The 57,671-nt window shown below is 57.4% G+C and carries 52 protein-coding genes, 1 other RNA gene and 1 other annotated feature (2 of these 54 running past the window's edge); of the genes, 35 read left to right on the top strand and 18 right to left on the bottom strand.

Going from position 1 to position 57,671, the window contains the following annotated elements; genetic code table 11:
• The 8 genes from tig to DBY73_RS11450 form a co-directional block, all read left to right on the top strand.
• Nucleotides 1–286 carry the 3' end of a trigger factor gene (gene tig / locus DBY73_RS11415; protein ID WP_112011257.1) on the top strand. It extends 1,013 nt beyond the left edge of the window, so only the last 286 of its 1,299 coding nucleotides appear in the window; the start codon falls outside the window, past its left edge; its stop codon occupies nt 284–286.
• A gap of 258 nt (nt 287–544) precedes the next feature.
• The gene (clpP, locus tag DBY73_RS11420; protein ID WP_112011258.1) at nt 545–1,168 is read left to right on the top strand and encodes an ATP-dependent Clp endopeptidase proteolytic subunit ClpP; all 624 of its coding nucleotides are present in this window, start codon (nt 545–547) and stop codon (nt 1,166–1,168) included.
• Between the two features lie 127 nt (nt 1,169–1,295).
• A complete protein-coding gene (clpX, locus tag DBY73_RS11425; protein ID WP_112011259.1) occupies nt 1,296–2,570 on the top strand; it encodes an ATP-dependent protease ATP-binding subunit ClpX in 1,275 nt (424 codons plus the stop codon).
• A 184-nt stretch (nt 2,571–2,754) separates the two neighbouring features.
• Entirely contained in the window at nt 2,755–5,109 is a 2,355-nt protein-coding gene (gene lon, locus DBY73_RS11430; protein WP_112011260.1) for an endopeptidase La, read from the top strand.
• A gap of 211 nt (nt 5,110–5,320) precedes the next feature.
• Nucleotides 5,321–5,593, top strand: coding sequence for a nucleoid-associated protein HU-beta (gene hupB / locus DBY73_RS11435; RefSeq protein WP_002444653.1), 273 nt, complete (start codon nt 5,321–5,323; stop codon nt 5,591–5,593).
• 212 nt (nt 5,594–5,805) lie between these two features.
• A complete protein-coding gene (gene ppiD / locus DBY73_RS11440; protein ID WP_112011261.1) occupies nt 5,806–7,677 on the top strand; it encodes a peptidylprolyl isomerase in 1,872 nt (623 codons plus the stop codon).
• 151 nt (nt 7,678–7,828) lie between these two features.
• Nucleotides 7,829–8,209 (top strand): helix-hairpin-helix domain-containing protein, encoded by a 381-nt coding sequence (locus tag DBY73_RS11445; protein ID WP_112011262.1) that lies wholly within the window; start codon nt 7,829–7,831, stop codon nt 8,207–8,209.
• A gap of 99 nt (nt 8,210–8,308) precedes the next feature.
• Entirely contained in the window at nt 8,309–8,707 is a 399-nt protein-coding gene (locus DBY73_RS11450) for a YbgC/FadM family acyl-CoA thioesterase (protein WP_006176913.1), read from the top strand.
• 61 nt (nt 8,708–8,768) lie between these two features.
• Here the strand turns inward: DBY73_RS11450 and queC are convergent, their stop codons facing one another.
• On the bottom strand, nt 8,769–9,464 hold the full coding sequence (queC, locus tag DBY73_RS11455) for a 7-cyano-7-deazaguanine synthase QueC (protein WP_112011263.1): 696 nt from the start codon (nt 9,462–9,464) through the stop codon (nt 8,769–8,771).
• A 65-nt stretch (nt 9,465–9,529) separates the two neighbouring features.
• On the bottom strand, nt 9,530–11,230 hold the full coding sequence (locus DBY73_RS11460; protein WP_112011264.1) for an SgrR family transcriptional regulator: 1,701 nt from the start codon (nt 11,228–11,230) through the stop codon (nt 9,530–9,532).
• A 101-nt stretch (nt 11,231–11,331) separates the two neighbouring features.
• On the opposite strand from DBY73_RS11460, the gene cof reads away from it, so the two are divergent.
• A complete protein-coding gene (gene cof, locus DBY73_RS11465; RefSeq protein WP_112011265.1) occupies nt 11,332–12,150 on the top strand; it encodes an HMP-PP phosphatase in 819 nt (272 codons plus the stop codon).
• Nucleotides 12,151–12,191: 41 nt separating this feature from the next.
• Here cof and DBY73_RS11470 read toward each other — a convergent pair whose 3' ends face one another.
• A complete protein-coding gene (locus DBY73_RS11470) occupies nt 12,192–13,238 on the bottom strand; it encodes a PLP-dependent cysteine synthase family protein (RefSeq protein WP_112011266.1) in 1,047 nt (348 codons plus the stop codon).
• 115 nt (nt 13,239–13,353) lie between these two features.
• Here DBY73_RS11470 and DBY73_RS11475 point away from each other — a divergent pair, with 115 nt between their 5' ends.
• The 5 genes from DBY73_RS11475 (at nt 13,354) to amtB (ending at nt 19,272) form a co-directional block, all read left to right on the top strand.
• Nucleotides 13,354–13,812 carry an Lrp/AsnC family transcriptional regulator gene (locus DBY73_RS11475; protein WP_023310581.1) on the top strand — a complete coding sequence of 153 codons (459 nt, stop codon included), beginning with the start codon at nt 13,354–13,356 and terminating at the stop codon, nt 13,810–13,812.
• Nucleotides 13,813–13,842: 30 nt separating this feature from the next.
• Nucleotides 13,843–15,615, top strand: coding sequence for a SmdA family multidrug ABC transporter permease/ATP-binding protein (locus tag DBY73_RS11480; RefSeq protein WP_112011268.1), 1,773 nt, complete (start codon nt 13,843–13,845; stop codon nt 15,613–15,615).
• Entirely contained in the window at nt 15,608–17,389 is a 1,782-nt protein-coding gene (locus tag DBY73_RS11485) for a SmdB family multidrug efflux ABC transporter permease/ATP-binding protein (RefSeq protein ID WP_112011269.1), read from the top strand. The genes DBY73_RS11480 and DBY73_RS11485 overlap by 8 nt, the downstream gene beginning before the upstream one ends.
• Before the next feature lie 222 nt (nt 17,390–17,611).
• On the top strand, nt 17,612–17,950 hold the full coding sequence (glnK, locus tag DBY73_RS11490; protein ID WP_112011270.1) for a P-II family nitrogen regulator: 339 nt from the start codon (nt 17,612–17,614) through the stop codon (nt 17,948–17,950).
• A 35-nt stretch (nt 17,951–17,985) separates the two neighbouring features.
• A complete protein-coding gene (amtB, locus tag DBY73_RS11495; protein WP_112011271.1) occupies nt 17,986–19,272 on the top strand; it encodes an ammonium transporter AmtB in 1,287 nt (428 codons plus the stop codon).
• Between the two features lie 85 nt (nt 19,273–19,357).
• On the opposite strand, the gene tesB is transcribed toward amtB, so the two are convergent.
• Nucleotides 19,358–20,218, bottom strand: a complete 861-nt coding sequence (gene tesB / locus DBY73_RS11500) for an acyl-CoA thioesterase II (protein WP_112011272.1) — start codon at nt 20,216–20,218, stop codon at nt 19,358–19,360.
• Nucleotides 20,219–20,422: 204 nt separating this feature from the next.
• On the opposite strand from tesB, the gene DBY73_RS11505 reads away from it, so the two are divergent.
• Nucleotides 20,423–20,950, top strand: a complete 528-nt coding sequence (locus DBY73_RS11505) for a YbaY family lipoprotein (RefSeq protein ID WP_112011273.1) — start codon at nt 20,423–20,425, stop codon at nt 20,948–20,950.
• Nucleotides 20,951–20,980: 30 nt separating this feature from the next.
• Here DBY73_RS11505 and DBY73_RS11510 read toward each other — a convergent pair whose 3' ends face one another.
• Nucleotides 20,981–21,292 (bottom strand): MGMT family protein, encoded by a 312-nt coding sequence (locus DBY73_RS11510; RefSeq protein WP_112011274.1) that lies wholly within the window; start codon nt 21,290–21,292, stop codon nt 20,981–20,983.
• Nucleotides 21,293–21,467: 175 nt separating this feature from the next.
• Between DBY73_RS11510 and ffs the strand changes: the two genes are divergently transcribed.
• The 3 genes from ffs (at nt 21,468) to DBY73_RS11525 (ending at nt 22,306) form a co-directional block, all read left to right on the top strand.
• Nucleotides 21,468–21,564, top strand: an RNA gene (gene ffs / locus DBY73_RS11515) — signal recognition particle sRNA small type.
• A gap of 278 nt (nt 21,565–21,842) precedes the next feature.
• Complete coding sequence (locus tag DBY73_RS11520) at nt 21,843–22,094, top strand: hypothetical protein (RefSeq protein WP_112011275.1); 252 nt, start codon at nt 21,843–21,845, stop codon at nt 22,092–22,094.
• Entirely contained in the window at nt 22,091–22,306 is a 216-nt protein-coding gene (locus DBY73_RS11525; protein WP_112011276.1) for a hypothetical protein, read from the top strand. Before DBY73_RS11520 ends, DBY73_RS11525 begins: the two co-directional genes overlap by 4 nt.
• Nucleotides 22,307–22,367: 61 nt before the next feature.
• Here DBY73_RS11525 and DBY73_RS11530 read toward each other — a convergent pair whose 3' ends face one another.
• Nucleotides 22,368–23,789, bottom strand: coding sequence for a PLP-dependent aminotransferase family protein (locus tag DBY73_RS11530; protein ID WP_112011277.1), 1,422 nt, complete (start codon nt 23,787–23,789; stop codon nt 22,368–22,370).
• 85 nt (nt 23,790–23,874) lie between these two features.
• Between DBY73_RS11530 and DBY73_RS11535 the strand changes: the two genes are divergently transcribed.
• From DBY73_RS11535 to DBY73_RS11545, 3 genes are all read left to right on the top strand, one after another.
• Entirely contained in the window at nt 23,875–24,486 is a 612-nt protein-coding gene (locus tag DBY73_RS11535) for a hypothetical protein (protein ID WP_112011377.1), read from the top strand.
• Nucleotides 24,487–24,563: 77 nt separating this feature from the next.
• Nucleotides 24,564–25,634 (top strand): LacI family DNA-binding transcriptional regulator, encoded by a 1,071-nt coding sequence (locus DBY73_RS11540; protein WP_112011378.1) that lies wholly within the window; start codon nt 24,564–24,566, stop codon nt 25,632–25,634.
• A gap of 102 nt (nt 25,635–25,736) precedes the next feature.
• Entirely contained in the window at nt 25,737–28,829 is a 3,093-nt protein-coding gene (locus tag DBY73_RS11545) for a beta-galactosidase (protein WP_112011278.1), read from the top strand.
• A 20-nt stretch (nt 28,830–28,849) separates the two neighbouring features.
• On the opposite strand, the gene DBY73_RS11550 is transcribed toward DBY73_RS11545, so the two are convergent.
• Nucleotides 28,850–30,418 (bottom strand): EAL domain-containing protein, encoded by a 1,569-nt coding sequence (locus tag DBY73_RS11550; RefSeq protein ID WP_112011279.1) that lies wholly within the window; start codon nt 30,416–30,418, stop codon nt 28,850–28,852.
• Nucleotides 30,419–30,636: 218 nt separating this feature from the next.
• Here DBY73_RS11550 and DBY73_RS11555 point away from each other — a divergent pair, with 218 nt between their 5' ends.
• Entirely contained in the window at nt 30,637–30,897 is a 261-nt protein-coding gene (locus DBY73_RS11555) for a type B 50S ribosomal protein L31 (RefSeq protein ID WP_112011280.1), read from the top strand.
• Between the two features lie 2 nt (nt 30,898–30,899).
• On the top strand, nt 30,900–31,040 hold the full coding sequence (gene ykgO / locus DBY73_RS11560) for a type B 50S ribosomal protein L36 (protein ID WP_003859006.1): 141 nt from the start codon (nt 30,900–30,902) through the stop codon (nt 31,038–31,040).
• Here ykgO and DBY73_RS11565 read toward each other — a convergent pair.
• Complete coding sequence (locus DBY73_RS11565; protein WP_112011281.1) at nt 31,037–31,747, bottom strand: GNAT family protein; 711 nt, start codon at nt 31,745–31,747, stop codon at nt 31,037–31,039. The two genes, ykgO and DBY73_RS11565, sit on opposite strands and share 4 nt — an antisense overlap.
• Before the next feature lie 101 nt (nt 31,748–31,848).
• Between DBY73_RS11565 and DBY73_RS11570 the strand changes: the two genes are divergently transcribed.
• A complete protein-coding gene (locus DBY73_RS11570; protein ID WP_112011282.1) occupies nt 31,849–33,309 on the top strand; it encodes a PLP-dependent aminotransferase family protein in 1,461 nt (486 codons plus the stop codon).
• Here the strand turns inward: DBY73_RS11570 and DBY73_RS11575 are convergent.
• The 6 genes from DBY73_RS11575 to acrA all read right to left on the bottom strand — a co-directional run bounded on the left by DBY73_RS11575 (nt 33,257) and on the right by acrA (nt 40,110).
• Nucleotides 33,257–33,748, bottom strand: coding sequence for a YlaC family protein (locus tag DBY73_RS11575; protein ID WP_112011283.1), 492 nt, complete (start codon nt 33,746–33,748; stop codon nt 33,257–33,259). The two genes, DBY73_RS11570 and DBY73_RS11575, sit on opposite strands and share 53 nt — an antisense overlap.
• Nucleotides 33,749–33,856: 108 nt before the next feature.
• Entirely contained in the window at nt 33,857–34,414 is a 558-nt protein-coding gene (maa, locus tag DBY73_RS11580) for a maltose O-acetyltransferase (RefSeq protein ID WP_112011284.1), read from the bottom strand.
• 214 nt (nt 34,415–34,628) lie between these two features.
• Nucleotides 34,629–34,847 carry an HHA domain-containing protein gene (locus DBY73_RS11585; protein WP_015571250.1) on the bottom strand — a complete coding sequence of 73 codons (219 nt, stop codon included), beginning with the start codon at nt 34,845–34,847 and terminating at the stop codon, nt 34,629–34,631.
• A gap of 27 nt (nt 34,848–34,874) precedes the next feature.
• Nucleotides 34,875–35,249, bottom strand: a complete 375-nt coding sequence (gene tomB / locus DBY73_RS11590) for an Hha toxicity modulator TomB (RefSeq protein WP_112011285.1) — start codon at nt 35,247–35,249, stop codon at nt 34,875–34,877.
• A 498-nt stretch (nt 35,250–35,747) separates the two neighbouring features.
• Nucleotides 35,748–38,894, bottom strand: a complete 3,147-nt coding sequence (acrB, locus tag DBY73_RS11595; protein WP_112011286.1) for a multidrug efflux RND transporter permease subunit AcrB — start codon at nt 38,892–38,894, stop codon at nt 35,748–35,750.
• Between the two features lie 22 nt (nt 38,895–38,916).
• Nucleotides 38,917–40,110: a multidrug efflux RND transporter periplasmic adaptor subunit AcrA gene (acrA, locus tag DBY73_RS11600; RefSeq protein WP_112011287.1), complete on the bottom strand. Its 1,194-nt coding sequence runs from the start codon at nt 40,108–40,110 to the stop codon at nt 38,917–38,919.
• 141 nt (nt 40,111–40,251) lie between these two features.
• Here acrA and acrR point away from each other — a divergent pair, with 141 nt between their 5' ends.
• Together acrR and mscK are read left to right on the top strand one after the other, a co-directional pair.
• Complete coding sequence (gene acrR / locus DBY73_RS11605) at nt 40,252–40,905, top strand: multidrug efflux transporter transcriptional repressor AcrR (protein WP_112011288.1); 654 nt, start codon at nt 40,252–40,254, stop codon at nt 40,903–40,905.
• Nucleotides 40,906–41,017: 112 nt separating this feature from the next.
• Nucleotides 41,018–44,383 carry a mechanosensitive channel MscK gene (gene mscK / locus DBY73_RS11610; protein WP_112011289.1) on the top strand — a complete coding sequence of 1,122 codons (3,366 nt, stop codon included), beginning with the start codon at nt 41,018–41,020 and terminating at the stop codon, nt 44,381–44,383.
• 37 nt (nt 44,384–44,420) lie between these two features.
• On the opposite strand, the gene rsmS is transcribed toward mscK, so the two are convergent.
• Nucleotides 44,421–44,615 (bottom strand): pleiotropic regulatory protein RsmS, encoded by a 195-nt coding sequence (gene rsmS / locus DBY73_RS11615; RefSeq protein ID WP_112011290.1) that lies wholly within the window; start codon nt 44,613–44,615, stop codon nt 44,421–44,423.
• A gap of 12 nt (nt 44,616–44,627) precedes the next feature.
• Nucleotides 44,628–45,155 carry a primosomal replication protein N'' gene (priC, locus tag DBY73_RS11620; protein ID WP_112011291.1) on the bottom strand — a complete coding sequence of 176 codons (528 nt, stop codon included), beginning with the start codon at nt 45,153–45,155 and terminating at the stop codon, nt 44,628–44,630.
• 50 nt (nt 45,156–45,205) lie between these two features.
• Here priC and DBY73_RS11625 point away from each other — a divergent pair, with 50 nt between their 5' ends.
• From DBY73_RS11625 to DBY73_RS11670, 9 genes are all read left to right on the top strand, one after another.
• Nucleotides 45,206–45,574 (top strand): DUF454 family protein, encoded by a 369-nt coding sequence (locus DBY73_RS11625; RefSeq protein WP_112011292.1) that lies wholly within the window; start codon nt 45,206–45,208, stop codon nt 45,572–45,574.
• Between the two features lie 160 nt (nt 45,575–45,734).
• Nucleotides 45,735–46,286: an adenine phosphoribosyltransferase gene (gene apt, locus DBY73_RS11635; RefSeq protein WP_000127359.1), complete on the top strand. Its 552-nt coding sequence runs from the start codon at nt 45,735–45,737 to the stop codon at nt 46,284–46,286.
• A gap of 88 nt (nt 46,287–46,374) precedes the next feature.
• Nucleotides 46,375–48,303, top strand: a complete 1,929-nt coding sequence (gene dnaX / locus DBY73_RS11640; RefSeq protein ID WP_112011293.1) for a DNA polymerase III subunit gamma/tau — start codon at nt 46,375–46,377, stop codon at nt 48,301–48,303.
• Nucleotides 47,633–47,697 (top strand) — a sequence feature (DnaX frameshifting element). (Overlaps the previous gene by 65 nt.)
• 53 nt (nt 48,304–48,356) lie before the next feature.
• Nucleotides 48,357–48,689 (top strand): YbaB/EbfC family nucleoid-associated protein, encoded by a 333-nt coding sequence (locus DBY73_RS11645; RefSeq protein ID WP_112011294.1) that lies wholly within the window; start codon nt 48,357–48,359, stop codon nt 48,687–48,689.
• On the top strand, nt 48,689–49,294 hold the full coding sequence (gene recR / locus DBY73_RS11650) for a recombination mediator RecR (protein WP_112011295.1): 606 nt from the start codon (nt 48,689–48,691) through the stop codon (nt 49,292–49,294). Before DBY73_RS11645 ends, recR begins: the two co-directional genes overlap by 1 nt.
• Before the next feature lie 110 nt (nt 49,295–49,404).
• On the top strand, nt 49,405–51,279 hold the full coding sequence (gene htpG / locus DBY73_RS11655; protein WP_112011296.1) for a molecular chaperone HtpG: 1,875 nt from the start codon (nt 49,405–49,407) through the stop codon (nt 51,277–51,279).
• A gap of 229 nt (nt 51,280–51,508) precedes the next feature.
• The gene (gene adk / locus DBY73_RS11660; protein ID WP_112011297.1) at nt 51,509–52,153 is read left to right on the top strand and encodes an adenylate kinase; all 645 of its coding nucleotides are present in this window, start codon (nt 51,509–51,511) and stop codon (nt 52,151–52,153) included.
• Nucleotides 52,154–52,277: 124 nt separating this feature from the next.
• Nucleotides 52,278–53,240, top strand: coding sequence for a ferrochelatase (hemH, locus tag DBY73_RS11665; RefSeq protein WP_112011298.1), 963 nt, complete (start codon nt 52,278–52,280; stop codon nt 53,238–53,240).
• Between the two features lie 62 nt (nt 53,241–53,302).
• Nucleotides 53,303–54,607, top strand: coding sequence for an inosine/guanosine kinase (locus tag DBY73_RS11670; protein ID WP_112011299.1), 1,305 nt, complete (start codon nt 53,303–53,305; stop codon nt 54,605–54,607).
• Nucleotides 54,608–54,917: 310 nt separating this feature from the next.
• Here DBY73_RS11670 and ybaL read toward each other — a convergent pair whose 3' ends face one another.
• Nucleotides 54,918–56,594, bottom strand: coding sequence for a YbaL family putative K(+) efflux transporter (gene ybaL / locus DBY73_RS11675; protein ID WP_112011300.1), 1,677 nt, complete (start codon nt 56,592–56,594; stop codon nt 54,918–54,920).
• 232 nt (nt 56,595–56,826) lie between these two features.
• On the bottom strand, nt 56,827–57,671 hold the 3' portion of the coding sequence (locus DBY73_RS11680; RefSeq protein WP_112011301.1) for an MFS transporter. Its footprint extends 358 nt past the window's final position; only the last 845 of its 1,203 coding nucleotides appear in the window; the start codon falls outside the window, past its right edge — the gene reads right to left on this strand; it ends in the stop codon at nt 56,827–56,829.

Genomic DNA, 57,671 nt, shown 5'->3' on the forward strand with positions numbered 1-57,671 from the left:
AGAGCAGGCTAAACGCCGCGTTGTTGTTGGCCTGCTGCTGGGCGAAGTGATTCGCACCCACGAGCTGAAAGCTGACGAAGAGCGTGTGAAAGGCCTGATCGAAGAGATGGCTTCTGCTTACGAAGATCCATCAGAAGTGATTGAGTTCTACGGTAAGAACAAAGAGCTGATGGACAACATGCGCAATGTTGCCCTGGAAGAGCAGGCTGTTGAAGCGGTACTGGCGAAAGCGAAAGTGACCGAAAAAGAGACCTCTTTCAACGAACTGATGAACCAGCAGGCGTAATTTCGCCACAACGGTTTAAAGTTTGAACAAAAAACCCGTTGCCCCGGCGACGGGTTTTTTTTATCGCAGCAATAGCTCAGGAAGAGTGCTAAAACGCCCTTTCAGTGTTAGCGTAACACCAAAAGGTTGTTATGCTTGAAATAGGGCAATGTGAACCCCATAAGTATGAAATCACGATGAATGAGACTGGCTGATAATCCGTCCATAAGGTTACAATCAGTACAGCAGGTGTTTTCAATTTTGATCCAGGAGACGGAAATGTCATACAGTGGCGAACGAGATAACTTTGCACCCCATATGGCTCTGGTGCCAATGGTTATTGAACAGACCTCACGCGGTGAGCGTTCTTTTGATATCTATTCCCGTCTGCTCAAGGAACGCGTTATCTTTTTGACTGGCCAGGTGGAAGACCACATGGCTAACCTGATCGTGGCGCAGATGCTGTTTCTGGAAGCGGAAAACCCGGAAAAAGACATTTACCTGTACATTAACTCGCCGGGCGGTGTGATTACGGCGGGCATGTCTATTTATGACACCATGCAATTCATCAAGCCGGATGTGAGTACCATTTGTATGGGACAGGCGGCATCCATGGGCGCGTTCCTGCTGACCGCAGGCGCGAAGGGCAAGCGTTTCTGCCTGCCAAATTCCCGCGTGATGATTCACCAGCCGCTGGGTGGCTATCAGGGCCAGGCGACGGATATTGAAATCCACGCCCGTGAAATATTGAAAGTAAAATCGCGCATGAATGAACTTATGGCGCAGCATACGGGTCAATCTCTCGAGCAGATCGAGCGCGATACCGAGCGCGATCGCTTCCTCTCTGCTTCCGAGGCAGTTGAGTACGGCTTAGTCGACTCCATTTTGACCCATCGTAATTGATGCCCGCGACGCGAGTGGGCCGCTATACTAAGGTAGGGCGGCATTGTGCTTAATGGCAGCTTGCGTCTGAAAATGGCATTTGCGTCGTCATGTGCGGCACAAAGAACTTAAAAAGAGGTTTGGACTCATGACAGATAAACGCAAAGATGGTTCGGGCAAACTGCTGTACTGCTCTTTTTGCGGCAAAAGCCAGCATGAAGTGCGTAAACTGATTGCCGGGCCGTCCGTGTATATCTGCGACGAATGTGTTGATTTATGTAACGACATCATTCGCGAAGAGATTAAAGAAGTCGCACCGCACCGTGAACGCAGCGCGCTGCCCACCCCGCATGAAATTCGTCATCACCTCGATGACTACGTCATCGGTCAGGAGCAGGCGAAAAAGGTGCTGGCTGTGGCGGTGTACAACCACTACAAACGCCTGCGCAATGGCGATACCAGCAATGGCGTAGAACTGGGTAAAAGTAACATTCTGCTGATCGGGCCTACGGGTTCCGGTAAAACGCTGCTGGCTGAAACGCTGGCGCGCCTGCTGGACGTTCCCTTCACTATGGCAGATGCCACCACGCTGACCGAAGCAGGCTATGTGGGTGAAGACGTTGAGAACATTATCCAGAAGCTGCTGCAGAAATGTGATTACGACGTGCAGAAAGCCCAGCGCGGGATCGTCTACATCGATGAGATTGATAAAATCTCCCGTAAGTCCGACAACCCGTCCATCACCCGTGACGTGTCGGGCGAAGGCGTGCAGCAGGCGCTGCTGAAGCTGATCGAAGGTACGGTTGCGGCCGTTCCACCGCAGGGCGGACGTAAGCATCCTCAGCAGGAGTTCCTGCAGGTAGATACCTCCAAGATCCTGTTTATCTGCGGCGGTGCTTTCGCTGGCCTGGACAAAGTGATCTCTCACCGTGTTGAAACCGGCTCCGGCATAGGTTTTGGCGCGACGGTGAAATCAACGTCTGAAAAGCCGAACGAAGGCGAACTGCTGTCGCAGGTGGAACCAGAGGACCTGATTAAGTTTGGTCTGATCCCTGAGTTCATCGGCCGTCTGCCGGTTGTTGCGACGCTGAACGAACTGAGCGAAGACGCCCTGATTCAGATCCTGAAAGAGCCGAAAAACGCGCTGACCAAGCAGTATCAGGCGCTGTTCAATCTTGAAGGCGTGGATCTTGAGTTCCGCGACGAAGCGCTGGATGCGATCGCCAAAAAAGCGATGGCGCGTAAAACCGGTGCCCGTGGCCTGCGTTCTATCGTTGAAGCGGCGCTGCTCGATACCATGTACGACCTTCCTTCCATGGAAGACGTCGAGAAAGTGGTTATTGACGAATCCGTCATCGGCGGTCAAACAAAACCGCTGCTGATTTACGGCAAGCCGGAAGCACAGCAGGCATCTGGCGAATAATTCGCCAAATCATACAAGCAGTTAATCAAAAAGGGGGGATTTTATCTCCCCTTTACTTTTTCCTGATTCATAGCGTTGAATGTGTGGAATACATCCCCATATACTGGACTACATGTTAATGGTTGTGCGAGGCACAGTCGCATGACCAGTTTACCTGGCGGACACTAAACTAAGAGAGAGCTCTATGAATCCTGAGCGTTCTGAACGCATTGAAATCCCCGTATTGCCGTTGCGCGATGTGGTGGTTTATCCGCACATGGTCATACCCTTATTTGTAGGGCGGGAAAAATCTATCCGTTGCCTTGAAGCCGCCATGGATCATGATAAAAAAATCATGTTGGTTGCGCAGAAAGAAGCATCAACGGATGAGCCGGGTGTAAACGATCTTTTCACCGTCGGGACCGTGGCCTCTATTTTGCAGATGTTGAAGCTGCCGGACGGCACCGTGAAGGTGCTGGTCGAAGGCTTGCAGCGTGCGCGTATTACCACTCTGTCTGACAATGGCGAGCACTTCTCTGCAAAGGCAGAGTATCTTGATTCGCCTGAGCTTGACGAGCGCGAGCAGGAAGTGCTGGTTCGCACCGCGATTAGCCAGTTTGAAGGCTATATCAAGCTGAACAAAAAAATCCCACCAGAAGTGCTAACGTCGCTGAACAGCATCGACGATCCTGCACGCCTGGCTGACACCATCGCGGCGCATATGCCGCTCAAGCTCGCGGACAAACAGTCCGTGCTGGAAATGTCCGACGTGAACGAGCGTCTGGAATATCTGATGGCGATGATGGAGTCTGAAATCGATCTGCTGCAGGTTGAGAAGCGCATTCGCAACCGCGTGAAAAAGCAGATGGAAAAATCACAGCGTGAGTACTATCTGAACGAGCAGATGAAGGCCATTCAGAAAGAGCTCGGCGAGATGGACGACGCGCCGGATGAAAACGAAGCGCTGAAGCGCAAGATCGACGCGGCGAAAATGCCGAAAGAGGCAAAAGAGAAAGCGGAAGCCGAGCTGCAGAAGCTGAAAATGATGTCTCCTATGTCGGCTGAAGCGACCGTCGTGCGCGGCTACATTGAGTGGATGGTTCAGGTTCCGTGGAACGCCCGCAGCAAGGTCAAAAAAGACCTGCGTCAGGCCCAGGAAATTCTCGACACCGACCACTACGGCCTTGAGCGCGTGAAAGACCGCATTCTTGAGTACCTTGCGGTACAAAGCCGTGTGAACAAAATTAAAGGGCCAATCCTGTGTCTGGTTGGGCCTCCAGGGGTGGGTAAAACCTCTCTGGGCCAGTCCATCGCGAAAGCGACCGGACGTAAGTACATCCGTATGGCGCTGGGCGGCGTTCGCGATGAGGCGGAAATCCGCGGTCACCGTCGGACCTACATCGGCTCTATGCCGGGTAAACTGATCCAGAAAATGGCAAAAGTGGGCGTTAAAAACCCGCTGTTCCTGCTGGATGAGATCGACAAAATGTCTTCCGACATGCGTGGCGATCCGGCGTCGGCTCTGCTGGAAGTGCTTGATCCAGAACAGAACGTGGCGTTCAGCGATCACTATCTGGAAGTTGACTACGATCTGAGCGACGTCATGTTCGTGGCAACCTCCAACTCCATGAACATTCCGGCCCCGCTGCTGGATCGTATGGAAGTGATTCGCCTCTCCGGCTATACCGAAGACGAGAAGCTGAACATCGCCAAGCAGCACCTGCTGCCGAAGCAGATTGAGCGTAACGCGTTGAAGGCCAGCGAGCTGACCGTTGAAGACAGCGCGATTGTGGGCATCATTCGCTACTACACCCGTGAAGCGGGCGTGCGTAGCCTTGAGCGTGAGATCTCTAAACTGTGCCGCAAGGCGGTTAAACAGCTGCTGCTGGATAAGAGCCTGAAGCACATTGTGATCAACGGTGAAAACCTGCATGCCTACCTGGGCGTTCAGCGCTTTGACTATGGCCGTGCGGACAACGAAAACCGCGTTGGCCAGGTGACCGGCCTGGCGTGGACGGAAGTGGGCGGCGATCTGCTGACCATTGAAACCGCCTGCGTTCCGGGTAAAGGCAAGCTTACCTACACCGGCTCGTTGGGTGAGGTGATGCAGGAGTCCATCCAGGCGGCATTGACCGTGGTGCGCGCGCGCGCGGAAAAACTGGGTATCAACCCTGATTTCTACGAAAAACGCGACATCCACGTTCACGTACCGGAAGGTGCAACGCCGAAGGACGGCCCAAGCGCAGGTATTGCGATGTGTACCGCACTGGTCTCATGCCTGACGGGGAACCCGGTTCGCGCCGACGTGGCGATGACTGGGGAAATTACCCTGCGTGGTCAGGTTCTGCCTATCGGTGGTTTGAAAGAGAAGCTGCTGGCGGCGCATCGCGGCGGAATTAAAACCGTGCTGATCCCAGACGAAAACAAACGCGATCTGGAAGAGATTCCTGACAACGTGATTGCCGATCTGCAGATCCATCCTGTGAAGCGGATTGAGGAAGTTCTCAGTCTCGCGCTGCAGAATGAGCCGTCTGGAATGCAGGTTGTAACCGCAAAATAGTGACCTCGCGCAAAGAGCGTCAATAAAAACAGGGCTGGTAAGTGATTTCGTACTTGCCAGCCTTTTTTTGTATAGCTAATTTAGATTGCTGATTGGGCCAGCCATCAACAACGGGTGTTGTAAGCTCATGGCAGGCCTGATATAACTGCTGCGCGGTCGCGTTGTGAAGGATTCAGGCGCGATATAAATTATAAAAGAGAGGAAGAGAACAGTGAATAAATCTCAACTGATTGACAAAATTGCTGCGGGTGCTGATATTTCTAAAGCTGCAGCTGGACGTGCGTTAGATGCTTTAATTGCTTCTGTTACTGAATCTCTGCAAGCTGGGGATGACGTTGCGCTGGTAGGTTTCGGTACTTTTGCTGTTAAAGAGCGTGCTGCCCGTACTGGCCGTAACCCTCAGACCGGTAAAGAGATCACCATTGCTGCTGCTAAAGTTCCTGGCTTCCGTGCCGGTAAAGCGCTGAAAGACGCAGTAAACTGATTGCTTTCTCGCTTCAGGGAAGCCGAAAAGTACAAGGGCGCATCATTTGATGTGCCTTTTTTGTATGTCCAGACCTGATTTATACGAGTTTATGCGAGTTGTGGGCTGACAATCACCCTGGTTTCTTGTCACAATACGCCTTTACGCGCGACGGTCAGGATTCTCCGTGAGCGTCAGGTAACCAGTCACATACAGCGGAGTGTAGTTACACCATGATGGACAGCTTACGCACGGCTGCTAACAGTCTCGTGCTCAAGATTATTTTCGGTATCATTATCGTGTCGTTCATATTGACCGGCGTGAGTAGTTACCTCATCGGCGGTAGCGCCAACTATGCCGCTAAAGTGAATGGCCAGGAGATCAGCCGCGGGCAGTTCGAAAATGCGTTTGCGGGTGAACGTAACCGCATGCAGCAGCAGCTGGGCGAACAGTTCTCCGAGCTTGCGGCTAACGAAGGCTATATGAAAACGCTGCGTCAGCAGACGTTGAACCGCCTGATCGACGAGGCGCTGCTGGATCAATATGCCAAAAGCCTGGGGCTTGGCATTAGTGACGATCAGGTAAAAAAAGCCATCTTCGCCACGCAGGCCTTCCAGTCAAACGGCAAGTTCGACAACGCGCGCTATAACAGCATTGTGAATCAGATGGGCATGACGGCCGATCAGTACGCCCAGGCGCTGCGTAACCAGCTGACGACCCAACAGCTGATCAATGCCGTTGTTGGTACGGATTTCATGCTGAAAGGCGAAACTGACGAACTGGCGGCGCTGGTCGCGCAGCAGCGCGTTGTGCGTGAAGCGACCATTGATGTCAATGCCCTGGCGGCGAAACAGCAGGTCAGCGACGCAGAAGTTAATGCCTATTATGAGCAGAACAAAAACAGCTTTGTTGCGCCAGAGCAGTTCCGCGTCAGCTACATCAAACTTGACGCCGCTGCGCTGCAGGAAACGGCTTCTGACGCGGAAATTCAGTCTTTCTACGACCAGCATCAGGATCAGTTCACGCAGCCTCAGCGTAACCGCTATAGCGTGATTCAGACTAAAACCGAAGCGGACGCTAAAGCGGTACTGGACGAACTGAACAAAGGCGCTGATTTCGCTACCGTGGCGAAAGCAAAATCTACCGATATTATCTCTGCGAAAAACGGCGGCGATATGGGCTGGCTGGAAGACGCGACCACGCCTGACGAGCTGAAAAATGCGGGCCTGAAAGAGAAAGGCCAGCTGTCTGGCGTGATCAAATCCTCCGTGGGCTTCCTGGTGGCGCGTCTGGACGACGTTCAGGCCGCAAAAACCAAGCCGTTAGCTGACGTTCGTGATGACATCGCGGCGAAAGTGAAGCAGGAAAAAGCGCTGGATGCATTTTACGCGCTGCAGCAGAAAGTGAGCGATGCGGCGAGCAACGACAATGAATCTCTGGCGGGTGCTGAACAGGCCGCAGGCGTGAAAGCGGTTGAGACCGGCTGGTTTGGCCGTGACAATCTGCCTGAAGAGCTGAACTTCAAACCGGTTTCTGACGCTATCTTCAACGGCGGTCTGGTTGGCGAAAACGGCACGCCGGGCAGCAACTCGGACATCATCACCGTTGACGGCGACCGCGCCTTTGTTCTGCGCGTGAGCGAGCACAAAGCGGAAGCGGTGAAACCGCTGGCAGACGTGAAAGAGCAGGTTGTTGCTCAGGTAAAACACACCAAAGCTGAACAGCAGGCGAAGCTGGATGCTGAAAAAGTATTGGCTGAACTGAAGGCGGGCAAGGGCGATGCGGCGATGAAAGCGGCCGGTCTGAGCTTTGGTGAAGCGAAAACCCTGAGCCGTACCGGTCAGGACCCTATCAGCCAGGCGGCGTTTACCCTGAGCCTCCCAGCGAAGGACAAGCCGAGCTTCGGTTCCGCGACCGATATGCAGGGCAATGTGGTTCTGCTGGCGCTCGACGAAGTGAAAGCGGGTACCTTGCCAGAAGCGCAGAAGAAAGCGATGGTACAGGGTATTACCCAGAATAATGCTCAGATCGCTTTCGAAGCGATGATGAGCAACCTGCGTAAAGACGCCAAAATTAAGCTGGGTGATATCATTACACAGCAGTAATTATTACGCGTTTGCTCGCAGAATTTCGTAACGCTCTGCAAAAACTAAAGGCCGCTTTCGCGGCCTTTTCCACATTTGTAATCTGCTGTTTGTGCCTGTTTTCTCGTAGGGTTATCGTGCCGTGGCTGTCAACAAACAAGGAGATAACAGCATGAAACGTGGAATCAAAGCACTGTTAATTACGCTGGCAATGGCTACCGCCGGGATGAGCAATGGCGCACTGGCGGCGACGCCAGCGGCGAAAACACAGGCCGCGCAGGCCCAGTCTGATGCAACCGCGCAAACGCCCGTGCAGACAAAAGCCGTAGGGGCAGCCAGGGTCTCTGATGACGATGGTTCGCGAGTGAGCATCAATTCTGGCTCCGCGGAGGATCTGGCTCGCGTAATGAACGGAGTAGGGCTTAAAAAGGCACAGGCGATTGTGAGCTACCGCGAAGAGTATGGTCCTTTTAAAACGCTTGACGATCTCAAGCAGGTGCCGGGAATGGGCAGCGCGCTGGTTGAGCGCAACCTCTCACACCTGACGTTGTAATCGCGCAATTTCTTGCACTGCGGCAAAATTTTGCCAGGATAAAGAGGTCATACCAGTTATGACCTCTAACCCTATAACAACAGTAAAGGCTATTGCGCTATGCAGACAAAAATCAAAGTACGCGGTTTCCATCTTGATGTTTACCAGCACGTCAATAACGCCCGCTATCTCGAATTTCTGGAGGAGGCGCGGTGGGACGGGCTTGAAAACAGCGACAGCTTTCAGTGGCTGACCGCGCACAACATCGCCTTTGTGGTCGTCAACATTAACATTAACTACCGCCGCCCGGCCGTGTTGGGCGATGTGCTCACTGTAACCAGCCAGGTACAGCAGTTAAACGGTAAGAGCGGGGTGTTAAGCCAGGTGGTGACGCTGGACCCTGAAGGCCAGGTGGTCGCCGACGCGCTGATTACGTTTGTCTGTATCGATCTCAAAACGCAGAAAGCGCTGCCGCTTGAGGGAGAGCTGCGCGAAAAGCTGGAGCTAATGATCGTTTAGGTAATAGTGAGGAGTAACCGTGCTGTCGATATGTACCCTTCGACAGCACGTTAGCGTCACCTTATTTCAGACCGGTTTTTTTCTTCATCGCGGTCATCACGCCGACCTTATCGGCCAGATAATGATTCAGGCCGTTAGCGCGCAGGTTACAGGCGGCGCACTGGCCGCATCCATCGCCTTTAATGCCGTTGTAGCAGGTCAGGGTCTCTTCGCGAACCAGGTCCAGCTTGCCCCAGTAGTCTGCCAGCGCCCAGGTTTCCGCCTTATCCAGCCACATCAGCGGCGTTTCAAAACGCGTTTCTTTTGCCATGCCCAGATTAACGGCGTGGTTCAGGGCCTTCACAAACTCGTCGCGACAGTCCGGGTAGCCGGAAAAGTCCGTTTCGCATACGCCGGTAATCACCGCTTCGGCCTTCACCTGATAGGCATAGATCGCCGTGAGGGTCAGGAAAAGAATATTGCGACCGGGAACAAAGGTATTTGGAATGCCGCTGGCGTCCGGCTCGTAGTCCGGTACGGGAATGCTGTCGCGGGTGAGGCTGCTCACGGCCAGTTCGTTCAGCAGCGTTACGTCCAGCACCTTGTGCGCGCGTGCGCCCAGTTTTAACGCCAGCTCCCGCGCTACGTCGATTTCAGCGCGATGACGCTGGCCGTAATCGAAAGTAACGCAGTGAACTTCATCATATTGCTGAAGCGCCTGAACCAGGCAGGTAGTGGAATCTTGTCCTCCGCTGAACACGACGACGGCACGTTTCATAAATCATCTCAACAGTTACGGTAAAACATTATGGTAACGCCTGGCCACTGCGGGGACCAGCTTCTTCACGCTTTTGGCGCGGGAAGCCACGCCTCGGTGAAATCAAACCAGCCGCGGGTGTTGAGACGGATCCCGTTGACCCCCGGCGGCGCGCTGACCTGGTACTGATAGTTAAACAGCGGCGTCAGCACGGCGCTCTCCATCAGTTGAGAGAAAATGGCCTGCAAACCGGTGTGCCTGGCCCGCTCGTCGGCCTGGATCTGAACGGCGTCAAGCGTTGCCTGCAGATGCGCGTATTGCGGCGCGCTCAGAAGCTGCGGCCAAAGCGCGTCGCAGCGCAGCCACTGCTCAAGGGTATATTCCGGCGCTTCACCGATGAGGCGGTCGCCCATCATAATATCTGCCTCCGCAAGCGCCGGGCAGCCGTCCCAGGTTTTGGCATCATGGAATATCACCTTGAGCGTGCAGCCCTGCCTGGCCAGATAGCGTTTTAGCTGATTAGCCATGGTGTGTAACTCCACGGGGAGGTGATACACCAGCGTCAACGCATCGGGCAGGGAAACGTTCGTTAAATCCGACCACTGGGGGATCAGCCAGCCCGGCAGCAGCTCCTCCGTGGGCATAATTAGCCCTTCATCCAGCGGAAGCGTGTGCAGCAGCGTGGAGAGATGAATGATGTTGATCAGCCGCCGCGCCTGCATTTCGCTCAGATTCGGACCCTGCTTCAGCGTGAGATAGCAAAACCCTAGGCTGGTGCTGTTGCCGACCTTTCGGAGGCTGGACAGCTCTTCAGGCTCGCCAATGGCGATTTGCACGGGATGACGACAGCTTGTTCCCAAACCCCGATCGAAAAGCTGTGGCGTGATCCAGTACTCGATGGCTTTCAGCAAGGGGTGGCTAAGATGATATTGCTCATGGCTTTCCAGGCGCACCAGCTCGGGATCGTAGGCGACGATCCTGAAGGGTCCGCTCCCCGTCATGGGCCGATCGGGGTGCGCCAGGCGGCTGCAGTAGCTCGCCAGCCGGTGCGCAAGCCAGTAGTCCGGCTGATGCAGCCGAAACGTCAGGCACTGCGGGTGGGTAACGTCAACGCTTATCACGCTTTGAAAGAGCTTGTTCAGAGCCGGCAATGCCAGCAGCGCCGTCAGGCTTTGCTGAAGCTGCGCCGTGCTGATTTTGTCACCGTTGTGCCAGTGCAGCGTCGAGCGAATATAAAAGTGCCAGCGCAGGCCGTCGGGAGAGACCTCCCAGTGGTGGGCGAGATCGCCTACCGGCTCGCTGCCGTCGCCGTGAAAGCGCGTGAGCCCGGAGAAAACGTGCCCAGCCAGATGCTGTTCGGCGCGGCCGGGTAAAAAGCCGGGATGAAGCGGGTCCAGCGAACGGTAGTAGGGAATCCGCAGCGTCGGCGTATCGTTTTGCCACTGTCCGCCCAGAAACGGATGCAGCAGCACGCGTAAATCGTCGGGCGCAAGCTGGGCCAGCTCAAGAGCGTTATGCTGCTGCCCGCTCCTTAAGGCCTCTTCCATCATCGTATTGCGCAGGGAATCCGGCGTAACGTGAAACGTCAATTCACCGCGCTTGCCGCGGCCTGACCGCGCGCGCCAGCTGAGCCATCCCGCCTCCTGGGCCTGGCGCAGGAGCGTGCGCACGTGTCGCTCGCTGCAAAAGCAGCGGTCGGCAAGTTCGGCGACGGTGACCTGCTGCGTCGCACCGGCAGAAGGATGCCAAAGGCGCTGGTACTGATTAAGGCGGTTAAGCTGACGCATAATAAACCCGGAACAATAATCATCATCTATTCACTATTACTTCCGTATATCTCACGTAATACTGATGCACAAGTTAACCGCATCACACTTCAGGAGTATTTATGGCCCGGCTCGCTGCATTTGATATGGACGGTACGCTGCTAATGCCGGATCACCGCTTAGGCGATAAAACCCTGGCCACCCTGAAGCGGCTGCGCGAGCGCGACGTTACCCTGACGTTTGCTACGGGGCGCCACGAGCTGGAGATGCGTCATTTGCTGGGCGCGCTTTCTCTGGACGCGTATTTGATCACCGGCAACGGCACGCGCATTCACTCCGTTGAAGGGGACGTGCTGCATCGCGAGGATCTCAACCCGGAAGTGGCGGATATCGTTCTCCACAGCGCCTGGGATACGCAGGCCAGCGTCCACGTTTTCAATGACGGCGGCTGGTTTACCGGCCGGGAAATCCCTGAGCTTTTGCACGCGCACGTCTACAGCGGTTTTAAATATCAGCTTATCGACCTGCGCCGTCTCCCCGCCCATGCGGTGACCAAAATCTGTTTCTGCGGCGATCGTGATGATTTGTGCCGTTTACGCATCCAGCTAAACGAAGCGCTGGGCAACCGTGCGCATCTGACGTTCTCGGCGGTGGATTGTCTGGAAGTGCTGCCGGTAGGGTGCAACAAAGGATCGGCTCTGGCAGTGCTGAGCGACCATCTCGGCTTCACCATGCAGGACTGTATGGCGTTTGGCGACGCGATGAACGACCGCGAGATGCTCGGCAGCGTCGGTCGCGGTCTGATCATGGGTAATGCGATGCCGCAGCTCATTGCGGAGCTGCCTCATCTTCCGGTTATTGGACACTGCCGTAATGAAGCGGTGTCCCATTTTTTGACACATTGGCTGGACAACAACAACCTCCCGTATTCCCCCGAATAGTGAGATCCTTCCAGCAAGCCAGGCTTCTGCCTGGCTTTTTTTTATTTCACCAGCTCGGCAATCTCCGCTTTCCACGGGGCAATGTCGCCAATATTGGCCTGCACCCATTCAGCGTTGTAATAGGTATCCAGATAGCGCTCGCCGCTGTCGCACAGCAGGGTAACGATCGAGCCCGTGCGGCCCTCTTCGCGCATCCGGGCGGCCAACTGCAGCGCGCCCCACATGTTAGTACCGGTGGATGCTCCCACCTTGCGGCCCAGCTGCGTTTCCAGCCAGTGTGCCGTAGCGACGCTGGCGGCGTCCGGCACGCGGAGCATTTCGTCTACCACGTCAGGAATAAAAGACGGCTCCACGCGCGGGCGACCAATTCCTTCAATTTTACTCCCCACAGGGCTGCGCAGGCCCGCATCGCGGGTTTGCCAGTAGTCGAGGAACACCGAGTTCTGCGGATCAACCACCATCAGCTGGGTATCGTACCCCTGGCAGCGAATATAGCGGCCGATGGTGGCCGACGTTCCGCCCGTCCCCGCGCTCATCACCACGTAAGACGGAACGGGGTGCGGCTCGTGGGTCATCTGGCGGAAAATACTGTCCGCGATGTTGTTATTGCCGCGCCAGTCGGTCGCGCGTTCGGCAAAGGTGAACTGGTCCATATAGTGGCCGCGAAGCTCGCGGGCCAGCATTTCGGAAGCGGCGTAGATTTCACAGGCGCTTTCCACGAAGTGGCAGCGTCCGCCGTAAAATTCGATCTGCTCGATTTTGCGTTTTGCCGTGCAGGAAGGCATCACGGCGATGAACGGCAGGCCCAGCAGGCGGGCAAAATAGGCTTCGGAGACGGCGGTCGAGCCGGATGACGATTCAATAATCGTCGTGCCCTCGTTAATCCAGCCGTTGCACAATCCGTATAGAAACAGGGACCGAGCAAGGCGATGCTTCAGGCTGCCGGTAGGATGGGTACTCTCATCCTTCAGATAGAGCTGAATGCCGGGAAATCCGGGCAGTGCAAGGCGAATGAGATGGGTATCTGCTGAACGCTGATAGTCGGCATTTATCTCGCTGATGGCATGTTTAACCCAGGTGGTATTCATCGTAATTATCCGTTTGTCATTTTGTGCCCAGCATAGCGAATAGCACAGAAAAAATTGTTGCTATCTGGCCTTTAAAATAGAATTAAGGGAGAAAAATTTTCTCTGTGAGGTGAGCATGTTAGATAAAATTGACCGCAAGCTGCTTTCACTCCTGCAAAACGACTGCACCCTCTCTTTGCAGGCGCTGGCAGATGCCGTTAATCTGACCACCACGCCGTGCTGGAAGCGCCTGAAAAAGCTGGAAGACGACGGCATTCTGCTGGGGCGCGTCGCGCTGTTAGATCCCGAAAAGCTGGGGCTTGGGCTGACGGCCTTTGTTCTGATAAAAACGCAGCACCACAGCAGCGAATGGTACTGCCGCTTCGTTACCCAGGTTTCAGAGATGCCCGAGGTGCTCGGCTTCTGGCGCATGGCGGGAGAGTACGACTATCTGATGCGCGTTCAGGTGGCGGATATGAAGCGTTACGATGATTTCTACAAGCGGCTGGTCAACAGCGTCCCGGGCTTATCGGACGTCACCTCGAGTTTCGCGATGGAACAGATTAAATACACCACTGCATTACCCATTGAATAACCAAGTAAAATACCTTCAGGAAAAGACCGCGTGCGATTATTTGCCCAATTAAGCTGGTACTTTCGTCGGGAATGGCAACGCTATCTCGGCGCAGTATTCCTGCTTATTATCATTGCCATTCTGCAGCTGATCCCGCCCAAGGTGGTCGGGTACGTCGTGGATGGCGTTACGGAACAGCATTACACCGCCGCACGGGTGTGGATGTGGATTGGGACGCTGGTGCTCACTGCCGTCGTCGTCTACCTGCTGCGCTACGTCTGGCGCGTCCTGCTGTTTGGCGCGTCCTATCAGCTGGCCGTTGAGCTTAGGGAAGATTTCTACCGCCAGCTGAGCCGCCAGCATCCGGAATTTTATCTACGCCACCGCACCGGGGATCTGATTGCCCGCGCGACCAACGACGTAGATCGCGTGGTGTTTGCCGCAGGGGAAGGGGTGCTCACGCTGGTGGACTCGCTGGTGATGGGCTGTGCGGTGCTGATCGTCATGTCCACCCAGATTAGCTGGCAGCTGACGCTGCTGGCGCTGCTGCCGATGCCGATCATGGCCCTGGCGATTAACCGCTTTGGCGAACAGCTGCACGAGCGCTTCAAGCTGGCGCAGGCGGCGTTTTCGTCGCTGAACGATCGCACGCAGGAGAGCATGACCAGCATCCGCATGATTAAGGCGTTTGGTCTGGAAGACCGTCAATCCTCGCTGTTTGCCGCAGATGCGGCGGATACCGGCGCGAAAAACATGCGCGTAGCGCGTATCGACGCCCGTTTCGACCCGACGATCTATATCGCCATCGGGATGGCAAACCTGCTGGCCGTTGGCGGCGGAAGCTGGATGGTCGTGCGGGGCACGATGACGCTCGGCCAGCTGACCAGCTTCGCGATGTACCTTGGGCTCATGATTTGGCCGATGCTGGCGCTGGCCTGGATGTTTAACATCGTCGAGCGCGGCAGCGCCGCCTACAGCCGCATCCGCGCGATGCTGGCCGAGGCGCCGGTAGTCAACGACGGCACCAGGCCGGTACCTGAAGGCCGCGGGGTGATTGAGGCGTCTGTTCGCGAGTTTGTCTACCCGCAGGCGGAGCGGCCGGTGCTGGAAAACGTCAACTTCACGCTGCAGCCAGGACAAATGCTGGGGATCTGCGGCCCGACGGGGGCGGGGAAAAGCACCGTTCTGTCGCTGCTCCAGCGCCACTTTGACGTCACCCAGGGCGATATCCGCTTCCACGATATTCCGCTCGCCGAGCTGCTGCTGGACGACTGGCGCAGCCGCCTGGCGGTCGTTAGCCAGACGCCGTTTTTATTCTCCGATACCATCGCCAACAACATTGCGCTGGGCTGCCCGGCGGCCACGCAGGCGGAGATTGAGCACGTGGCGCGCTTAGCCAGCGTCCACGAGGATATTTTGCGGCTGCCGCAGGGCTATGAAACGGAAGTGGGCGAGCGCGGCGTAATGCTGTCCGGCGGGCAAAAACAGCGCATCTCCATTGCGCGCGCGCTGCTGCTGAACGCTGAAATCCTGATCCTGGACGACGCGCTTTCTGCCGTCGACGGCCGCACCGAGCACCAGATCCTGCATAACCTGCGCCAGTGGGGCGAGGGGCGCACGGTGATCATCAGCGCCCACCGTCTTTCTGCGCTGACGGAGGCCAATGAAATTTTAGTGCTTCAGCACGGGCATATTGCCCAGCGCGGCCAGCACGAGCAGCTTGCCGATCGGCCGGGCTGGTATCGCGATATGTACCGCTACCAGCAGCTCGAAGCAGCGCTGGATGATGCTCCGGAGCAGGGACAGGAGGCGAAAGATGCGTAATTTTGGACAGCTGTGGCCAACGCTCAAGCGCCTGCTGGCGTACGGCTCCCCCTGGCGCAAGCCGCTGTCGATTGCCGTGCTTCTGCTGTGGATCGCGGCGATTGCCGAAGTGAGCGGCCCGCTGCTCATTAGCTACTTCATCGACAATATGGTGGCGAAGAGCTATATGCCGCTGGGGCTGGTGGCCGGGCTTGGCGTCGCCTATGTGGGGCTGCAAATCACCGCGGCCTCGCTGCACTACGCCCAGTCTCTGCTCTTTAACCGGGCGGCCGTTGGGGTGGTACAGCAACTGCGAACGGACGTGATGGATGCGGCGCTGCGCCAGCCGCTCAGCGAGTTCGATACCCAGCCGGTCGGGCAGGTGATTTCTCGCGTCACCAACGATACCGAGGTGATTCGCGATCTTTACGTCACCGTCGTCGCCACCGTGCTGCGCAGCGCGGCGCTGATTGGTGCGATGCTGGTGGCGATGTTCAGCCTTGACTGGCGCATGGCGCTGGTGGCCATCACCATCTTCCCGGCGGTGCTGATCGTGATGGTGATTTACCAGCGCTACAGCACGCCGATCGTTCGCCGCGTGCGCGCCTATCTGGCGGACATCAACGACGGCTTCAACGAAGTGATTAACGGCATGAGCGTGATCCAGCAGTTCCGCCAGCAGGCGCGGTTTGGCGAACGCATGGGCGAAGCCAGCCGCTCGCACTATATGGCGCGCATGCAAACCCTGCGCCTTGACGGCTTTCTGCTGCGTCCGCTTCTGAGCCTCTTCTCCGCGCTGGTGCTGTGCGGGCTGCTGATGCTGTTTGGCCTGACGACGCGCGGCACTATTGAAGTGGGCGTGCTGTACGCGTTCATCAGCTATCTGGGGCGGCTTAACGAGCCGCTGATCGAGCTAACAACCCAGCAGTCGATGCTGCAGCAGGCGGTGGTAGCCGGGGAGCGCGTGTTCGAACTGATGGACCGGCCGCGGCAGACCTACGGCAGCGACGAGCGCCCTCTGCAAAGCGGCAGCATCGCGTTCGATGACGTCTCATTTGCCTATCGTGAAGACCGGCTGGTGCTGCAGAATATTAACCTCGAGGTTCCGTCGCGCGGCTTTGTGGCACTTGTCGGGCACACCGGCAGCGGCAAAAGTACGCTCGCCAGCCTGCTGATGGGCTACTACCCGTTAACGCAGGGGGAAATCCGCCTGGACGGCCGTCCGCTCGCCTCGCTCAGCCACGGCGTGCTGCGCAAAGGCGTGGCGATGGTGCAGCAAGATCCGGTCGTGCTGGCGGATACGTTTTATGCCAACGTCACGCTGGGCCGTTCGTATACCCAGGAGCAGGTCTGGGACGTGCTGGAAAAAGTGCAGCTGGCGGAGCTGGCGCGCGGGTTCAGCGACGGCATCAATACGAAGCTGGGCGAGCAGGGGAATAACCTCTCCGTCGGCCAAAAGCAGCTTCTGGCGCTGGCGCGCGTGCTGATTGAGACGCCGCAGGTGCTGATCCTGGATGAAGCGACGGCCAGCATCGACTCCGGCACGGAGCAGGCCATCCAGCAGGCGCTGGCCGCCGTTCGCGACCATACGACGCTGGTGGTAATTGCCCACCGCCTTTCCACGATCGTTGAGGCAGACACCATTCTGGTGCTGCATCGCGGCCAGGCCGTCGAGCGTGGGACGCACAAACAGCTGCTGGAGGCTAAAGGCCGCTACTGGCAGATGTATCAGCTCCAGCTGGCGGGCGAAGAGCTGGCCGCCAGCGCGCGCGAAGAAGAGACCCTTAGCGCCTGATGCACTAAAAGCAGGCAATGCGCTGACCCTCGTCGCTGTTGGTGCAAAACGGAAACGCGCCATGCACTGCCATGGTGCGTTTTTTTTCGCCCGACGTTTCCTTCCCGCGCATTTACGCGCGTTCAACCGCGTATTCCCACTTTTCTCTTTTCTGGCACACCGCTTGCAATAGCTTCTTCGTGTGAGCTGCGGCCATTGGCAAATTCTGACTGGAGAGGATTTATGAAGCTGGTTACGGTGATTATTAAACCATTCAAACTTGAAGACGTGCGTGAAGCGCTCTCTTCCATGGGCATTCAGGGCCTGACGGTCACCGAAGTGAAAGGCTTTGGTCGTCAGAAGGGGCATGCCGAGCTCTATCGTGGAGCGGAGTACAGCGTCAACTTTCTGCCGAAAGTGAAAATAGACGTCGCGATTGCCGACGATCAGCTCGATGAGGTCGTTGATGCGGTGAGCAAAGCGGCCTATACCGGAAAAATTGGCGACGGCAAAATTTTCGTTGCCGAACTGCAGCGCGTCATTCGCATCCGTACCGGCGAATCTGACGAAGCGGCACTGTAAATAACGCCTGGCACACAGTGATAGGGATCGAGAAAATGAAGATAGCAAAAATGACAACAGGTCTGGCATCGTTAGCGCTGCTGCCGGGTGCGGCGATGGCTGCCCCTGCGGTGGCGGATAAAGCCGACAACGCGTTTATGATGATCTGCACCGCCCTGGTGCTGTTCATGACAATCCCGGGCATTGCGCTGTTTTACGGCGGCCTGATCCGCGGTAAAAACGTGCTGTCCATGTTGACCCAGGTTGCCGTGACCTTCGCGCTGGTCTGCGTGCTGTGGGTGGTGTACGGCTATTCGCTGGCCTTCGGAGAAGGTAATGCCTTCTTCGGCAACTTTAACTGGGCGATGCTCAAAAACATCGAATTGACCGCGCTGATGGGGAGCTTCTACCAGTATATCCACGTCGCGTTTCAGGGCTCGTTTGCCTGTATTACCGTGGGGCTGATCGTCGGCGCGCTGGCGGAGCGCATCCGCTTCTCGGCGGTGCTGATTTTCGTGGTGGTCTGGCTGACTCTCTCTTACATACCGATTGCGCACATGGTCTGGGGCGGCGGCCTGCTGGCGTCACACGGTGCGCTGGACTTTGCGGGCGGTACCGTTGTCCACATTAACGCCGCGGTGGCGGGCCTGGTAGGCGCCTACCTGATCGGCAAGCGCGTGGGCTTTGGCAAAGAGGCGTTCAAACCGCACAATCTGCCGATGGTGTTTACCGGTACGGCGATCCTCTACTTCGGCTGGTTTGGCTTCAACGCGGGCTCTGCCAGCGCGGCGAACGAAATCGCGGCTCTGGCTTTCGTTAACACCGTTGTTGCCACGGCGGGGGCCATCCTCTCCTGGATATTTGGCGAGTGGGCCGTTCGCGGCAAGCCGTCGCTGCTGGGCGCCTGTTCCGGCGCGATTGCCGGCCTGGTCGGGATCACGCCAGCCTGTGGTTATGTGGGCGTGGGCGGCGCGTTGCTCGTCGGTCTGGTCGCCGGTCTGGCGGGCCTGTGGGGCGTAACCGCGCTGAAGCGCGTGCTGCGCGTTGACGACCCTTGCGACGTATTCGGCGTCCACGGCGTTTGTGGGATCGTCGGCTGTATTATGACGGGCATCTTCGCGGCGAAATCGCTGGGCGGCGTGGGCTACGCGGAGGGCGTGACCATGGTTCATCAGGTGCTGGTACAGCTGGAAAGCATCGGCATCACCGTGGTTTGGTCCGGCGTAGTGGCGTTTATCGGCTACAAGCTGGCGGACATGACGGTTGGCCTGCGCGTACCGGAAGAGCAGGAGCGCGAGGGGCTGGACGTCAACAGCCACGGCGAGAATGCGTATAATGCATAAATAAACAGCAAAACGGCAGCGTCAGTTGCCGTTTTGAGTACTTGTTTCCTCTCCCCGTGGGAGAGGGCAGCAGGCCGCACAATGATCACCCGCGATTGCGCATCACCCCTTCCTGCACCGTTGACGCCACCAGAACGCCATCCTTTGTGTAGAACTCACCGCGCACAAACCCGCGCGCGCTCGAGGCCGACGTGCTCTCAACGCTATAGAGCAGCCAGTCGTTCATATCAAACGGACGGTGGAACCACATCGAGTGGTCGATAGTCGCAACCTGCATCCCTTTTTCCAGGAATCCGACGCCGTGCGGCTGAAGCGCAACCGGAAGGAAATTGAAATCAGACGCATAGCCCAGCAGGTTCTGATGGACGCGAAAATCCTCCGGCACCGTGCCGTTGGCGCGCATCCAGACCTGGCGTTTTGGCTCGGCGGTATGTCCCTTCATCGGGTTGTGAAATTCCACCGGGCGGATCTCCAGCGGCTTGTCGCACAGGAATTTTTCCTTAGCCTGCGGGGGCAGCAGGTGGGCGAGCGCGCGGGCGATCTCCGTCTCTGATTTCAGATCGTCCGGCGACGGCGCAGGCGGCATCGTTTTTTGATGCTCGTAGCCCGGCTCCGGCGCCTGGAAAGAGGCGGTCATGTAGAAGATCGGCTTACCGTGCTGTATCGCCGCCACGCGTCGCGCGCTAAAGCTGTTGCCGTCGCGAAGCACCTCAACGTCGTACACGATCGGCTTTGCGCTATCGCCAGGGCGCAGAAAGTAGCTATGGAAGGAGTGCACCAGACGGTCTGCCGGAACGGTCTCCTTTGCGGCATACAGCGCCTGCCCCACGACCTGCCCGCCGAAGACCTGGCGCAGGCCTAAATCTTCGCTTTGCCCGCGGTAGAGCCCTTCCTCAATTTTTTCCAGATTCAGTAATGTCAGCAGATTGTTCAGTGCCTGACTCATAGTGGTCCTCAATAAAACGCCGTGGCGAAAGATACGCTGATTATAACCCAGAAATGTAAGTGGTCCGACGGGTAGAATAATCTTAATATCCGGGCGAAATTAGGCATAAATCCGTGATTTGTGCCACACTTGTTTACGTTATGTGAATGAAACGACATCAGATGGGATCGATCCCGCTGGTGCATTGATGATAAGGAGACTTCAATGAAACTCGTGCCTATGGTAAGTGGTGTGGCAATTGCGGTGGCGCTGTCCGCCTGTGCTGGTAAGAGTGCCGATGTGCCGGTGCCAACGGCAAGTCAAAACGGGATCAATACCCTTTCACAGCAGGCCATTCAGCAACCGAATGTTTCCGGTACGGTCTGGATTAAACAGAAAGTAGCGCTGCCGCCGGACGCGGTATTAACCGTTACGCTGTCTGATGCGTCGCTGGCCGATGCTCCTTCTAAAGTGCTGGCGCAGCGCGCGGTACGCACCGAAGGCAAGCAGGCACCGTTCAGCTTCGTGCTGCCCTATAATCCAGCGGACGTGAAGCCTAACGCACGCATCCTGTTAAGCGCTGCGGTGACGATTAACGATAAGCTGGTCTTCATTACCGACACGGTTCAGGAAGCTGTCAACCACGGCGGTACGAAGATTGACCTGAATCTGGTTCCGGTGCAGCAAACGGAAGTGCCGGTCGCGCCGCAGGGCAATCAGCCCTCTCTGCCAACGCCTCCGACTCAGCTTTAATCGCACAGCCCTCTTCTTCGGAAGGGGGCATCAGTACACCCATCGATATTTCTGCAAATCAATTTTCCCGCCGCCCGAAACCTGCACGCCTTCTGAAAGCAGGGCCTGACGCTGGCGCTGCAGATCTGGACCGGTTAACGAAATCGCACCGTGGCGATTCACCACCCGATGCCAGGGCAAAGTGCTGCCTTCAGGCAACCTTTTCAGCACGCCCCCGACCTGCCGCGCCGCGCGCGGCGACCCTGCCAGACGAGCCACGTCGCCGTAGGTGGTGACATACCCTTCGGGAATTGAGGCGACAATCTGCCACACGCGCTGGGGGAATTTGTCCTGTTCGTCCATGGGGGCTCCTGTCTGGCGGTTTACGGCGCTACGATCGGCAAAAGTGAGATATTACCTGATTACAACGCAAGTTTGCGCAATAAACCAGCATCCAGATGCCGTCGGCTTGCAATTGCCGGGCGGCATAGCGATAATGCGGCTGCGCGTTGGTTAACAACGCTCTCAATGGGGGCTCTGTTGGTTCTCCCGCAACGCTACTCTGTTCACCAGGTCAGGTCCGGAAGGAAGCAGCCAGGGCAGACGACGTGTGTGCCGGGATGTAGCTGGCAGGGCCCCCACCCATTTCGGCCCTCCGTATGCATTCTCCTTGCTTTGCTATTTCCTTTATTTTTTCATGGATAATTAATCCATAGCGTAATCATGGTTATTGAATTAATATTTAATATATTATTCATTCGCCTGAAATATTTCTGTCATAAAGATGAAATAAAAGCGTGCCATTTTATATTTGGCCGTAATTTCTCCGTCATAATCAAAAAATATATGTCTGGATTACCGCCTCACGTTCGTGTATTTAATTAAGCACTTATTCCGAAGGGAAGTGACCATCATGGCGACTGCGGTATTAAACGTTAAAATCGATGAAGCGCTAAAAGAAAGACTTCGCCACTACGCTGAAGTGAACAATGAAAACCTTAGCGTGACCACAGAGAAGCTGCTGCTGCTGGCGTTTGAAGCGGAAGCAGAGGCGGGAGTATCGGAAGAGGATATCGACAATCAGCATACGGAAGAAGAGAGTGTTTCTCCATTTACTCCTAAAGAAATCAAGGCACTGCGTAAACTTCTGAAGAAGAGAAAATGAAACAACAACCGTCAAACGCCCACGACTACAAAGAAGCCTGCGATCTTTTACGCTCGGGCTATGTTAAACACGTCCGGCTTGACTGGAACGTCGGAAGCGATGAGTTCTTTCGAATTGCGTCGGACTGGTGTGACACCGGTGCAAAAATAAAGAAAGACGGGGATAATTTTGTTATTTCCCTGAAAGGTTTCCCTATTCCTCCTCAGCACTGACCCCATGCCGGTGAAAACGGCTGACTGCACCTGCTTCAGTCAGCCGTTTTTATGCTTTATTTCATACGAAACTTCGCTTAATAGCGGGGGCGGCGTTATTAAGCGCCAGCCACAGCGGTTTGATTCTTAACAGCGCCTGCTCTAATTCCTCTGACGGAAGTGAAAAGGGCATACGCAAATAACGATCGAACGCGCCCGAAAGACCAAACCGCGTCCCGGTACCCAGGTTAATGCCAATCGTTTCTGCACGCGCCGCTAGCTGCGTGGCCTGCATGCCGGGCAGCGCAATCCAGTAGGAAAGGCCGCCTTCAGCCTCGTCAAACGTCCAGTCGGGAAAATGCTCGCGCAGCAGTTCCCGGCACCGGTTGCGCCGTTCTGCCAGCATGTTTCGGCGCGCGGGGAGAAATTCGTCGCCGTGCTCAATCAGCCACTGCGTGGCCAGCTGCTCCAGCAGGGGTGAGCCTAAATCCAGCGTATCGCGCGTCTGGACCAGCGTCGCAATCGTACGCGACGAGGCGCGGATCCAGCCAAGACGTAATCCTCCCCAGAAGCTTTTGCCCGTTGAGCCGAGCGTGATAACCGTGGCCTCAGGATTAAAAGAGGCCAGCGGCGGCGGCGGGGGAGCATCAAACCACAGGTCCACCATCGTTTCATCCACCACCAGCGCGGTGCGTGTTTGTGCCGCAATGTCCGCTACCGCCTGACGGGTGGGAACGTCCATGCAGCGGCCCGTCGGATTATGAAAATCAGGCATCAGGTAGGCCAGGCGGGGAGCCGTCTGGGCGATGGTGGCGGCGAAGCCATCGGTATCCCATCCTTTTTCGGGCAGTGAGACGCCAACCGGGCGGCAAAGCGCCCCCTGAATGGCGGCAATTGCCAGCGCGTAGGTGGGATGATCGACCACGACGCGGTCGCCTGGGCCGGTCATCATCCGCAAGACCAGCGCAAAGCCGCTGACCGCGCCGTTCACCACCATCACCTCATCCGGCCGCGTTGGCAGCCCGCGCGCGGTGTAGCGGGCGGCAATCGCCTCGCGCAGGGCGGGCAATCCCAGCTGATCGTAACCCGTTAGCGTCAGGTGCTGCGCAAGCATCGTCAGCGCGTGGCTGTAGGCCTGGTGAATTTCAGGACCGGCGCCGAGCGCTGCGGTGGAAAGATCCAGCGCCGCGCTGGCGGTTGAAAGCGTGGGGACGGCGTGCGAGTCCGGTAAAATCACGCGCGACCCGCTGCCGTGGCGACTTTCGAGATAGCCTTCTTCACGCAGGAGCCCGAGGGCGCTACTTATTGTGGTGCGGCTGACCTCCAGCGCGGCGGCAAGCTCCCGCTCGCCCGGCAGGCGCGTGTGCAGCGCCAGCCTGCCGTCCAGAATGAGCATGCGCAGCGCGTCCGCCAGCTGGCGCCACAGCGGCGTGCGGGAACCGGGGTGCTGCCAGTTGCCCAGCAGGCGCACCAAAGACTGACTACCGAAACGACGAGCTGACATATGCAGTCCACTATTTGAAAACTGGACATTAATCATAGAGCCATTTTCACCGATGATGAAAGCCTGGTTTTTGGGAGAAGAAAAAATGGTACGTCGTCTGATTCAGCTTTACGTCGGCCTGGGGCTTTACGGCCTGTCGACCGCGATGTTTATCCGCTCCGATCTGGGCGTCGATCCGTGGGATGTTTTTCATCTGGGCGTGGCGCTACAGCTGGGCGTGAGCATCGGCACGGTGATCATCGTGACGGGGGCGCTGGTCCTGCTGCTGTGGATCCCGCTGCGGCAGATGCCCGGTCTTGGAACGATCAGTAACGTCATCTGCATTGGCCTCGCGGCGGATGCGTCGATGGCGCTGATCCCGGACATCGCCTCGCTGCCGATCCGCATCGCGCTGTTAGTCTCGGGGATCGTCGTGAATGCGATCGCCACCGGGATGTATATCGGTGCGGGGTTTGGCGCGGGGCCGAGAGACGGCCTGATGACCGGCATGCACGCCCGCTTCGGCTGGTCGATTCGCGTGGTGCGCACGGCCATTGAGGTCTCCGTACTGCTGATCGGCTGTGTGCTGGGCGGAACGTTCGGGGTCGGAACGGTGCTGTACGCGCTGACCATCGGTCCGCTCATCCAGCTCTGCCTGCCGTGGTTCCGGCAAAAGCCGAGGGTGCAGGTGGTAGCTGAACCCGAGCGCATTGTTTAATTCTGCGAAGCGCTCACATGCTTTAACAGCGTGCCTGTGCCAGAATGGCGGAATCTCTTCTGGCGATGCAGGTACGCATGAAAGCTATCACTCTCTATGACGTGGCCCGCCTGGCGGGCGTCTCTTATCAAACGGTTTCCCGCGTGCTTAACGGCGCGGAGCACGTGTCTGAACGAACGCGCGAAAAGGTGCAGCGGGCCATGGCGGAGCTGCACTACGTGCCTAACCGCGGCGCGCAGCAGCTGGCGGGCAAGCGCAGCCGCACGCTGGGGCTGATCGCTACCGATCTGGCCCTGCACGCTCCGTCGCAAATTGTCTCGGCGGTAAAATCCCGCGCGGTTGAGCGGGGGGCAAGCGTGCTGATCTCCATGGTGGAATCTGCCGAACAGTGCCTGGCCGCGCTGCAGGAGCTGCTGTCGCAGCGGGTAGAAGCGCTGCTGGTGAACGTTCCGCTGGAGGATGCGCACGCCGAGGCGCTGCGCGAGATGGCTTCGCCGGTTCCGGTACTGTTTCTGGACGTTGCGCCGACGGCGCGGGTTCACAGCCTGATTTTCAACGCGGACGAAGGGGCGAGGCTAGGCGTGCAGCACCTGCTCGGCCTCGGCCATCAGCGAATTGCGCTGCTGGGCGGGCCGGAAAGCTCGGTTTCCGCACGGGCGCGCCTGGCGGGCTGGAAAGCGGCGCTGGGCCAGGCCGGGCTAGAGCCCGCGGGGATAGCCAGCGGCGACTGGAGCGCAGCATCCGGTTATGAAAAGGGGCACCTCCTGCTTTCGGGAGTAATGCATCCGGAGGCTATCCTGGTGGCTAACGATCAGATGGCGCTGGGCGTGATGCGCGCCTGCGCGGAAAAGGGGCTGGCGGTTCCCGGGCAAATCTCCATCGTTGGCTTTGACGATACGGCAGACAGCGCGTGGTTTTCTCCGCCGCTGACCACGGTGCGCCAGGCGTTTCGCGAAGCGGGTATGCGCAGCGTCGAGTGGCTTTTGGCGCCAGTCAACGTTGACCGCTGCTGGCAGGTTCAGCTTCCCGTTACGCTGGTCGCGCGCCATTCTTCTGCGCCCCGGGGGGCAGGGCAGGCCGATCGTGAAGCGCTTGCGCAACAGCTCCGCAGCCTGGCTGCCCTCGCCGAGCAGCTGGCGCGGGAATAAGACTTTGTGATCTGACTCGCTTCATTGCACGCGCGCGCTTTACCGCACGAGATTATCAGGGCATGTTGCATCAAATTGTGAGCGCTTCGCAAAGAGGTTGATATGTCCACGTTACCCCCGCTGACCCTCAGCGCACTTCTGGCCCGTCGGGACTGGGAAAATCCCGGCGTTAGCCAGTGGAACCGTCTGGCCGCACACCCGCCTTTTCACAGCTGGCGCGATGTAACGCTCGCGAGGAGGGATGCACCATCGCAGAGCCGACGCTCGCTGAACGGCGAGTGGCGCTTCAGTTTTTATTCTGCACCGGAGCAGGTGCCGGAGGCATGGATTACGCAGGATTGCGCCGATTCTGCTGCCATGCCCGTACCGTCAAACTGGCAGATGCAGGGTTTCGATACGCCCGTCTACACCAACGTAACCTACCCAATTCCGGTTAATCCGCCGTTCGTACCGGCAGAAAATCCGACCGGCTGTTACTCGCTCACATTTGACGTCGACAGCGCCTGGCTGGCACAGGGGCAAACCCGGATTGTCTTCGACGGCGTGAACTCCGCCTTTCACCTGTGGTGTAACGGCACGTGGATCGGCTATTCCCAGGACAGCCGCCTGCCCGCCGAATTTGACCTCACGGCGGTTCTCCGTCCGGGGCAAAACCGCATTGCCGTCATGGTGCTGCGCTGGTGCGACGGAAGCTATCTGGAAGATCAGGACATGTGGCGCATGAGCGGCATTTTCCGCGACGTTTCGCTGCAGCATAAGCCTGAAACGCATATTGCCGATTACCAGGTGACCACTGACCTGAACGCCGAGTGCGATCGGGCGGTTCTGAAGGTCGATATCGCGCTGGCGGGCCCGCGCTACGCGGAGTGCGAGGTGGAATGCACGCTCTGGCGCGACGACGAGCCGTGCGCCAGCGCCGCGCGGCGGGCGGGCTCAGCGGTTGTCGACGAGCGCGGAGGCTGGGCGGAGCGGCTCACGGTGTCGATGCCCGTTGAGGAACCGGCACTGTGGAGCGCGGAGACGCCCGCCCTGTACCGCCTGACGATGACGCTGCGCCCCGCGCAGAATCAGCTGCTCGAAACCGAAGCCTGCGACGTCGGCTTTCGCCGCGTGGCAATCGAAAACGGGCTTTTGAAGCTGAACGGTAAACCGCTGCTGATCCGCGGCGTCAACCGCCATGAGCATCACCCTGAAAACGGGCAGGTCATGGATGAGGCGACGATGCGCCGCGACATTGAGCTGATGAAGCAGCACAACTTCAACGCCGTCCGCTGCTCGCACTATCCCAACCATCCGCTCTGGTACACCCTCTGCGATCGCTACGGCCTGTACGTGGTTGACGAGGCCAATATTGAAACGCACGGCATGGTGCCGATGAGCCGCCTTGCTGACGATCCCCGCTGGCTGCCCGCCATGAGCGAGCGCGTCACGCGGATGGTGCAGCGCGATCGTAATCACCCCTCCGTTATCATCTGGTCGCTCGGCAATGAATCCGGGCACGGCGCGAATCACGATGCGCTCTACCGCTGGGTGAAGGCGACGGACCCAACCCGGCCGGTGCAGTACGAAGGCGGAGGAGCCAACACGGCGGCGACCGATATCGTCTGCCCGATGTACGCCCGCGTCGACGAGGATCAGCCGTTTCCGGCGGTCCCGAAATGGTCGATTAAGAAATGGATCGGCATGCCGGACGAAGCGCGCCCGCTGATCCTCTGCGAGTATGCCCACGCGATGGGCAACAGCTTCGGCGGGTTCGCCAAATACTGGCAGGCGTTTCGCGACCATCCGCGCCTGCAGGGCGGGTTCGTCTGGGACTGGGTTGACCAGGCGCTGACGAAGAGGGACGACGAAGGCCGGGCGTTCTGGGCCTACGGCGGTGATTTCGGCGACAGGCCGAACGATCGCCAGTTCTGCCTGAACGGGCTGGTGTTCCCGGACCGAACGCCGCATCCGGCGCTGTTCGAAGCGCAGCGCGCCCAGCAGTTCTTCACCTTTACGCGGGCCAGCGCCTCGCCGATGGTGGTTGAGGTGCACAGCGACTATCTGTTCCGCACGACCGACAACGAGCGGCTGAGGTGGTCCGTTGCCCGCGACGGGCTTGTGCTTGCCTCCGGTGAGGTGGCGCTTGACGTTGCGCCTCAGGGCACGCAGCGCGTGGAAATCGCTTTACCAACGCTGTCCGCCGCGCCGGGCGAGGTCTGGCTTAACCTAGAAGTGTACCAGCCGCAGGCGACGCCGTGGTCTCCGGCGGGCCACCGCTGCGCCTGGGATCAGTGGCAGCTTCCGGCACCGATGCACGTCGCGCCACCGGCGCGCGTGGGAACTCCGCCGGTATTGACGGAACGGGCCGATGCGTTCGAGGTTACCCATGAGCGGCAGCGCTGGTGGTTCGATCGGGCATCCGGCCACCTGACGCAGTGGTGGAACCACGACGTGGAAACGCTGCTTTCTCCGCTGACGGATAATTTCACCCGCGCGCCGCTGGATAATGACATCGGCGTCAGCGAAGCCGCGCGTATCGATCCGAACGCCTGGGTTGAGCGCTGGAAAGCGGCAGGCATGTATGAGATGTCGTCGCGCGTTTTGCTGTGCGAAGCGCAGCAGCGGGGGCATGAGGTAGTGGTGACAACGCGCCACGTCTGGGAACATTGCGGCAACGCGCTATTCCTGAGCGATAAGTTCTGGCGAGTGGACGACCACGGCGCGCTGCACGTCGATGCGACGGTTTTGGTCGCGTCTGATATTCCCGAGCCCGCGCGCGTGGGCGTTAGCGTCCAGCTCGCGCAGGTGCCGGAAACGGTCACCTGGCTTGGCAGAGGGCCTCTGGAAAACTATCCGGACCGGAAGCTGGCCGCGCAGCTTGGGCGCTGGACGCTACCGCTCGCGGCGCTGCATACGCCCTACATCTTCCCAACGGAGAACGGCCTGCGCTGCGACACGCGCGAGCTGGCGTTTGCCGGGCATCAGCTTCAGGGGGATTTCCACTTCTCGCTGAGCCGCTACGGCCAGCAGCAATTGCACGTGACGACGCACCAGCACCTGCTGCGTGAAGAGCCGGGCTGCTGGCTGATCCTCGACGCCTTCCACATGGGGCTGGGCGGGGACGACTCCTGGAGCCCAAGCGTTTCACCCGAGTTTCTGCTGCCAACGCGCCGGGTGCGCTATGCGTTTAGCTGGCAGCAGACGCCGCGCTAGCCGGGAACGCTCCGCCGCCGTCAGGACTGCGGCGGCGGGGCGAGTTTGTGCTCTGCCCAGAAAATATATTCCACTTTTGGCAGCGCCCTGCTGAAATACCAGCCTTGCCCGTACTGCACGCCGTGGCGGCGCAGCCAGGCAAGCTGGCCTTCCGTTTCAATGCCTTCTGCCACCATGGTCAGCTTCAGCGATTTTGCCATCTCGATAATGTGCGGCGTCACGTTTTTGTATTCCAGCGCGTTCACGAAGGACTTATCGATCTTCAGCGTATCAACGTCCAGGTCCTGCAGATAGCTCAGGCTGGAATAACCGGTGCCGAAATCGTCGATGTAAACGGCATGGCCCGCGCGGCGAAACGCGGCGATGGCCGGGGCGCTCACTTTTGGAGCGGCAAAACCGCGTTCGGTGAGTTCAAGAGCAATCTGCCCGGGGTGAACGCCCCATTTGTTCAGAAGGCCGTGCATCAGCGGCAGCAGCCTGCCGGAGGTTAAATCCGCGGGGGCGAGATTGATAGAGATGTGCTGGTCCGGGTGTAAATGCAGCCAGCTTCCCATGTCTTCGAAGACTTTTTCGATAACGAGCTCGGTGAGCTGCGAAATCAGCCCCGTCTGCTCCGCCAGCGGAACGAAGATATCCGGTGAAAGATAGCTCCCGTCAGGCTGAGGCCAGCGGGCGAGAGCCTCTGCGCCGGCGATTTTACCGCTGCCGAGCGCCACGATGGGCTGATAGTTCACGATGAAATCACGGCTAGCGATCGCGTCCAGCAGGCGATTACGCGGGGATTGCAGGCGGCGCAGGATCCGCAGCACGAAGAGCGCGGCGATCAGGCTAACGAGCACGCCGAAGGGGAGCCAGAAAATCAGCTGTTTGTGCCAGCTTTCGGCCAGCGGTTTTAAAGGCGCCCACGCGATAACGGCGATGCCCAGCTCCGGGATGGTCTTGCGGATATACATTGCGCCAGCATACTCAAGCTGCGCCAGCCCTTTGCTTTCCATGAGCTGCTTAACGTGCTGGCTAAGCTCGCTGCTGCTGGCGAAAACCAGATGGCTGGTGCTGCCTATCAGGGCGGCGTCGATGACGACCGTTCCGAAAGGAATCACGTCCACAAGCGATGCCGGATCGATCATGACCAGGTAATTTCCTTTCCCCAGCACGGCCATGTAGTGATGAAACCCGAGATCGTTTTGCGGCGTAATCCAGGCGCTGAAACCGTCGGAGGTGTGGCGCATAGGCGGTGGGAACGGTGCGCTTCTGCTGCTCTGCTCCAGAGAGGAGCAGATCGGCCTGCGGTTTTCGACGTAAATGGCTTCCTGAATATAGCGGCGGGAAAAGGCGACCTGGCGTATCTCCCGTAGGTGCTGACGACTGCACGGGACGCCTTTGGACCGCTGCAGCTGCGTTAGGGCATCTTTTGCCTGATCAACAACTTTGTCCGTGCGCAGCAGCACGCGTGATGCGTAATTATCAAGCGTATCAATAAATTCCTCTTCTGCCTGGAGATGTGCCAGCCAGATGCTCAGGCAGATGGGGATCAGTACGGACAAGATCAAAATCCCTGTGACCAGGCTGACCAGATGTCGGGTTTTCATGCTGCCGTTCCTTCCTCTTGTGCCCGCTCCCGGGCAGCGACGACGTTTGCCTGAGGAGAAATAATTTCACCGTGAAATGATACAGTTATAGCATGAGAAAACATTGATCCTATAGCGGAGGCAGGGGATCGATAGCTGTTCTCGATCGAGAGGGGGTTGTTTTTGGCCAAAAGCTTCGTTATTCTTTTGTTATGTTATAACAAAACAAAGGGCCCATTATGAAACCGAATATTCATCCTGCCTATCGCACCGTGGTTTTCCACGACACCAGCGCCAACGAATATTTCAAAGTCGGTTCAACGATCAAAACCGACCGCGAAATTGAGCTCGACGGTGAAACCTATCCCTATATCACCATCGAGGTGTCATCAAAATCGCATCCGTACTATACCGGCAAGCAGAAGACCTTTTCGACGGAAGGCAGCGCGGCCCGCTTCCGCCAGCGCTTTGGCGGCTTTCTTAACGCGAAGCGAGGTTAATCATGCAGGTACTTAACTCGCTGCGCAGCGCAAAACAGCGCCATCCCGACTGCCAGATCGTTAAGCGCAAAGGACGCCTGTACGTTATTTGTAAGTCTAATCCGCGTTTTAAAGCGGTGCAGGGACGTAAAAAAAGACGCTAAATGCGCGCTTCACGCCAGCTCTCCAGGGTTTTTCGCTGCTTGCCATCGTCGGTAAAATTGTCGTTGGCAAGCCAGCGTTGAAACGCCTGCGAAATTCGCGGCCACTCGCTGTCGATAATCGAAAACCAGTCCGTATCCCGGTTGTGGCCCTTCACGACCAGCGCCTGACGGAAACGCCCTTCATACTGAAACCCCAGACGCAGCGCCGCGCGACGGGAAGGTTCGTTCAGGCTGTTACATTTCCACTCGTAGCGACGATAGCCCAGCGTATCGAACGCGTACTGCATCAGCAGAAACTGCGCTTCTGTCGACATCGGCGTACGGCTAAGCAGGGGCGAAAAATGCACGTGTCCCACTTCGACCACGCCGTTTTGTGGATCGATGCGCATCAGCGCGAGCGTTCCCACGGGGGCCTGGGTTTTATTATCGATCACGGTGAAATGGATCGGATCGGGCAGTTCGCACACGCTCGCGACCCAGCGGGTGAACTCGCCCGGGGTGGCGTCCGGCTCGCGAAGCAGCCAGGTCCAGCTACGGGTATCTTCAGCCAGCCGATAGGCGTTAAACAGCGCGTCGGCATGCGCCACGCTCAGCGGCTCAAGCCGACAGTAACGCCCGCTTAGCGTTACGCGGGAGGGGTGAGGGCGCGGCTGCCAGTCAAAAAGCGCTTCGCCCACGGGCTGTCCAAATTCATTTAACGTATTCATTTTTAACTCTCATTGGGAGGGGAAGAACGCCAGATTATGGAAAATCTGGTTCCTTAAAAAGCACCACCGGCGTATGTTCTGGTGGTACCACGGAGAGAAAAATGAATATACCCAGCGATGACTTTTATACCTTGATACACGCTGCGCTTGCCCATCGCGGCGCTGAAACCCTGCAACGAGCGCTTTATCACGCGCTGCGGGAGGCGATCCTGTGCGGCAGGCTTCAGGCCGAAAGCCGCCTGCCGGGCTCGCGCGTCATCGCGCAACAGCTTTCCCTTTCACGCAATACCGTGAATGCCGCGCTTGAGCAACTGACGCTTGAAGGGTATCTACGCCGAAGCAGACGGGGCACGCGGGTGGCCGCGCAGGTTTATCGTGCTCCCGATCGGGCGCTGCCAGAGCCTGCCGTGACGCTTGCCAAACGCGTGGCCCGGCTCCCGGGCCCCACGCCGAGGGGAACGCCGGTGCCTGCGCTGACGCCCGGCACGCCGGCGATTAACTACTTTCCGCTGCCGCTCTGGCGGCGCTTGTATGACCGCGTGCTGCGCGAGGAGGGAAGCGCGCTGCTGGGTTATGGCGATCCGGCAGGGGAACCGCTCCTGCGTGAGGCCATTGCCCGCCACCTGGCGCTGTCGCGCGGAATTGATTGCGATGCGGGTCAGGTCATCATCACCGAGGGCGCGCTTGAGGGCGTTAACCTGTGTACCCAGCTGCTGAGCGAGCCCGGCGACGTGGCGTGGGTAGAAAACCCGGGATATGCCGGAGCCAAAAGCGCCTTTGCCATAGCGGAGCTGGCGATGGCCGGTATCCCTGTCGATGAAGAGGGGATGTGCTGGGAGGGATTAACGCTTCCTCCTCCCGCGCTGATTTTCACTTCACCCTCGCACCAGTTTCCCTACGGCAGCGTGCTCAGCGCGCGCCGCCATCTGGCGCTGCTGGCGCTGGCCCAGCGGCACGGCGCATGGATTATTGAGGATGACTACGACAGCGAGTTTCGCTATTCCGGCGAGCCCGTGCCCGCCATGCTCGGGATGGTGAAAAATGCGCCCGTGGTCTATCTCGGCACATTCAGTAAAACGCTGTTTCCCTCCCTGCGGATCGGCTTTATGGTGCTTCCTCCTGCGCTGGCGAACGCCGCGCGTCCGGCCATCGGCGCGCTGCTGCGGGGCGGCCATCGCGCCGAGCAGCGGACCCTGGCGCGGTTTATTGAAGAGGGGCACTACGCGCGCCACCTTGCCGCGATGCGTCGGCTCTATCGCAAGCGCTATCGGCAGCTGCGTGAGGCGATCGATACAGAGCTTCACGTGGCGCATCGCGTGCTGGCGGGAGAGGGCGGAATGCACCTGACGGTGGCGATTGACGGGATTGACGATGTGGCTGTTGTTCAGCGGGCGCGGGCTTTTCAGCTGGCGCCCGCTGCGCTGAGCGGGTACTACCTCGATGCGAAGCAGGGGCAAACCGGGCTGGTTATCGGATACGGTAATACCTCTGCGTCACAGTTTGCGCCGGCTATCCGACGCTTACAGCATTTGATTGGGCAACAGACGGGCGGGAAAGCGTAAAGACGTCATAAAACGAAAGCTCGCCCTTGGTTGTGAGCATTTTCTGCAGCTTCTCTTTCTGTCCGGGGTCAACCGCAGGAGAGCTCATGATGCTGTGAATCAGCTCTGCGGGTACAAAGCGGGTGTTGTACCACTCGCCGTTATAGCAAACGCGAAAATCAAGCACGTCGATATCTTCATAGCGGTAGCGCGGATTAACGTCGAAAAAGAAAAAGGCGTTAAACACCACGAACAGCACGACCAGAAGCCAGACCGAGTCCACCAGGGTTTCGGATTTGAGCATGACAATCAGCGTTGCCAGCCAGGCGGCGTACATGGCGATAAACAGGCCCGGATGTTTACGGATAAAGCTGATGCTAAAGCGCGGGCGATTATCGCGCTTTTCGCGGGTATTCAGGTCGTCGATGGTTACAGTGAGCAGGCGCTGTATCTCTGTCATTTTTTGCCTTCATGAATCGTGAAAATACAGGGGATCTGCCCATTTTAGAGGAGCGGTTCAGCCTGAAAAAGTAACAGTTCTTAGCTGAAAGACCATAACAGATGCGCGCTAGCCCTCAAGCATCTTAATCACCTTCGCCGGGTTGCCGCCCACAACCGCGTTAGCCGGAACGTCTTTCGTGACAACGGCGCCTGACGCAATCACCACGTTGTCACCGATAGTGACGCCCGGATTAATCACCGCGCGACCGCCGATCCAGACGTTGTTGCCGATAGTCACGGGCTTGCCAAACTCTACGCCGCTGTTTCGCTCAACCGCGTCCAGCGGATGGGTTGCCGTATAGATGTGCACGCCCGGCGCGAGCATGCAGTTATCCCCAATGTGAATAGGGCAGACGTCCAGCATCACGCAGTCGAAGTTGGCGTAAAAATCTTTTCCGAGAAAAATGTTGTAGCCGTAATCGCAGCGGAAGCTCGGTTCAATATAAGCGCCTTCAGCGCGTCCCAGCAGAGCGGTCAGCAGTTCCTTGCGTTCGGCTTTTTCATCGGGAGCGGTGTGGTTGTAGCGGTGAATCAGATGGCGAGCGCGCATGCGGTCGGTTCGTAACGTCTCATCACCGGGGCGATAGGGTTCCCCGGCAATCATCTTTTGCTTTTCAATACTCATTGTAACCTCTCCAGTGGTGTCCATTATCTCAGCAGAGTAACGGAGGGATACCGAAAAGGGAACGTTCCCAAAATATGGGTGTGACGATAATCACAACTTTATTGTCGCAAAGCACTCTGCCAAGGGGGCCCGTCTTTCATCCAGGAGGGATCACTCGAAAGGTTAATTCTGCTACACAGTGCGACGTAGAGACTCTACAGCCACAGTTCAGTATTTAACGTACAAATTTCCACACAGAAGACGGTATCTTGTCATACAGCTTATTCATTGTTAACTCGGCAAGGCGGTGGTCAGCGGCTGAATAAAATACAGCCAGTTCATTGTCAGAGAGCTCGTATTTATTTTTTTCAATGACGCGCTCGAGTGTGTCAATTGACTGACAGCGTCGTAAGCGCATCAAATAATCGACTTTTGTGAGTGGTTTATCAGACATAAATTCACCTTAATAATTGTAATAATTTTAACAGGAAAGGCTAACAGGGTTAGCTCTGCTCACATTGATGAAACAGCGGAATAGTCTGTTCCCGGACTTTCGCCATTTCTGTAAATCCTGTGCATTAATGCCGTAGCTGCTGAACAACATAAAGGTGTCGTCCAGATATTCATCAATTTGCTCAATCAATTTATTATCGTCATTGTACTTAATTTTATAATTAAGTGCGAAGGTCGCGATATGCTCGATCAGTTCATTGAGCTGTAAATTGATAGCTGAGGTTGGATCGTTTACCCAGCCATGGTTGCTTTCATCAAGATTGGCAAGGCAGTCATGGTACAAGGATTCGCAGAGAAATTTCAACTGCGCGATATCATGCCTTTTTGGCGAGTACTCGTCCATAGCGCATCCCCTTTTGAGTGATTTCTTACTCACCGAGCATCAACGTCGGGATGGATACCACATACTTAACTACATGGGTGCTGTGTTCCTGATACCTCTAACTATATGTCACTCTGATCAAGATTTCACCGCGCTATTACGAAAAATTACAATTAAAGCACGAGGCTGCGAGCGGCTACGCAAATGTTAGCCTCCGGCAAGTCCGCCTCTCAAATTTAAACGCGTGAAGATGGAGGCTTCCTTATGTTTCATTACGTTAGCACGCACTTTCAGTTGAAGCGTTTGCATGTGACGCTCTAACCACCAGGAATATTCCTAATGTTTTACAGGCGACTTTATAATTAAAAAATTGAAAAAAAGATGAACGCGTTATTCATTAATTATGATGTGCCTAATAGCACCATAAAAATAAATGAAGGAACAATAAGCCTATTTTATGATTTTTTATTGATGTAAAAAAGGCCGCTAATGCGGCCTTTTTAGGATGTGAAACCGGTATCAGTGATGTTCTACTGAATGGCTGTGCTCAACGTCTTCATTCTTGCGGCTGAAGCGGCGGCGAACCACCACGAAGAACACCGGTACGAAGAAGATGGCGAGAACAGTCGCTGTAACCATACCGCCCATTACGCCTGTACCTACGGCGTTCTGCGCACCGGAGCCCGCGCCGGAGCTAATAACCAGCGGCATAACCCCGAGGATAAACGCCAGGGAGGTCATCAGGATTGGGCGCAGACGCATACGTACCGCTTCAAGCGTTGCCTCAATCAGCCCTTTGCCCTCTTTCTCCATCAGGTCCTTGGCGAATTCAACGATCAGTATCGCGTTCTTCGCCGACAGGCCAATGGTTGTGAGCAGGCCCACCTGGAAGTACACGTCGTTCGTCAGGCCGCGGAAGGTTGCGGCCAGCAGCGCGCCGATAACGCCCAGCGGAACAACCAGCATAACGGAGAACGGAATCGACCAGCTCTCGTACAGCGCCGCCAGGCACAGGAACACCACGATCAGTGAAATGGCGTACAGGGCAGGGGCCTGGTTACCGGACAGACGTTCCTGGTAGGACATGCCCGTCCAGTCGTAGCCGATACCCGCTGGCAGCTTGCTGGCCAATTGCTCCATCATCGCCATCGCTTCACCGGTACTTCTGCCTTCAGCTGCCTGGCCCAGGATTTCCATGGACGGCAGGCCGTTGTAACGTTCAAGACGCGGTGAACCGTATTCCCAATGCGAGGTTGAGAAGGCGGAGAACGGAACCATCTGACCGTTGCTGCCGCGGACGTACCAGTTGTTAATATCGTTCGGCAACATGCGGTATTCCGCTTCGGACATCACGTACACTTTCTTCACGCGACCGCGGTCGATGAAGTCGTTGACGTAGCTGCCGCCCCAGGCCGCGCCCAGCGTGGTGTTGATGTCGCTAATGGACACGCCCAGCGCCTGCGCTTTTTCCTGATCGACGTCGATCTTGTACTGCGGGGTATCTTCCAGGCCGTTAGGACGCACGCCGACCAGCAGGTCAGGGTGTTTCGCCACTTCACCGAACAGCTGGTTACGCGCCTGCGTCAGTTTTTCATGACCCAGACCGCCCTGGTCGATCAGCTGGAAGTCGAAGCCCGTCGCGGTACCCAGTTCAACAATCGCCGGCAGGTTAAAGGCGAAGACCATCGCATCTTTAATCTGCGAGAAGGCTCCCATGGCGCGACCCGTGATGGCCTCAACTTTGTTCTCTTTGCCCGGACGTTCAGACCAGTCCTTCAGCGAGACGAAGGCGATACCGGTGTTCTGACCGCGACCCGCAAAGCCAAAGCCGTTAACCGCAAACACGGATTCAACGTTGTCCTTCTCTTTGGTGAGGTAGTAGTCGGTCATCTCATCCAGCACTTTCTGGGTACGCTCTTGCGAGGCACCCGCCGGAAGCTGGGCCATGCTCAGGAACACGCCCTGGTCTTCATCCGGCAGGAACGAGCTTGGCAGACGAACAAACAGGAAGGCCATGCCCGCCACGATGATGATATACAGCAGCAGGTAACGACCGGTGCTGCGCAGGATGTTGCCCACGCTGTCGGTGTAGTGGTGCGTGCTCTTATCAAACATGCGGTTAAACCAGCCGAAGAAGCCTTTATGCTCGCCGTGACCGCCTTTCTGAATTGGCTTCAGCATGGTGGCACACAGGGCTGGCGTCAGGATCAGCGCAACCAGTACAGAGAGCGCCATCGCCGAAACGATGGTGATGGAGAACTGGCGGTAAATCGCACCGGTGGATCCTCCAAAGAAGGCCATCGGGATAAATACCGCGGACAGTACCATCGCGATACCGACCAGCGCGCCCTGGATCTGGCCCATGGATTTACGCGTTGCTTCCTTCGGCGGCAGTCCCTCTTCGGCCATAACGCGCTCGACGTTCTCAACCACGACGATGGCGTCATCCACCAGCAGGCCGATGGCGAGCACCATCCCGAACATCGTCAGGGTGTTTATCGAATAGCCAAATATCGCCAGTATCGCAAACGTCCCCAGCAATACGACCGGTACGGCGATGGTTGGAATCAACGTCGCGCGGAAGTTTTGCAGGAACAGATACATCACCAGGAATACCAGGATGATCGCTTCAACCAGCGTTTTCACCACTTCGTGAATGGAGATTTTCACGAACGGAGTGGTGTCATACGGGTAAACAATCTTCAGGCCTGACGGGAAGAACGGTTCCATCTTCTTCAGTTCTTCGCGGATTGCGTTGGCGGTGTCCAGCGCGTTCGCGCCCGTCGCCAGCTTGATACCCAGGCCGGAGGCCGGCTTGCCGTTGAACTTCGCAATCACGTCGTAGTTTTCACCGCCCAGCTCTACCTTGGCCACATCGCGCAGGCGAACCTGAGAACCGTCCTGGTTCACTTTCAGCAGAATTTTGCTGAACTCATCGGCGGAGGTCAGACGGGTTTGCGCGATGATCGAGGCATTAAGCTGCTGGCCTTTCACCGGCGGCGTACCGCCGAGCTGGCCTGCGGCCACCTGGGCGTTCTGCGCTTTGATGGCGCTGATTACGTCAACCGGCGTCAGCTGGAAGTTGTTCAGCTTGTTGGGGTCCATCCAGATACGCATCGCGTACTGGGAACCGAACAGCTGAACGTCACCCACGCCTGACGTACGGCTGATGGCGTCCTTCATGTTGGCGCCCACGTAGTCGGAAATATCCTCCTGCGTCATGGTGCCGTTGGTGTTGATAACGCCGACAACCATCAGGAAGCTGCTGGACGATTTCTCAACGCTCACGCCCTGCTGCTGGACTTCCTGCGGCAGAAGCGGCATGGCCAGCTGCAGTTTGTTCTGCACCTGAACCTGCGCGATATCTGCATCAGTACCGGATTCAAAGGTCAGCGTAATCTGCACCGTACCGGTGGAGTCACTGTTGGAGGACATGTACATCAGGTTATCGATACCGTTCATGTTCTGTTCGATAACCTGCGTAACGGTATCCTGCACCGTTTTGGCATCAGCCCCGGGGTAGGTTGCGGAGATCGTCACCGCCGGTGGCGCAATCGTTGGATATTGCGCAACAGGCAGCTTCAGGATCGCAAGTCCCCCGGCTAGCATGATGATAATGGCGATCACCCACGCAAATATGGGGCGATCGATAAAGAAATTAGGCATGTCTTAACGGCTCCTGTTTAAGTTAAGACTTAGGTTGTTCTGACTGACCACCAGCTGCGGCTTGTTGTTTATCGTCAGACTTCACTTCCTGAACTTTTACCTGCGCACCGGGACGCACTTTCTGCAGGCCCTCGATAATGACGCGATCGCCATCCTTCAGGCCTTCCGTAACCAGCCACTTGTCGCCAATCGCCTGCGTTGCGGTGATATTGCGCGTTTCGACTTTGTCATCAGCACCGACAACCAGCGCGCTCGCATCGCCGCGCGGCGTACGGGTCACACCCTGTTGAGGAACCAGAAGGGCCGTTGGGTTCGTCCCTTCTTCCAGACGTGCGCGAACGAACATGCCCGGCAGCAGATTTTTGTCAGGGTTCGGGAAAATCGCGCGCAGGGTAATAGACCCGGTGGTCTGATCGACCGTCACATCAGAAAATTCCAGTGTGCCCGTCTGCGGGAACTTGATACCGTCATTGGTAACGAGCTCGACTTTGGCCTTGCCGTTTTCCTGCTTCAGCGTGCCGTTAGCCAGCTCTTGCTTTAAACGCAGGAAATCGTTGCTGGACTGCGTGACGTCAACGTAGATCGGATCAAGCTGCTGCACGGTGGCCAGCGCGTTAGTTTGGCCGTTCTGCACCAGCGCACCTTCCGTAACGGAAGATTTGCCAATGCGACCGCTGATAGGGGAGGTCACTTTGGTGTAGGCCAGGTTAATACGCGCCGTCTCTACCGCTGCTTTTGCTGCGACAACGGCTGCATTAGCCTGCTGTGCATCTGCCATGGCAGTATCGTAATCCTGTTGGCTGATGTACCTGGTGCCGAGCAGTTTTTGATAACGATTGAGCGTCACCTGGGCAATTTTCGCTGCGGCCTGGGCCTTCGCTAAATCGCCTTTCGCGCTCTCGTAAGACGCCTGATAGGTTGCTGGATCAATCTGATACAGAGACTCACCGGCCTTAACGTCACCACCTTCGGTGAAGTTACGTTTGAGGATAATGCCACTTACCTGAGGACGGACTTCCGCAATACGGTAAGCGCTGGTACGGCCCGGTAATTCGGTAGTCATCTGGAGAGGTTCGGATTTGAGCGTCACGACGCCCACTTCCGGCATCTGCTGCGCTCCTTGTTGAGCCTGTTTGTCGTCACATCCTGTAAGCGCTAAGCTGCCTGAGAGCATCAGAACGACCGCCAGAGGCGTTAACCCTCTGTTTTTGTTCATATGTAAACCTCGAGTGTCCGATTTCAAATTGATCAATGGTCCTGAGTCTAAAAACCCATTGCTGCGTTTATATTATCGTCATGCTATGGTACATACATTCATAAATGTATGTAAATCTGACTCCTGTAAATTCACAGACGTATGGCACGAAAAACCAAACAACAAGCGTTGGAAACCCGGCAACACATCCTCGATGTGGCAATGCGTCTGTTCTCACAGCAAGGTGTTTCATCAACCTCGCTGGCGCAGATTGCTCAGGCCGCGGGCGTCACGCGGGGAGCGATTTACTGGCATTTTAAAGACAAGTCAGATCTGTTTAGTGAAATCTGGGAGCTTTCAGAATCCAGCATTAGCGACCTTGAGAATGAGTATCGGGCAAAATTCCCTGACGATCCACTCTCAGTATTAAGAGAGATATTAGTATATATCCTTGAAGCAACGGTAGTTGAAGAACGCCGGCGCCTGATGATGGAGATCATTTTTCATAAATGCGAGTTCGTTGGCGAAATGGCAGTGGTTCAGCAGGCGCAGCGCAGCCTGTGCCTGGAGAGCTATGACCGCATAGAGTATACGCTAAATCAATGTATTCAGGCGAATTTACTCCCCGCCAATTTGCTGACGCGCCGCGCGGCGATCCTGATGCGCAGCTACATTTCCGGTATAATGGAAAACTGGCTGTTTGCCCCGCAATCCTTTGACCTGAAAGCCGAAGCGCGCAGCTACGTCGCAATCCTGCTGGAGATGTGTCAATTCTGCCCGACGCTGCGCGCGTCATCCTCCACGCCTGCCGTCTGAGTTCCCAGGAATTATCTTAGAGGACCACGTTACCGCTATTCTGGTCCATGCGGGCATGATATTCTGCACGCCGGACTATTTTCGGTCATCTGCTCAGATCAAACTCACGACTATGCTGCACTCCAATCGCTCGCAAGCTTCTGTTTTTGCATTTATTTTTTCAATGCTGTTTCTTCTGGTCGCGGTACCCGCTGCGTATGCCCGCGCGGACAACACCAGCGACGTCCCAACGCGTGCTGACGTTCAGTCGCAGCTGGACACCCTTAACAAGCAGAAAGACCTTTCTCCTCAGGAAAAACTTGTTCAGCAGGATTTGACGGAAACCCTGGAAACGCTGGATAAAATCGAGCGCGTCAAAGCCGAAACAACGCAGCTTCGCCAGAAGGTCGCGCAGGCGCCCGATAATATGCGCAAGGCGATGGACGCGCTGGCGGCCCTGAGCGACGTCGATAACGATGATGAAACGCGTAAAACGCTCGCGTCGCTTTCGCTGCGCCAGCTGGAATCTCGCGTGACGCAACTGCTTGACGATTTGCAAACCGCGCAGTCCGATCTCGCGACCTACAACAGCCAGCTTGTCTCGCTGCAAACGCAGCCCGAGCGCGTTCAAAACGCGATGTACGCCGCCTCGCAGCAGCTTCAGCAAATTCGCAACCGCCTTAACGGCACCGAGGTTGGCGAAGGGGCGTTGCGTCCTACCCAGCAAACGCTGTTTTTAACGCAGCAGATGTTGCTGAATGCTGAAATTGAGCAGCAGCGTAAGAGCCTGGAAGGGAATACGGTGCTGCAGGATACGCTGCAAAAGCAGCGTGATTACGTCACGGCCAACATTAACCGCCTGGAGCACCAGCTGCAGCTGCTGCAGGAAGCGGTGAACAGCAAGCGCCTGACGCTAACGGAAAAAACGGCGCAGGAGGCGGTATCGCCGGACGAAACCGCCCGCATCCAGGCGAACCCGCTCGTTCGCCAGGAGCTGGAGATTAACCACCAGCTCAGCCAGCGGCTGATTACGGCAACCGAAAGCGGCAACTCGCTGGTTCAGCAAAACATCAAGGTTAAAAACTGGCTGGATCGCGCGCTGCAGGCCGAGCGCAACATTAAGGAACAAATTGCGGTGCTGAAGGGCAGCCTTCTGCTGTCGCGCATTCTCTACCAGCAGCAGCAGACGCTGCCGTCGGCGGACGAGCTGGAAGACATGACCAACCGCATCGCCGATTTACGCCTCGAGCAGTTTGACGTAAACCAGCAGCGCGACACCCTTTTCCAGAGCGATACCTTTGTCGCCAAAATTGAAGAGGGCCACTCCGCGGAGGTGAATCCGGAAGTCCACGATGCGCTTTTGCAGGTGGTTGACATGCGCCGCGAGCTGCTCGACCAGCTTAACAAGCAGCTTGGCAACCAGCTGATGATGGCCATCAACCTGCAGATTAACCAGCAGCAGCTGGTGAGCGTGTCCAAAAACCTGCAGGAGATTTTGACCCAGCAGATTTTCTGGGTAAACAGCAACAAGCCGATGGACTGGGACTGGATCAAGTCCTTCCCTGAGACGCTGAAATCCCAGATCAAGAGCATGAAAATCACCGTGAACTGGGAGAAAGCCTGGCCTGCGGTGATGATTGCGTTCCTCGCCGGATTGCCGCTGCTGCTCATTGCGGGCCTGATCCGCTGGCGCTTGCGCTGGCTGAAAAACTACCAGGCGAAGCTGGCGGGCGAAGTGGGGCAGCTGCGCAATGACAGCCAGCTGCATACGCCGAAAGCGATCCTGATCGATCTTATCCGCGCCTTGCCGGTCTGCCTGCTGATCCTCGCCGTGGGGCTGATCCTGCTGACGATGCAGCTCAACGTCAGCGATCTGCTGTGGGCCTTCAGTAAAAAGCTGGCGCTGTTCTGGCTGGTGTTTGGCCTGTGCTGGAAGGTGCTGGAAAAAGACGGCGTGGCAGTACGTCATTTCAACATGCCGGAGCAGCTTACCAGCCACTGGCGTCGTCAGATTGTGCGCATTAGCCTTGCGCTGCTGCCGCTGCACTTCTGGTCGGTGGTGTCCGAGCTTTCTCCGCTGCACCTGATGGATGACGTCCTGGGCCAGCTGGTCATCTTCCTCAACCTGCTGCTGATTGCCGTGCTGATGTGGCCTATGTGCCGCGACAGCTGGCGCGACAAGGAGTCCCACAATTTACGGCTGGTCACCGTGACGGTGCTGGCGATCATTCCGCTGGCGCTGATGGTGCTGACGGCCACCGGCTACTTTTACACCACGCTGCGCCTTGCCGGGCGATGGATTGAAACCGTTTATCTGGTGATTATCTGGAACCTGCTGTTCCAGACCGTGCTGCGCGGATTGAGCGTGGCGGCGCGCCGTATTGCCTACCGCCGCGCGATTGCCCGTCGCCAGCATCAGGTGAAAGAGGGCGCCGAAGGGGCCGAGCCGCAGGAAGAGCCGACCATTGCCCTGGAGCAGGTCAACCAGCAGACGATGCGTATCACCATGCTGGTGATGGTAGCGCTGTTCGCGGTGATGTTCTGGGCCATTTGGTCCGATCTCATCACCGTGTTCGCCTATCTGGACAGCGTTACGCTCTGGCAGTACAGCGGCACCGAAGCGGGCGCGACGGTGATGAAAAGCGTGACCATGGGCAGCCTGCTCTTTGCGCTGGTTTCGCTGGTCGTCGCCTGGGCGCTGATCCGCAACCTGCCCGGCCTGCTGGAAGTGCTGGTGCTGTCTCGCCTGAATCTGCGGCAGGGGGCGTCGTACGCGATCACCACCATCCTCAACTACGTGATCATTATCGTCGGCGCGATGACGGTCTTTGGATCGCTGGGCGTGTCGTGGGATAAACTGCAGTGGCTGGCCGCCGCGCTGTCGGTCGGCCTGGGCTTTGGCCTGCAGGAGATCTTCGGTAACTTCGTTTCCGGCCTGATCATCCTGTTCGAACGTCCTGTGCGCATCGGCGATACCGTGACGATCGGCACGTTCTCCGGGACCGTCAGCAAGATCCGCATTCGCGCGACCACCATTACCGACTTCGATCGCAAAGAGGTGATCATCCCGAACAAAGCGTTCGTGACCGAGCGCCTGATCAACTGGTCGCTCTCGGATACCACCACCCGCGTGGTGATCCGCCTCGGCGTGGCCTACGGTTCCGATCTGGACAAGGTGAAAGAGGTCCTGCTGAAAGCGGCGAACGACCATCCGAAGGTGATGCACGATCCGGCGCCGTCGGTGTTCTTCACCACCTTTGGCGCAAGCACGCTGGATCACGAGCTGCGCTTATACGTTCGCGAGCTCCGCGATCGCAGCTACACCGTCGATGAGCTGAACCGCGCTATCGATCGCCTGTGCCGTGAAAACGACATTAATATCGCCTTCAACCAGCTCGAAGTTCACCTGCACAATGAGAAGGGTGATGAGCACACGGAAGTGAAGCGCGAGATTAAGGGTGATGATAACTCTAACCCTCACCCTAACCCTCTCCCTTGAAGGGAGAGGGAACAGTCTGGTGCGGGCTGAATGATTGTCACTCGTCCGCTTTTCCCCCTCTCCCCTCAGGGGAGAGGGCCGGGGTGAGGGGTGAAGGCAATTTACCCTCAAAATCCTTTCTAACAATCTCCAGCGCCTTCAGCACCGTCTCTGCCGGAATAGCGTGATCCTCCAGCAGCATAATTAAATCGACGGCCAGTTTGACCTCGTCGGGGGCGTTTTCCAGTGACATGCAGGGCTCCAGTTATCGGGTCAGGCGTTCAATCACGCGTTCAATCTCATCCAGCGCCTGGCGGCAGCGAACGAGTCGTCCTTCCAGGGCGCTAATCTCTCGCATCAGTAATTGCTGCTCTTCCAGCGTTTCGGCAGCGTTTAGCCGCGTTTCCCGCTCATGCTTCATTTCAAACAGCCGGCGCTCAAACTCCTGGTTTTCCAGACGCTTGCGCTGCCATTTACCCAGCCCCGGTGAGGCGCTGTCCCAGGCGCGCAGCGGCCAGGCGATGATCTCGCGGTGCAGGGCGGTGAGCTGCTCGGTGAGGTGTTCGGCAAGCCAGGCCACCTGGTTTTTCTGCTCGCTCTCTACCGCATGGCGCAGCGCGTCGAGCTGGGTTTGCGCTTCGGTAAGATAGTCCTGAATGCGCGTGCTGCGGGTGCGAAAAAGCTGTCGGTCGAAGCGCGGCTTGAGCGTGGCGTGCCCCATCAGCGGTGCGGCCTGCGCGCGCAGCGCGGTCAGCTGATTTTGCAGCGTTTCCAGAAGCAGGGCTGTTTTCAAAACGCTCTCCAGTGGTAAAGTAGCCGTTCAGTTTGATAACGATTCGCATTATGCAGCGTACTATTTTAATCATCATTGGCTGGCTCGCGGTAGTGCTTGGCACGCTGGGCGTTGTGTTGCCCCTGCTGCCGACCACGCCGTTTATCCTGCTGGCGGCCTGGTGCTTCGCCCGCTCGTCGCCGCGCTTTCACCACTGGTTGCTCTATCGCTCGTGGTTCGGCGGCTATCTGCGCCACTGGCAAAAGCACCGCGCGATGCCGCCGGGCGCGAAGCCGCGCGCAGTTGCGGTGATCCTGGTGACCTTCGCGATTTCACTGTGGCTGGTGAACATGCTGTGGGTGCGTATTCTGCTGCTTATTATCCTCAGTTGCCTGCTTTTCTTCATGTGGCGAATCCCCGTCGTGGACGAAAAGCAATAAAAGCACGGAAGCCTTATCATGGCTGTTGCAATTATCGCGCGCAGCCAGTAAATTCGACCGTTTTCGAGCACAGGTGCGCCTGGTTAAAGGTTAAACAATTGTTACCTTGACCGACTCGTCGCGCGCCGTGAGTCACACTGTTTCATTTAGGCACAAACCGATGACCGCAACTGCACAGCAGCTTGAATATCTTAAAAACAGCATCAAAAGCATCCAGGACTATCCAAAGCCTGGCATTCTTTTCCGTGATGTCACCAGCTTGCTGGAAGACCCGAAAGCGTACGCGCTCAGCATTGAACTGCTGGTCGAGCGTTATAAGAACGCCGGGATCACCAAAGTCGTAGGGACCGAAGCCCGCGGCTTCCTGTTTGGCGCACCGGTTGCGCTGGCGATGGGCGTCGGTTTTGTACCGGTGCGTAAACCGCGCAAGCTGCCGCGCGAAACTATCGCGGAAAGCTACGAGCTGGAATACGGCACCGATCAGCTGGAAATCCACGTTGATGCCATTAAGCCAGGCGACAAAGTGCTGGTGGTGGACGATCTGCTGGCAACCGGCGGCACCATCGAAGCGACCGTGAAGCTGATCCGTCGTCTGGGTGGTGAAGTGACCGACGCGGCCTTCATCATCAACCTGTTCGATCTGGGCGGCGAACAGCGCCTCGAAAAACAGGGCATTACCAGCTACAGCCTGGTGCCATTCCCGGGTCATTAATCCCGGTTTTCACAACCTCGCTCAATGGGTGAGGTTGTGATAGCATTCCCCTCCATAAATTCACCTTCCAGCGTTGCAGAGCCTGCCCATGAGTTATCAGGTGTTAGCCCGTAAATGGCGACCACAAACCTTTGCTGACGTTGTCGGTCAGGAGCATGTGCTGACGGCCCTGGCGAACGGCTTGTCGCTAGGTCGCATTCATCACGCCTATCTTTTTTCCGGCACCCGCGGCGTCGGTAAAACGTCTATTGCCCGCCTGCTGGCAAAGGGACTGAACTGCGAAACCGGGATCACCGCGACGCCGTGCGGCGTGTGCGACAACTGCCGTGAGATCGAGCAGGGGCGCTTTGTCGACCTGATCGAAATTGACGCCGCCTCGCGCACAAAAGTGGAAGATACCCGCGACCTGCTCGATAACGTGCAGTACGCGCCGGCGCGCGGCCGCTTCAAGGTCTACCTGATCGATGAAGTGCACATGCTGTCGCGCCACAGCTTCAACGCCCTGCTGAAAACGCTGGAAGAGCCGCCGTCGCACGTGAAATTCCTGCTGGCGACGACCGATCCGCAAAAGCTGCCGGTCACGATCCTGTCGCGCTGCCTTCAGTTCCATCTGAAGGCGCTGGATGTCGATCAGATCCGCACCCAGCTTGAGCATATTCTCGACGAAGAGAAGATTGTCCACGAGCCTCGCGCCCTGCAGCTGCTGGCGCGCGCGGCGGACGGCAGCCTGCGCGATGCGCTCAGCCTGACCGATCAGGCCATCGCCAGCGGTGACGGTAAGCTTTCGACCGAGGCGGTTAGCACCATGCTCGGTACGCTGGACGACGACCAGGCGCTCTCCCTCATTGAGGCGATGATTGCCGCCAACGGCGAGCGCGTGATGTCGCTGGTGAACGATGCCGCCGCCCGCGGCGTCGAATGGGAATCGCTGCTGGTGGAAATGCTTGGCCTGCTGCACCGCGTGGCGATGCTGCAGCTCTCTCCGTCGGCCATTGGCGCGGATATGGCGTCCATCGAGCAGCGGATGCGCGAGCTGGCCCGTACCGTGCCGCCTGCTGACGTTCAGCTGTACTACCAGACCCTGCTGATTGGCCGCAAAGAGCTGCCGTTCGCGCCGGATCGCAGAATGGGCGTTGAAATGACGCTGCTGCGCGCGCTGGCGTTCCATCCGCGGATGCCGCTGCCGGAGCCGGAAGTGCCGCGACAGTCCTTTGCCCCGGTTGCGCCGACGGCGGTGTTGTCGCCGCAGCAGGTGCCGCCGCAGCCGACGCCGCCGCCGCAGCAAAACGTGCCGCTGTCGGATGCCACCAGTTCGGTGCTTGCCGCACGCAGCCAGCTGCAGCGCGCGCAGGGAGTAACCAAACCAAAAAAGAGTGAACCGGCAGCGCCTGCAAGAGCGCGGCCGGTGAACAACGCCGCGCTTGAACGACTGGCTTCGGTAACGGAGCGCGTCCAGTCGCGCCCGGCACCGTCCGCGCTCGAGCAAAAAGCCCCGGTGAAAGAAGAGGCTTATCGCTGGAAGGCTACCACCCTCATCGAAACGGTGAAGGAAGAGGTCGCCACGCCGAAAGCGCTGAAAAAGGCGCTGGAGCATGAAAAAACGCCGGAGCTTTCCGCGAAGCTCGCCGAAGAATCTATCGCGCGCGACGCCTGGGCCGCTGAGGTCAGCAAATTACATTTGCCGAAGCTGGTAGAGCAGGTCGCGCTGAACGCCTGGAAAGAGCAGGAGGGGAATACTATCCGCCTGCATCTGCGCCCGGGCCAGCGGCATCTTAATTCCCCTGGCGCGCAAAAAGCGCTGGCAGAGGCGCTCTCGGCATTACACGGTGCGCCGGTTGAATTGACTATCATTGAAGATGATAATCCGGCGGTTAAAACGCCGCTGGAGTGGCGACAGGCTATTTATGAAGAGAAGCTCGCGCAGGCGCGCGAGTCGATAATTGCGGATAACAACATTCAGACCCTGCGTCGGTTCTTCGACGCCGACCTGGATGAAGAGAGTATTCGCCCCATTTGATCGTGAGTCTGACTCACGGTTTTAATCGTTAAACGTGAAAGAGAGAGAAGCCTATGTTTGGTGGAAAAGGCGGTCTGGGTGGCCTGATGAAGCAGGCTCAGCAGATGCAGGAAAAAATGCAGAAGATGCAGGAAGAGATCGCTCAGCTGGAAGTCACGGGTGAATCCGGCGCGGGTATGGTTAAAGTGACCATCAACGGTGCGCACAACTGCCGCCGCGTTGAAATCGACCCAAGCCTGCTCGAAGACGACAAAGAGATGCTGGAAGATCTGGTCGCTGCCGCGTTTAACGATGCTGCGCGCCGCATCGACGAAACCCAGAAAGAGAAAATGGCCTCTGTTTCCAGCGGCATGCAGCTGCCGCCGGGCTTTAAGATGCCGTTCTGATGCAAACCAGTCCGCTGCTCACGCAGTTAATGGAAGCACTGCGCTGCCTGCCGGGCGTTGGCCCGAAGTCGGCGCAGCGCATGGCGTTTACGCTATTGCAGCGCGACCGCAGCGGCGGGATGCGCCTGGCGCAGGCTTTGACCCGCGCCATGTCGGAAATTGGTCACTGTGCGGATTGCCGTACCTTTACCGAACAGGACGTGTGCAACATCTGCACGAACCCGCGTCGTCAGGAAAACGGTCAGATTTGCGTGGTGGAGAGTCCGGCGGACATCTACGCCATTGAGCAAACCGGGCAGTTTTCCGGCCGCTATTTCGTGCTGATGGGGCATCTCTCTCCGCTGGACGGCATCGGCCCGGACGATATTGGTCTCGATCGCCTGGAGCAGCGCCTGGAGTCGGAAACGATCAAAGAGGTGATCCTCGCCACCAACCCAACGGTGGAAGGGGAAGCGACGGCGAACTATATTGCCGAGCTTTGCGGCCAGTACGGCGTTGACGCCAGCCGTATCGCCCACGGCGTGCCGGTCGGCGGCGAGCTGGAGATGGTCGACGGCACCACGCTGTCGCACTCTTTAGCCGGACGTCACAAGATTACTTTCTGACCAAACGGAGGCTGCCTTCGCGGCCTCCGCTTGAAATTTCTCCCCCTTATCCCCATCTCTCACTCAACGTTTTTAAACCCCATTAAATGGCATTGTTGAGGTCGACTTAGATGAAAGGACAAGAAACCCGCGGTTTCCAGTCAGAAGTAAAACAGCTTCTGCACCTGATGATCCATTCCCTGTATTCCAATAAAGAAATCTTCCTGCGCGAGCTGATTTCCAACGCCTCCGACGCGGCGGACAAGCTGCGCTTCCGCGCGCTGTCTAATCCGGATCTGTACGAAGGCGACGGCGAGCTGCGCGTGCGCGTCTCTTTTGACAAAGAGAACCGCACCCTGACCATCGCCGATAACGGCATCGGTATGAACCGCGACGAGGTGATCGACCATCTCGGGACCATCGCGAAATCCGGCACCAAGGCGTTTCTGGAGTCTATGGGCTCCGATCAGGCGAAAGACAGCCAGCTGATCGGCCAGTTCGGCGTGGGCTTCTACTCGGCATTCATCGTGGCGGATAAAGTCACCGTGCGCACCCGCGCGGCGGGCGACAGCGCGGAAAACGGCGTCTTCTGGGAATCCAAAGGCGAAGGCGAATACACCGTTGACGACATCACCAAAGCGGATCGCGGCACCGAGATCACCCTGCACCTGCGTGAAGGCGAAGATGATTTCCTGAACGACTGGCGCGTGCGCTCCATCATCAGCAAGTATTCAGACCACATCGCGCTGCCGGTTGAGATTGAAAAACGGGAAGAGAAGGACGGGGAAACCGTTGTCTCCTGGGAGAAAATCAACAAGGCGCAGGCCCTGTGGACGCGCAACAAGTCTGAAATCAAAGACGACGAATACAACGAGTTCTACAAGCACATCGCCCACGACTACACCGATCCGCTGACCTGGAGCCACAACCGCGTGGAAGGCAAGCAGGAGTACACCAGCCTGCTGTACATCCCGGCGCAGGCCCCGTGGGATATGTGGAACCGCGATCATAAGCACGGCCTGAAGCTGTACGTTCAGCGCGTCTTCATCATGGATGACGCCGAGCAGTTCATGCCGAACTACCTGCGCTTTACCCGCGGCCTGATTGACTCCAACGATCTGCCGCTGAACGTTTCGCGTGAAATCCTGCAGGACAGCACGGTGACCCGCAACCTGCGCAACGCGCTGACCAAGCGTACGCTGCAGATGCTGGAAAAACTGGCGAAAGACGATGCGGAAAAATACCAGACCTTCTGGAAACAGTTCGGCCTCGTGCTGAAGGAAGGCCCGGCGGAAGACACCGCGAACGTTGAAACTATCGCTAAGCTGCTGCGCTTTGCCTCCACGCACACCGACTCCTCCGCGCAGACCGTGTCGCTGGAAGAGTACGTTTCTCGCATGAAGGAAGGGCAGGAGAAGATCTACTACATCACCGCCGACAGCTACGCCGCGGCGAAGAGCAGCCCGCACCTGGAGCTGCTGCGTAAGAAAGGCATCGAAGTGCTGCTGCTTTCCGACCGCATCGACGAGTGGATGATGAACTACCTGACCGAGTTCGACGGTAAATCCTTCCAGTCCGTAGCGAAAGCCGACGAGTCCATCGACAAGCTGGCGGACGACGTGGACGAAAGCGCGAAAGAGGCCGAGAAGGCGCTTGAGCCGTTCGTTGAGCGCGTGAAAACCCTGCTGGGCGATCGCGTGAAAGAGGTGCGCTTCACCCACCGTCTGACCGATACCCCGGCGATTGTGACCACCGATGCGGACGAAATGGGCACCCAGATGGCGAAGCTGTTTGCCGCCGCGGGCCAGGCGATGCCTGAAGTGAAATACATCTTCGAGCTGAACCCGGATCACCCGCTGGTGAAACGTGCCGCCGATACCCAGGACGAAGCCCGCTTCGCCGAGTGGGTAGAGCTGCTGCTGGATCAGTCCCTGCTGGCCGAGCGCGGCACGCTGGAAGATCCTAACCTGTTCATTAAACGCGTGAATGCGCTGTTGCTGGCGTAATTTAACACCTACCCCTCACCCTGGCCCTCTCCCCAAAGGGGAGAGGGTGTCATCGTCCCCTCTCCCCTTTGGGGAGAGGGTTAGGGTGAGGGGGAACCAACCGCACTAACCCAAATTATCTCCCCCCTTAACCGTTTCAGCCTCCCCGCCTTCCTTGAGCCACGCCCGTTCTGGTGGTATTGTTTAGCGCTTTTGAAAAATTGAAACGACATTTGAGGGGATTTTCGCAATGCGTATTATTCTGCTTGGCGCTCCGGGCGCGGGTAAAGGAACTCAGGCTCAGTTCATCATGGAGAAATACGGTATTCCGCAAATCTCCACCGGTGATATGCTGCGCGCCGCTGTTAAATCTGGCTCCGAGCTGGGTAAGCAGGCGAAAGACATCATGGACGCAGGCAAGCTGGTCACTGACGAACTGGTTATCGCCCTGGTGAAAGAACGCATCTCTCAGGAAGATTGCCGCAACGGTTTCCTGCTGGACGGCTTCCCGCGCACCATTCCGCAGGCTGACGCCATGAAAGAAGCGGGCATCAACGTGGACTACGTGCTGGAGTTCGACGTGCCGGACGAGCTGATCGTTGACCGTATCGTTGGCCGTCGCGTACACGCTGCCTCTGGCCGCGTTTACCACATTAAATTCAACCCGCCGAAGGTTGAAGGCAAAGACGACGTGACCGGCGAAGAGCTGACCACCCGTAAAGACGATCAGGAAGAGACCGTGCGCAAGCGCCTGGTGGAATACCATCAGATGACCGCGCCGCTGATCGGCTACTACTCTAAAGAAGCTGAAGCGGGCAACACCAAATACGCCAAAGTTGACGGCACCAAAGCCGTGGCTGACGTACGTGCAGAGCTGGAAAAAATTCTCGGCTAATCGCGCGCCTCTCACCCGGATCCCCGGGTGAGAAATTTTCTCATTCTCCCTTTTGCTGCAATTGGTTCCGTTTAAACGCATTTCCGCTACAATTGACAACCTATCAAATGGTTAAGAGGCGTGAATGAGTCAGGCGAAAACCGGCATCCTGCTTGCCAATCTGGGCACACCAGAAGCACCTACATCAGACGCGGTAAAACGCTACCTGCGACAATTTTTAAGCGACACGCGCGTCGTGGATTTTCCAAGACTGCTGTGGTGGCCGCTGCTGCGTGGCGTCATTTTGCCGATTCGTTCTCCGCGCGTCGCCAAACTCTATCAGTCCGTCTGGATGGAAGAGGGCTCGCCGCTGATGGTATACAGCCGTCGCCAGGAAAAAGCGCTGGCCGCCCGCCTGCCGGATATGCCGGTGGCGCTGGGCATGAGCTACGGCAAACCGTCGCTGGAAAGCGCCGTGGAGGCGCTGCTGGCCCAGGGCGTTGATCACATCGTCGTGCTGGCGCTCTATCCGCAATATTCTTGTTCCACGGTGGCTGCCGTCTGGGACGAGCTGGCGCGCATTCTGGCGAAGCGCCGCCGCATTCCGGGCATCACCTTTATTCGCGACTACGCGGATAACGATCTCTACATCAGGGCGCTTGCCAACAGCGCGCGCGCGTCGTTTGAAAAGCACGGCGAGCCGGATCTGCTTCTGCTCTCCTATCACGGCATTCCGCAGCGTTTCGCCAACGAAGGGGACGATTATCCGCAGCGCTGCCGCGATACCACCCGCGAGCTGGTCTCCGCGCTCGGCCTGCCGCCTGAGAAGGTAATGATGACCTTCCAGTCTCGCTTCGGGCGCGAGCCGTGGCTCACGCCGTACACCGATGAAACGCTCAAAATGCTGGGCGAGAAGGGCGTGAAGCACATCCAGGTGATGTCGCCGGGCTTCTCGGCGGACTGTCTGGAGACGCTGGAAGAGATCGCCGTACAAAATAAAGAGTTCTTCCTGGAAGCGGGAGGAACGAAGTATGAATACATTCCGGCACTTAACGATTCTCCTGAGCATATCGAGATGATGGTTTCGCTGGTGACCAACAGCCGCTGATCGCGCTCAGGGCCGGGTTTGTGCTACCATTCCCGGCCCATATTCCTTGCATAGTTCTGACCATGAAATTTCCCGGTAAACGTAAATCCAAACACTACTTTCCCGTCAATGCCCGCGATCCGCTGCTGCAGCAAATTCAGCCCGTAAACGAAACGAGCGCGGCATGGGTGGTCGGTATCGACCAGACGCTGGTGGACATTGAGGCGAAAGTGGATGACGCGTTTGTCGCCCGTTACGGGCTGAGCGCCGGGCATTCTCTGGTCATTGAAGATGACGTTGCGGAAGCGCTGTATCAGGAGCTGGTGCGTGAAAATCTCATCACCCACCAGTTCGCCGGGGGAACCATCGGCAATACCATGCACAACTACTCCGTGCTGGCAGACGACCGCTCGGTGCTGCTGGGCGTCATGTGCAGCAATATCGAAATCGGCGGCTACGCCTATCGCTATCTTTGCAACACCTCCAGCCGTACCGATCTGAACTATTTGCAGGGCGTTGACGGGCCGATAGGCCGCTGCTTTACGCTGATTAGCGATTCCGGCGAGCGTACCTTTGCCATCAGCCCGGGCCACATGAACAAGCTGCGCGCTGAGAGCATCCCTGAAGAGGTGATCGCGGGCGCGTCTGCGCTGGTGCTGACCTCCTATCTGGTGCGCTGCAAGCCGGGCGAGCCAATGCCGGAAGCGACCATGAAGGCGGTGGAATACGCGAAGAAATACAACGTGCCGGTTGTCCTGACGCTGGGCACCAAATTCGTGATCGCCGATAACCCCGAGTGGTGGCAGGCGTTTCTGAAAGAGCACGTTTCCATTCTGGCGATGAACGAGGAAGAGGCCGAAGCGCTAACCGGCGAAAGCGATCCGCTGCTGGCTTCTGATAAAGCGCTGGACTGGGTCGACCTGGTGCTCTGCACCGCCGGGCCGGTGGGGCTGTATATGGCGGGCTTCACCGAGGAAGAGAGCAAGCGTAAAACCCAGCATCCGCTGCTGCCGGGGGCGATCGCCGAGTTCAACCAGTACGAATTTAGCCGCGCAATGCGCCACAAGGACTGCGTGAATCCGCTGCGCATTTTCTCCCATATCGCCCCGTACATGGGCGGGCCTGAGAAGATCATGAACACCAACGGCGCGGGCGACGGCGCGCTGGCGGCGCTGCTCCACGACATCACGGCTAACGCCTACCACAAAACCAACGTACCGAACTCCAGCAAGCACAAGTTTAGCTGGCTGACCTATTCGTCGCTGGCCCAGGTGTGTAAGTACGCGAACCGCGTGAGCTATCAGGTGCTGAACCAGCACTCGCCGCGCCTGACGCGCGGCCTGCCGGAAAGGGAAGACAGCCTCGAAGAGGCGTATTGGGACAGATAACACTAAACCCCTCACCCTAATCCTCTCCCCATAGGGGAGAGGGGATCGCACCGAGCCGTCTTTTCTCCCTCGCCCCTTTGGGGAGAGGGCCAGGGGGAGGGGGGCAGGCCGCACGAGGTAAAAGCAAAACGGCAACCGATGGTTGCCGTTTTTAGTGTTTTTTCCCCTCTCCCCGTGGGAGAGGGCCAGGGTGAGGGCATCAGGCCGCACGAGGTAAAAGTAAAACGGCAACCAATGGTTGCCGTTTTTAGTGTTTGTTCCCTCTCCCCGTGGGAGAGGGCCAGGGTGAGGGCATCAGGCCGCACAAAACTTACCCCGTCACCGCCTCTTCTACCGGCGGTTTCTCCAGCAGCGTGTACATCGTATTTGCAATCTCACGCTCGCCCATCACCACCTGATTTGCGCCGCGCTCGGTGATGTACTCCACCTCGTCGTCATAGTGCGCGCGGGCGATAATCTCGATGGTCGGGCATTTTTCTCGGGCGGTAGCCACAATCTCGCCTGCTTCATAGCCGTTAGGGATGGTGAGCAGCAGCCAGCGGGCGCAGTCCAGATGCGCCAGATTCATGATCTCTTCGTTGGCCGCATTGCCTAACACCGCGCGAATGCCGCGCTCGCGCAGCTCGTCAACGCGGGTGCGCGACGTCTCAATCACCACCAGCGGAATGCCCTGCGCCATCAGCTTCTCGCCGAGCAGGCTGCCCACGCGGCCAAAGCCGACCAGCAGCGCGTGGTTGCAGATATCCACCGGGATCTGCTTCTCTTCTTCCGTCGCCTCTTCCAGCGTTTGCTCTTCAAGCGTTTCGGTTTTCTCGAGGTATTTCTCCAGCAGGGCAAACAATACCGGGTTGAGCATAATCGAAAGTATCGCCCCCGCCAGCACCAGGTTTTGTCCGGCCTGCGGCAGCAGGTTTAGCGCCATGCCCAGGCCCGCCAGGATAAAGGCAAATTCACCGATCTGCGCCAGGCTGGCGGCGATGGTCAACGCCGTGCGCGGCGAGTGGCCAAACATCCGCACCAGGAAGAAGGCGGCAACCGACTTACCAAAGATAATGATCGCCAGCGTGCCTAATACGGCCAGCGGCTGCTGAATCAGGATCAGCGGGTCGAACAGCATCCCCACGGAGACGAAGAACAGAACGGCGAACGCGTCGCGCAGCGGCAGCGTGTCGTGCGCGGCACGGTGGCTCAGCTCCGATTCGTTCAGCACCATCCCGGCGAAGAACGCGCCCAGCGCGAAGGAGACATCGAACAGCTCGACGGCGCCGAAGGCGATACCCAGCGCCAGGGCCAGTACGGAAAGGGTGAACAGCTCGCGCGAGCCGGTTGCCGCGCTGCGGGACATGATCCACGGCACCAGGCGACGGCCAACGAGCATCATGATGGCGATGAATGCCACCACTTTACCGATGGTAATACTCATATCCAGCGCCAGCGAGGCTAGGCCGACGTTGTCTTTTTCCATCATTCCGGCGACGGCGGGCAGCAGAACCAGCGTCAGCACCATCACCAGATCTTCAACAATCAGCCAGCCAATGGCGATTTGCCCACGCTGGCTGTCTATCAGCTGTCTCTCCTCAAGCGCGCGCAGCAGCACCACGGTGCTGGCGGTTGAAAGACACAGCCCAAAAACGATGCCGGTCATCAGCGACCAGCCCAGCAGGGCCGAAAGCGCCATCCCCAGCAGCGTCGCCACGCCAATTTGGGCGATTGCGCCGGGTATGGCGATAGCCTTTACCGCCATCAGATCCTTCAGCGAGAAGTGAAGACCCACGCCAAACATCAGCAGAATCACGCCTAATTCCGCCAGCTCAGGAGCCAGTTTGGTATCTGCAACAAAACCCGGCGTAAACGGACCCGCCAGCACACCCGCTAACAAATAGCCTACCAGAGGCGAAATACGCAGTTTATTGGCAATCATGCCGAGGATAAAAGCAAGCACAAGTCCACCAACAATGGTGGTGATAAGCGGTGTGGCGTGGTGCATTCCGTCTCCTTTCGTTGTGGGTGTTCCATTTTTGGCTAAAAAACCAAAAAACCGAGTAATAGTTTATGACAATTTATACGCTTATGTTTATGAATTATTGTTGAAGTTTGATTAAAACAGCAATATGCAGGAAAAAAAGCAGATTTTGCTACATTGCGAGGGGACAGGAAGAAGAAACCCTTATGGTATCAGGGTATCGGGCCGCCAAAGTTAAACTTTAGCGGCCCTTAATTTACGCTTTGTGACGGTTGTCAGGCAGGAATATGGTCAACATCCCAAGAAGTGGCAGGAAAGCACAGATTTTATAGACCAGGAAGATGCTGGTGTGATCTGCAACCATCCCCAGCACCGCTGCACCAAGGCCGCCCATCCCGAAGGCAAAGCCGAAGAACAGCCCGGAAACCATGCCGATCCGCCCCGGTAACAGCTCCTGCGCGTAGACCAGGATGGCCGAGAAGGCCGACGCAAGGATAAAACCAATGATCACGGTTAAAATTCCCGTCCACTCAAGGCTTGCGTAGGGCAAAATGAGGGTAAACGGCGCTACGCCGAGGATAGAGCCCCAAATGACGTATTTACGCCCAATCTTATCGCCCACAGGCCCGCCAATTACCGTACCGGCGGCCACCGCAAACAGGAAGGCAAAGAGGTGAAACTGCGCATTTTGTACCGATATTCCGAATTTTTGCATCAGATAAAAGGTGTAATAGCTGCTGATGCTCGCCATATAGAAGTATTTTGAGAAAATCAGCACCAGCAGGACGCTGACGGCCAGAATAACCTTGTTGCGAGGGAGGGGATTGATTACCTTTGCTACAGGTTTGCCTTTGTTGACGCGGTGCTGAGCGGCGTACCAGCGGCTGATCTGAATCAGCACGATAATCGCCAGCAGGGCGGCCAGCACAAACCACGCTACGTTGCCTTTGCCGTAGGGAGCGATGATGACCGCGGCCAGCAGTGGCCCCAGGGAACTGCCGAAGTTACCGCCGACCTGGAACAGCGACTGCGCCAGGCCGTGGCGGCCGCCGGAGGCCATGCGCGCCACGCGGGATGATTCCGGATGGAACACCGACGAGC

The sequence above is a fragment of the Enterobacter sp. RIT418 genome (assembly GCF_003057745.1).
GTDB lineage: Bacteria > Pseudomonadota > Gammaproteobacteria > Enterobacterales > Enterobacteriaceae > Enterobacter.

Bases quoted from the DNA above. Each gene is read 5' to 3' on its own strand.
- clpP (WP_112011258.1), top strand. From the start codon at position 545: ATGTCATACAGTGGCGAACGAGATAACTTTGCACCCCATATGGCTCTG.
- clpX (WP_112011259.1), top strand. From the start codon at position 1,296: ATGACAGATAAACGCAAAGATGGTTCGGGCAAACTGCTGTACTGCTCT.
- lon (WP_112011260.1), top strand. From the start codon at position 2,755: ATGAATCCTGAGCGTTCTGAACGCATTGAAATCCCCGTATTGCCGTTG.
- ppiD (WP_112011261.1), top strand. From the start codon at position 5,806: ATGATGGACAGCTTACGCACGGCTGCTAACAGTCTCGTGCTCAAGATT.
- DBY73_RS11445 (WP_112011262.1), top strand. From the start codon at position 7,829: ATGAAACGTGGAATCAAAGCACTGTTAATTACGCTGGCAATGGCTACC.
- DBY73_RS11450 (WP_006176913.1), top strand. From the start codon at position 8,309: ATGCAGACAAAAATCAAAGTACGCGGTTTCCATCTTGATGTTTACCAG.
- queC (WP_112011263.1), bottom strand. From the start codon at position 9,464: ATGAAACGTGCCGTCGTCGTGTTCAGCGGAGGACAAGATTCCACTACC.
- DBY73_RS11460 (WP_112011264.1), bottom strand. From the start codon at position 11,230: ATGCGTCAGCTTAACCGCCTTAATCAGTACCAGCGCCTTTGGCATCCT.
- cof (WP_112011265.1), top strand. From the start codon at position 11,332: ATGGCCCGGCTCGCTGCATTTGATATGGACGGTACGCTGCTAATGCCG.
- DBY73_RS11470 (WP_112011266.1), bottom strand. From the start codon at position 13,238: ATGAATACCACCTGGGTTAAACATGCCATCAGCGAGATAAATGCCGAC.
- DBY73_RS11475 (WP_023310581.1), top strand. From the start codon at position 13,354: ATGTTAGATAAAATTGACCGCAAGCTGCTTTCACTCCTGCAAAACGAC.
- DBY73_RS11485 (WP_112011269.1), top strand. From the start codon at position 15,608: ATGCGTAATTTTGGACAGCTGTGGCCAACGCTCAAGCGCCTGCTGGCG.
- glnK (WP_112011270.1), top strand. From the start codon at position 17,612: ATGAAGCTGGTTACGGTGATTATTAAACCATTCAAACTTGAAGACGTG.
- amtB (WP_112011271.1), top strand. From the start codon at position 17,986: ATGAAGATAGCAAAAATGACAACAGGTCTGGCATCGTTAGCGCTGCTG.
- tesB (WP_112011272.1), bottom strand. From the start codon at position 20,218: ATGAGTCAGGCACTGAACAATCTGCTGACATTACTGAATCTGGAAAAA.
- DBY73_RS11505 (WP_112011273.1), top strand. From the start codon at position 20,423: ATGAAACTCGTGCCTATGGTAAGTGGTGTGGCAATTGCGGTGGCGCTG.
- DBY73_RS11510 (WP_112011274.1), bottom strand. From the start codon at position 21,292: ATGGACGAACAGGACAAATTCCCCCAGCGCGTGTGGCAGATTGTCGCC.
- DBY73_RS11520 (WP_112011275.1), top strand. From the start codon at position 21,843: ATGGCGACTGCGGTATTAAACGTTAAAATCGATGAAGCGCTAAAAGAA.
- DBY73_RS11525 (WP_112011276.1), top strand. From the start codon at position 22,091: ATGAAACAACAACCGTCAAACGCCCACGACTACAAAGAAGCCTGCGAT.
- DBY73_RS11530 (WP_112011277.1), bottom strand. From the start codon at position 23,789: ATGTCAGCTCGTCGTTTCGGTAGTCAGTCTTTGGTGCGCCTGCTGGGC.
- DBY73_RS11535 (WP_112011377.1), top strand. From the start codon at position 23,875: ATGGTACGTCGTCTGATTCAGCTTTACGTCGGCCTGGGGCTTTACGGC.
- DBY73_RS11540 (WP_112011378.1), top strand. From the start codon at position 24,564: ATGAAAGCTATCACTCTCTATGACGTGGCCCGCCTGGCGGGCGTCTCT.
- DBY73_RS11545 (WP_112011278.1), top strand. From the start codon at position 25,737: ATGTCCACGTTACCCCCGCTGACCCTCAGCGCACTTCTGGCCCGTCGG.
- DBY73_RS11550 (WP_112011279.1), bottom strand. From the start codon at position 30,418: ATGAAAACCCGACATCTGGTCAGCCTGGTCACAGGGATTTTGATCTTG.
- DBY73_RS11555 (WP_112011280.1), top strand. From the start codon at position 30,637: ATGAAACCGAATATTCATCCTGCCTATCGCACCGTGGTTTTCCACGAC.
- ykgO (WP_003859006.1), top strand. From the start codon at position 30,900: ATGCAGGTACTTAACTCGCTGCGCAGCGCAAAACAGCGCCATCCCGAC.
- DBY73_RS11565 (WP_112011281.1), bottom strand. From the start codon at position 31,747: ATGAATACGTTAAATGAATTTGGACAGCCCGTGGGCGAAGCGCTTTTT.
- DBY73_RS11570 (WP_112011282.1), top strand. From the start codon at position 31,849: ATGAATATACCCAGCGATGACTTTTATACCTTGATACACGCTGCGCTT.
- DBY73_RS11575 (WP_112011283.1), bottom strand. From the start codon at position 33,748: ATGACAGAGATACAGCGCCTGCTCACTGTAACCATCGACGACCTGAAT.
- maa (WP_112011284.1), bottom strand. From the start codon at position 34,414: ATGAGTATTGAAAAGCAAAAGATGATTGCCGGGGAACCCTATCGCCCC.
- DBY73_RS11585 (WP_015571250.1), bottom strand. From the start codon at position 34,847: ATGTCTGATAAACCACTCACAAAAGTCGATTATTTGATGCGCTTACGA.
- tomB (WP_112011285.1), bottom strand. From the start codon at position 35,249: ATGGACGAGTACTCGCCAAAAAGGCATGATATCGCGCAGTTGAAATTT.
- acrB (WP_112011286.1), bottom strand. From the start codon at position 38,894: ATGCCTAATTTCTTTATCGATCGCCCCATATTTGCGTGGGTGATCGCC.
- acrA (WP_112011287.1), bottom strand. From the start codon at position 40,110: ATGAACAAAAACAGAGGGTTAACGCCTCTGGCGGTCGTTCTGATGCTC.
- acrR (WP_112011288.1), top strand. From the start codon at position 40,252: ATGGCACGAAAAACCAAACAACAAGCGTTGGAAACCCGGCAACACATC.
- mscK (WP_112011289.1), top strand. From the start codon at position 41,018: ATGCTGCACTCCAATCGCTCGCAAGCTTCTGTTTTTGCATTTATTTTT.
- rsmS (WP_112011290.1), bottom strand. From the start codon at position 44,615: ATGTCACTGGAAAACGCCCCCGACGAGGTCAAACTGGCCGTCGATTTA.
- DBY73_RS11625 (WP_112011292.1), top strand. From the start codon at position 45,206: ATGCAGCGTACTATTTTAATCATCATTGGCTGGCTCGCGGTAGTGCTT.
- apt (WP_000127359.1), top strand. From the start codon at position 45,735: ATGACCGCAACTGCACAGCAGCTTGAATATCTTAAAAACAGCATCAAA.
- dnaX (WP_112011293.1), top strand. From the start codon at position 46,375: ATGAGTTATCAGGTGTTAGCCCGTAAATGGCGACCACAAACCTTTGCT.
- DBY73_RS11645 (WP_112011294.1), top strand. From the start codon at position 48,357: ATGTTTGGTGGAAAAGGCGGTCTGGGTGGCCTGATGAAGCAGGCTCAG.
- recR (WP_112011295.1), top strand. From the start codon at position 48,689: ATGCAAACCAGTCCGCTGCTCACGCAGTTAATGGAAGCACTGCGCTGC.
- htpG (WP_112011296.1), top strand. From the start codon at position 49,405: ATGAAAGGACAAGAAACCCGCGGTTTCCAGTCAGAAGTAAAACAGCTT.
- adk (WP_112011297.1), top strand. From the start codon at position 51,509: ATGCGTATTATTCTGCTTGGCGCTCCGGGCGCGGGTAAAGGAACTCAG.
- hemH (WP_112011298.1), top strand. From the start codon at position 52,278: ATGAGTCAGGCGAAAACCGGCATCCTGCTTGCCAATCTGGGCACACCA.
- DBY73_RS11670 (WP_112011299.1), top strand. From the start codon at position 53,303: ATGAAATTTCCCGGTAAACGTAAATCCAAACACTACTTTCCCGTCAAT.
- ybaL (WP_112011300.1), bottom strand. From the start codon at position 56,594: ATGCACCACGCCACACCGCTTATCACCACCATTGTTGGTGGACTTGTG.